45 protein-coding genes and 1 pseudogene (1 of these 46 running past the window's edge) are annotated in these 56,389 nt (G+C 57.0%); 25 read left to right on the top strand and 21 right to left on the bottom strand.

Going from position 1 to position 56,389, the window contains the following annotated elements:
- Window positions 1–52 precede the first annotated feature (52 nt).
- From GOW04_RS20570 to GOW04_RS20525, 10 genes and pseudogenes are all read left to right on the top strand, one after another.
- Entirely contained in the window at window positions 53–1,471 is a 1,419-nt protein-coding gene (locus tag GOW04_RS20570; RefSeq protein ID WP_371807921.1) for a mannose-1-phosphate guanylyltransferase/mannose-6-phosphate isomerase, read from the top strand.
- Window positions 1,472–1,523: 52 nt separating this feature from the next.
- Window positions 1,524–2,831: a glycosyltransferase family 1 protein gene (locus GOW04_RS20565; RefSeq protein WP_171230456.1), complete on the top strand. Its 1,308-nt coding sequence runs from the start codon at window positions 1,524–1,526 to the stop codon at window positions 2,829–2,831.
- Window positions 2,819–2,941, top strand: a pseudogene (locus tag GOW04_RS20560) (transposase); the annotation flags it as partial. The gene GOW04_RS20565 and the pseudogene GOW04_RS20560, both read left to right, overlap by 13 nt.
- 163 nt (window positions 2,942–3,104) lie before the next feature.
- Complete coding sequence (locus tag GOW04_RS20555) at window positions 3,105–3,929, top strand: glycosyltransferase (protein ID WP_171233851.1); 825 nt, start codon at window positions 3,105–3,107, stop codon at window positions 3,927–3,929.
- 257 nt (window positions 3,930–4,186) lie between these two features.
- Window positions 4,187–5,224: a GDP-mannose 4,6-dehydratase gene (gene gmd, locus GOW04_RS20550; protein WP_367397138.1), complete on the top strand. Its 1,038-nt coding sequence runs from the start codon at window positions 4,187–4,189 to the stop codon at window positions 5,222–5,224.
- Complete coding sequence (locus GOW04_RS20545; RefSeq protein ID WP_171120436.1) at window positions 5,224–6,117, top strand: NAD-dependent epimerase/dehydratase family protein; 894 nt, start codon at window positions 5,224–5,226, stop codon at window positions 6,115–6,117. Before gmd ends, GOW04_RS20545 begins: the two co-directional genes overlap by 1 nt.
- A 184-nt stretch (window positions 6,118–6,301) precedes the next feature.
- Window positions 6,302–7,465 carry an FkbM family methyltransferase gene (locus GOW04_RS20540; protein WP_171233850.1) on the top strand — a complete coding sequence of 388 codons (1,164 nt, stop codon included), beginning with the start codon at window positions 6,302–6,304 and terminating at the stop codon, window positions 7,463–7,465.
- Window positions 7,466–7,555: 90 nt separating this feature from the next.
- Complete coding sequence (locus tag GOW04_RS20535) at window positions 7,556–7,747, top strand: hypothetical protein (protein ID WP_171120440.1); 192 nt, start codon at window positions 7,556–7,558, stop codon at window positions 7,745–7,747.
- A 70-nt stretch (window positions 7,748–7,817) separates the two neighbouring features.
- A complete protein-coding gene (locus GOW04_RS20530) occupies window positions 7,818–9,005 on the top strand; it encodes a glycosyltransferase family 4 protein (protein WP_171233849.1) in 1,188 nt (395 codons plus the stop codon).
- A 214-nt stretch (window positions 9,006–9,219) separates the two neighbouring features.
- Complete coding sequence (locus GOW04_RS20525; protein WP_171233848.1) at window positions 9,220–10,683, top strand: glycosyltransferase family 39 protein; 1,464 nt, start codon at window positions 9,220–9,222, stop codon at window positions 10,681–10,683.
- 10 nt (window positions 10,684–10,693) lie between these two features.
- Here the strand turns inward: GOW04_RS20525 and GOW04_RS20520 are convergent, their stop codons facing one another.
- The 6 genes from GOW04_RS20520 to GOW04_RS20495 form a co-directional block, all read right to left on the bottom strand.
- Window positions 10,694–11,692, bottom strand: coding sequence for a glycosyltransferase family 2 protein (locus tag GOW04_RS20520; RefSeq protein ID WP_171233847.1), 999 nt, complete (start codon window positions 11,690–11,692; stop codon window positions 10,694–10,696).
- Between the two features lie 52 nt (window positions 11,693–11,744).
- On the bottom strand, window positions 11,745–13,364 hold the full coding sequence (locus tag GOW04_RS20515) for a glycosyltransferase family 39 protein (RefSeq protein ID WP_171233846.1): 1,620 nt from the start codon (window positions 13,362–13,364) through the stop codon (window positions 11,745–11,747).
- Between the two features lie 244 nt (window positions 13,365–13,608).
- Window positions 13,609–15,459: a glucosyltransferase domain-containing protein gene (locus GOW04_RS20510; protein WP_171233845.1), complete on the bottom strand. Its 1,851-nt coding sequence runs from the start codon at window positions 15,457–15,459 to the stop codon at window positions 13,609–13,611.
- 48 nt (window positions 15,460–15,507) lie between these two features.
- Window positions 15,508–16,335 (bottom strand): class I SAM-dependent methyltransferase, encoded by an 828-nt coding sequence (locus tag GOW04_RS20505; RefSeq protein ID WP_216597978.1) that lies wholly within the window; start codon window positions 16,333–16,335, stop codon window positions 15,508–15,510.
- Window positions 16,336–16,510: 175 nt separating this feature from the next.
- Window positions 16,511–17,224, bottom strand: coding sequence for a bifunctional 2-polyprenyl-6-hydroxyphenol methylase/3-demethylubiquinol 3-O-methyltransferase UbiG (locus GOW04_RS20500; protein WP_171233844.1), 714 nt, complete (start codon window positions 17,222–17,224; stop codon window positions 16,511–16,513).
- Window positions 17,225–17,493: 269 nt separating this feature from the next.
- Window positions 17,494–19,611 (bottom strand): right-handed parallel beta-helix repeat-containing protein, encoded by a 2,118-nt coding sequence (locus GOW04_RS20495; RefSeq protein WP_171233843.1) that lies wholly within the window; start codon window positions 19,609–19,611, stop codon window positions 17,494–17,496.
- Window positions 19,612–20,117: 506 nt separating this feature from the next.
- Here GOW04_RS20495 and GOW04_RS20490 point away from each other — a divergent pair.
- Window positions 20,118–21,347 (top strand): right-handed parallel beta-helix repeat-containing protein, encoded by a 1,230-nt coding sequence (locus GOW04_RS20490; RefSeq protein ID WP_171120462.1) that lies wholly within the window; start codon window positions 20,118–20,120, stop codon window positions 21,345–21,347.
- A gap of 115 nt (window positions 21,348–21,462) precedes the next feature.
- Window positions 21,463–22,821, top strand: a complete 1,359-nt coding sequence (locus GOW04_RS20485) for an O-antigen ligase (protein WP_171233842.1) — start codon at window positions 21,463–21,465, stop codon at window positions 22,819–22,821.
- Here GOW04_RS20485 and GOW04_RS20480 read toward each other — a convergent pair.
- Genes GOW04_RS20480 through GOW04_RS20465 form a run of 4 tightly spaced genes read right to left on the bottom strand, consistent with a single transcriptional unit; the run spans window position 22,818 to window position 26,704 of the window.
- Window positions 22,818–23,498: a polysaccharide deacetylase family protein gene (locus tag GOW04_RS20480; RefSeq protein WP_171120466.1), complete on the bottom strand. Its 681-nt coding sequence runs from the start codon at window positions 23,496–23,498 to the stop codon at window positions 22,818–22,820. The two genes, GOW04_RS20485 and GOW04_RS20480, sit on opposite strands and share 4 nt — an antisense overlap.
- Window positions 23,495–24,538 carry a GNAT family N-acetyltransferase gene (locus tag GOW04_RS20475; RefSeq protein WP_171233841.1) on the bottom strand — a complete coding sequence of 348 codons (1,044 nt, stop codon included), beginning with the start codon at window positions 24,536–24,538 and terminating at the stop codon, window positions 23,495–23,497. Before GOW04_RS20475 ends, GOW04_RS20480 begins: the two co-directional genes overlap by 4 nt.
- Window positions 24,539–24,545: 7 nt before the next feature.
- The gene (locus GOW04_RS22325) at window positions 24,546–25,748 is read right to left on the bottom strand and encodes a GNAT family N-acetyltransferase (protein ID WP_171233840.1); all 1,203 of its coding nucleotides are present in this window, start codon (window positions 25,746–25,748) and stop codon (window positions 24,546–24,548) included.
- Window positions 25,745–26,704 carry a glycosyltransferase family 2 protein gene (locus GOW04_RS20465; RefSeq protein ID WP_171233839.1) on the bottom strand — a complete coding sequence of 320 codons (960 nt, stop codon included), beginning with the start codon at window positions 26,702–26,704 and terminating at the stop codon, window positions 25,745–25,747. Before GOW04_RS20465 ends, GOW04_RS22325 begins: the two co-directional genes overlap by 4 nt.
- 234 nt (window positions 26,705–26,938) lie before the next feature.
- Between GOW04_RS20465 and GOW04_RS20460 the strand changes: the two genes are divergently transcribed.
- From GOW04_RS20460 to GOW04_RS20450, 3 genes are read left to right on the top strand one after another with little or no spacing between them, the layout of a single operon-like run.
- Window positions 26,939–27,958, top strand: coding sequence for a GNAT family N-acetyltransferase (locus tag GOW04_RS20460; RefSeq protein ID WP_171233838.1), 1,020 nt, complete (start codon window positions 26,939–26,941; stop codon window positions 27,956–27,958).
- 51 nt (window positions 27,959–28,009) lie between these two features.
- Window positions 28,010–28,618: a hypothetical protein gene (locus GOW04_RS20455; RefSeq protein WP_171233837.1), complete on the top strand. Its 609-nt coding sequence runs from the start codon at window positions 28,010–28,012 to the stop codon at window positions 28,616–28,618.
- Between the two features lie 14 nt (window positions 28,619–28,632).
- Window positions 28,633–29,796, top strand: a complete 1,164-nt coding sequence (locus GOW04_RS20450; RefSeq protein ID WP_171233836.1) for a DegT/DnrJ/EryC1/StrS family aminotransferase — start codon at window positions 28,633–28,635, stop codon at window positions 29,794–29,796.
- Window positions 29,797–29,803: 7 nt separating this feature from the next.
- On the opposite strand, the gene GOW04_RS20445 is transcribed toward GOW04_RS20450, so the two are convergent.
- On the bottom strand, window positions 29,804–31,351 hold the full coding sequence (locus tag GOW04_RS20445; protein ID WP_171120482.1) for an oligosaccharide flippase family protein: 1,548 nt from the start codon (window positions 31,349–31,351) through the stop codon (window positions 29,804–29,806).
- Between the two features lie 375 nt (window positions 31,352–31,726).
- Between GOW04_RS20445 and GOW04_RS20440 the strand changes: the two genes are divergently transcribed.
- Both GOW04_RS20440 and GOW04_RS20435 read left to right on the top strand, forming a co-directional pair.
- Window positions 31,727–32,989, top strand: a complete 1,263-nt coding sequence (locus GOW04_RS20440; RefSeq protein WP_171206929.1) for a nucleotide sugar dehydrogenase — start codon at window positions 31,727–31,729, stop codon at window positions 32,987–32,989.
- Window positions 32,976–34,232 (top strand): glycosyltransferase family 4 protein, encoded by a 1,257-nt coding sequence (locus GOW04_RS20435; RefSeq protein WP_254430219.1) that lies wholly within the window; start codon window positions 32,976–32,978, stop codon window positions 34,230–34,232. The genes GOW04_RS20440 and GOW04_RS20435 overlap by 14 nt, the downstream gene beginning before the upstream one ends.
- Window positions 34,233–34,238: 6 nt before the next feature.
- On the opposite strand, the gene GOW04_RS20430 is transcribed toward GOW04_RS20435, so the two are convergent.
- From GOW04_RS20430 to GOW04_RS20400, 7 genes are all read right to left on the bottom strand, one after another.
- The gene (locus GOW04_RS20430; RefSeq protein ID WP_171233835.1) at window positions 34,239–35,339 is read right to left on the bottom strand and encodes an acyltransferase; all 1,101 of its coding nucleotides are present in this window, start codon (window positions 35,337–35,339) and stop codon (window positions 34,239–34,241) included.
- Window positions 35,340–35,383: 44 nt separating this feature from the next.
- Window positions 35,384–36,931: a hypothetical protein gene (locus GOW04_RS20425; RefSeq protein ID WP_171233834.1), complete on the bottom strand. Its 1,548-nt coding sequence runs from the start codon at window positions 36,929–36,931 to the stop codon at window positions 35,384–35,386.
- A 178-nt stretch (window positions 36,932–37,109) separates the two neighbouring features.
- The gene (gene xrtD / locus GOW04_RS20420; RefSeq protein ID WP_254430218.1) at window positions 37,110–38,660 is read right to left on the bottom strand and encodes a VPLPA-CTERM-specific exosortase XrtD; all 1,551 of its coding nucleotides are present in this window, start codon (window positions 38,658–38,660) and stop codon (window positions 37,110–37,112) included.
- 201 nt (window positions 38,661–38,861) lie between these two features.
- Window positions 38,862–40,295, bottom strand: a complete 1,434-nt coding sequence (locus tag GOW04_RS20415; protein WP_171233832.1) for a hypothetical protein — start codon at window positions 40,293–40,295, stop codon at window positions 38,862–38,864.
- A gap of 156 nt (window positions 40,296–40,451) precedes the next feature.
- Entirely contained in the window at window positions 40,452–41,063 is a 612-nt protein-coding gene (locus GOW04_RS20410) for a polysaccharide biosynthesis/export family protein (protein WP_171233831.1), read from the bottom strand.
- A 122-nt stretch (window positions 41,064–41,185) separates the two neighbouring features.
- Window positions 41,186–43,639, bottom strand: coding sequence for a tetratricopeptide repeat protein (locus tag GOW04_RS20405; protein ID WP_171233830.1), 2,454 nt, complete (start codon window positions 43,637–43,639; stop codon window positions 41,186–41,188).
- Between the two features lie 69 nt (window positions 43,640–43,708).
- Window positions 43,709–44,299 carry a sugar transferase gene (locus GOW04_RS20400; RefSeq protein WP_367397139.1) on the bottom strand — a complete coding sequence of 197 codons (591 nt, stop codon included), beginning with the start codon at window positions 44,297–44,299 and terminating at the stop codon, window positions 43,709–43,711.
- Window positions 44,300–45,053: 754 nt separating this feature from the next.
- Here GOW04_RS20400 and GOW04_RS20395 point away from each other — a divergent pair.
- Genes GOW04_RS20395 through GOW04_RS20380 form a run of 4 tightly spaced genes read left to right on the top strand, consistent with a single transcriptional unit; the run spans window position 45,054 to window position 49,178 of the window.
- Window positions 45,054–45,911: an ExeA family protein gene (locus GOW04_RS20395; protein ID WP_171120590.1), complete on the top strand. Its 858-nt coding sequence runs from the start codon at window positions 45,054–45,056 to the stop codon at window positions 45,909–45,911.
- A 1-nt stretch (window position 45,912) separates the two neighbouring features.
- Entirely contained in the window at window positions 45,913–47,454 is a 1,542-nt protein-coding gene (locus GOW04_RS20390; RefSeq protein ID WP_171120508.1) for a lipopolysaccharide biosynthesis, read from the top strand.
- A 31-nt stretch (window positions 47,455–47,485) separates the two neighbouring features.
- Window positions 47,486–48,313, top strand: a complete 828-nt coding sequence (locus GOW04_RS20385) for a CpsD/CapB family tyrosine-protein kinase (RefSeq protein WP_171233829.1) — start codon at window positions 47,486–47,488, stop codon at window positions 48,311–48,313.
- Complete coding sequence (locus tag GOW04_RS20380) at window positions 48,294–49,178, top strand: glycosyltransferase family 2 protein (protein WP_171120513.1); 885 nt, start codon at window positions 48,294–48,296, stop codon at window positions 49,176–49,178. Before GOW04_RS20385 ends, GOW04_RS20380 begins: the two co-directional genes overlap by 20 nt.
- Window positions 49,179–49,237: 59 nt before the next feature.
- Here GOW04_RS20380 and GOW04_RS20375 read toward each other — a convergent pair whose 3' ends face one another.
- Window positions 49,238–49,804, bottom strand: a complete 567-nt coding sequence (locus GOW04_RS20375; protein WP_171120516.1) for a VPLPA-CTERM sorting domain-containing protein — start codon at window positions 49,802–49,804, stop codon at window positions 49,238–49,240.
- A 632-nt stretch (window positions 49,805–50,436) separates the two neighbouring features.
- On the opposite strand from GOW04_RS20375, the gene GOW04_RS20370 reads away from it, so the two are divergent.
- The 3 genes from GOW04_RS20370 to GOW04_RS20360 all read left to right on the top strand — a co-directional run bounded on the left by GOW04_RS20370 (window position 50,437) and on the right by GOW04_RS20360 (window position 53,857).
- Window positions 50,437–51,147 (top strand): methyltransferase domain-containing protein, encoded by a 711-nt coding sequence (locus GOW04_RS20370; protein ID WP_171233828.1) that lies wholly within the window; start codon window positions 50,437–50,439, stop codon window positions 51,145–51,147.
- Between the two features lie 194 nt (window positions 51,148–51,341).
- Entirely contained in the window at window positions 51,342–52,835 is a 1,494-nt protein-coding gene (locus GOW04_RS20365) for a hypothetical protein (protein WP_171233827.1), read from the top strand.
- Entirely contained in the window at window positions 52,832–53,857 is a 1,026-nt protein-coding gene (locus GOW04_RS20360; RefSeq protein ID WP_171233826.1) for a glycosyltransferase, read from the top strand. The genes GOW04_RS20365 and GOW04_RS20360 overlap by 4 nt, the downstream gene beginning before the upstream one ends.
- 38 nt (window positions 53,858–53,895) lie before the next feature.
- On the opposite strand, the gene GOW04_RS20355 is transcribed toward GOW04_RS20360, so the two are convergent.
- Window positions 53,896–55,281: a sensor histidine kinase gene (locus tag GOW04_RS20355; protein ID WP_171233825.1), complete on the bottom strand. Its 1,386-nt coding sequence runs from the start codon at window positions 55,279–55,281 to the stop codon at window positions 53,896–53,898.
- Window positions 55,271–55,936 (bottom strand): response regulator transcription factor, encoded by a 666-nt coding sequence (locus GOW04_RS20350; RefSeq protein WP_171120414.1) that lies wholly within the window; start codon window positions 55,934–55,936, stop codon window positions 55,271–55,273. The genes GOW04_RS20355 and GOW04_RS20350 overlap by 11 nt, the downstream gene beginning before the upstream one ends.
- A 157-nt stretch (window positions 55,937–56,093) precedes the next feature.
- Between GOW04_RS20350 and asnB the strand changes: the two genes are divergently transcribed.
- A protein-coding gene (gene asnB, locus GOW04_RS20345; RefSeq protein ID WP_171120412.1) for an asparagine synthase (glutamine-hydrolyzing) crosses the window boundary here: on the top strand, window positions 56,094–56,389 show its 5' portion. It continues 1,651 nt past the right edge of the window; only the first 296 of its 1,947 coding nucleotides appear in the window; its start codon is at window positions 56,094–56,096; its stop codon lies off the right edge, out of view.

The following is a 56,389-nucleotide window of genomic DNA, read 5'->3' as shown; positions in this document are numbered from 1 at the left end:
GGTGTTAAGTTGAGAGTAGAAACCTCTATTTACTGGCAAAGGTTGTTTGATCGTGTCCATCACTCCTGTTCTTCTCTGCGGCGGTTCCGGCACCCGCCTTTGGCCGCTGTCCCGGAAATCCTACCCAAAGCAGTTTGCCGCCATTACCGGGGAAGAGACCCTGTTTCAGGCCTCGGCCCGGCGCCTGTCCGGAGAGGGGTATGGCGTGCCCTTGGTGGTGACCGCGTCTGATTTCCGGTTCATCGTGACTGAACAGTTGCTGGCAGCGGGTATTGATCCAGGTGCCATTCTGATCGAGCCGGAAGGGCGCAATACCGCGCCTGCGGTTCTGGCTGCGGCCCTGCATGTGGCGGCATCCGACCCCGAGGCCCTGTTGCTGGTCGCACCATCCGATCATGTCGTGCCTGATGCAGATGCGTTCCGCGCCGCTGTGGCCGCAGGCGTGCCCGCGGCCCAGGCCGGGCAATTGGTGACCTTTGGAATCATGCCGGACCGCCCTGAGACCGGATATGGGTATCTCAAGCTGGCGGGGGCGCCTGACGGCACCGCGCCCGTCAAGCTCGACAGTTTTGTCGAGAAACCGGATGTGGATACGGCAACGGCGATGTTGGCCGATGGCAAACATCTGTGGAATGGCGGTATCTTTCTGTTCCGGGCCAATGATGTCATCGCCGCCTTTGAAACCCACGCGCCGGCGCTGATGGCCCCGGTCAAGGCAGCTTGCGAGGCAGCCACGACGGATCTTGGTTTCCTGCGGCTGGACCCTGAGGCCTGGGGGCAGGTCGAGGATATCTCGATCGACTATGCCGTGATGGAGAAAGCCGACAACCTGAGCGTCGTGCCGTTTTCCGCTGGCTGGTCTGATTTGGGTGATTGGGACTCGGTCTGGCGTGAAGCGGGCCCCGATGAAAACGGGGTTGTGGCGGCGGGCAGCGTTACGGCTATTGACTGCAGCGACACGCTTTTGCGTTCAGAGGCGGGCAATCTGGAAGTGGTGGGTATCGGCCTGAAGGACGTCATCACCGTGGCAATGCCTGACGCGGTTCTGGTGGCGGATAAATCCCGCGCGCAGGACGTGAAGAAAGCCGTCGAAGCGCTTAAGGCCAAGGGCGCAAACCAGGCCACTATATTTCCCAAGGATTTCCGTCCGTGGGGCTGGTATGAAAGTCTGGTTATTGGTGGACGCTTCCAGGTCAAACGCATCCATGTCCACCCCGGCGCGGCCCTGTCCCTGCAAAGCCATCACCACCGTTCCGAACACTGGATCGTGGTCGAGGGCACTGCGAAGGTCACGGTCGACGGCGACGTCAAACTGGTCACCGAAAATCAGTCTGTATACATCCCGCTTGGCGCTGTGCACCGCATGGAAAACCCCGGCAAAGTGCCAATGGTTCTGATCGAGGTACAAACTGGAAGTTATCTGGGCGAAGATGACATCATCCGCTATGAGGATGTTTATTCCCGGGTCTAGGGCGCTCCGGGAAGACTGCCTCAACTGAACGGATGATCAAACGGAAACGGGAATGGTGAAAGAGCTTAATGCAGCCGAAAAGCAGCAGGTTGTCTATGACCTGACTGAGGTTCTTTTGGCCTCAACCGGTAAGCTGCGCTACTACGGGATTGCCAGGGTCGTTGCCGAGATCGGCGCTGAACTGAAAAAGCAGGGCACGGCCGTCAGGTTCGCCGTTTTTTCACAAGGCCATGATGAGCTGTTTGAAATCTTCCCAAGTCTGCGGGCAGATGGCGGGGTGGACTTGAACGTTCCCAGCGGAATCCGGCAAGTGCGTGTGCGCAGTCACCACTATACCAAATCCGTGTTGCGGGATCTGGCGCTTGCAGCTGTCCGGCCGCTGGTCATGCGCAGAAACCGCAAGGCCTGGGAAGCGATCGCACCGGGCATGACGCCCATAGACATGTCCGGCAAAACCCTGGTGAGCTGCGGGCGACCCAAGCTGATCGTCGAGATTCTGTGCGCACTGGATCGCAAGGGCGTGTCTTGCGACATCATTCCCATGCTGCATGACATGATCCCCTTGCACGATTTTGAACACCGGCTGGCAAGCTTTCCGCGCAACTTCATCGGGGACAACCAACTGCTGGTTTCGCGGTCCAAAGCCTTGTTGGCCAATTCCGAGTTCACGCGGCAGGAGATTCTGGATTTTTCCCAAAAAGATATCCTGCCTGAAGCGCCAGAAACCTTTGCTGTGCCTCTTGTGCATGAATGTCCGGAAGGAACCGAACAGGCTGAGCAGGACGCCCCTGAGCAGCCCTATATTCTGACCGTTGGATCAATGCTGGGCCGCAAGAACCTGGATGTGGTCTTCGAGGCGATGCGCATTCTGAAACGGGATGGAAAAGACGTTCCCACGCTGGTTCTGGCCGGGGCGTTGCGCCACAAGACCACGGCCTATCTGCAATCGGATGAATGCAGCACAATCCGCGATCATGTGGTTTTTCGCGAAAACCCCAACCAGACGGATTTGGTAAATCTATATAAAAATGCACTGGCGCTTATCATGCCCAGCCGAATGGAAGGTTGGGGTTTGCCCGCAGGCGAAGCTTTGTGGTTCGGCACGCCAGCGCTCTGCTCTACCGCGGCCGCTCTGAAAGAAGTGTGCGGAGACCTTGGCGTTTATTTCGACCCGGATCGGGCCGATCAGCTTGCAGATCACATCACAAGGTTGCTGACGGATCCGGATTTCACCGAACAACTGCGCACGCGCATTACCGCACATAAACCGCAGCTTCGCACCTGGACGGACGTTGCCGTGGACTTGCGCGGGGTGTTGCAAAAACTGGGTTACTGGAACCGCCCGGGGCGGAGTGCCTGAACGCCCACTGGTTCATGAGCCTTGCGGATGCTCGGGAAAAGTTGGAGGATTGGCGTAGGCACTACAACGAGGACAGACCCCACAGCGCTATTGGATACAACGTCCCGATTGCCTGCATTATCCCGATGGCGTTACCAGCCCGTCATCATGAGACAGCCGGAAAATTCCAGCTCCCGGCGGTCCAAGGTTGGGGAGCAGAGCAACCAAACCCAAGGGCTCTCCGCCAGGTGGAGGAAACTTGGGGCTCAGGTCACGCAGCTTACAGCTGGAAGCATGCCTTACATATTCTATGACTGGCTTTTGACCTCTCGGGAATATACGAGCCGCTACATGACGATTTCCGAAGCCACCCGGCGCGATCTTTTACGCTTTTTTCAGGCGCATGACATTCAGCACACCGCAACGACTGTTCCTTTGGCGCAGGCGGGACTGTCCAAAACCGAACCCGCAGAGAACGAGGTGCATCAGCAAGGCCCCGTGTCTTCCCGGATTTCGTTTGACGCATACCCTCAGCTTGAAGATGCTCGCCACCTCAATGCCCATTTGCGGAAAATTGTTGGTGAACCCTACGCCCTTTGTGTTGGCACGGTGGAACTGCGCAAGAATATCTGGCGCACGGCGATGGCATGGAAATATCTGGTTGATCAGGGTCATACGGACCTGCCAAAGCTGATATTTGCCGGTCGCAGGGGCTGGGTGACGACAGAGTTTGATCTTCTGATGAAGGGGACGGGCGATGTGTACGGTTATGTCAGCGAAGTTAAGGGCCCAACGGACGAAGAGCTTCACGTTCTCTACAAGAATTGCCAGTTTGTATTGATGCCCAGTGTCTACGAAGGTTGGGGCCTGCCTGTGGGCGAGGCGTTGGCTTACGGAAAGTCCGCAGTTGTCGCCGAGAACAGCTCGCTTGTCGAAGTTGGAATGGATCTGGTTGAATATTGTGATGCAATGAGTGTCAAAAGCATTGCCGAAGCTGTCCTGAGGCTCAATGATCCCTCTCACCGGGCAACCCTGGAAGACAAAATCAAAGTCGCGGATCTGCGCAGCTGGTCTGATGTGGCTCAGGATATGGGGCAGGCTATGTACGCACCCAGATAATTCAACGCATATTGGAGAGTTTCAGGCGTTTGAGCCGGTCAGCCCTTGATCGAAAAGTTCGCCCCCCGGTTCAAAGTCCGGCTCAGAACGGTTCCCCTCCGATGCAAAATTTTGAAGGTCGCTTGTTCCGCAACGGGAGTTAAGCGAAATCACACCGCAGCGGCCATGTAGACATGGCGAAGTTGACAAAAAAGAGTATTGCTCATGTCGAGGTGTCTCATCCGATGGGCAATCGACAAAACAGAAAGGGATTAGGAGTGACAAAAACTGCGATCGTTACAGGTATCACCGGGCAGGATGGTGCTTATCTCGCACAGCTGTTGCTGGACAAAGGATACAAGGTCGTTGGAACCTTTCGCCGGGTTGTTTCCACGAATTTTTGGCGCATTGAAGATCTGGGAATTCGCAATCACCCCAATTTGGTTCTGTCCGAGCTTGATCTGACGGACATGGGGACGATGATCCGGCTTATTCAGCAGGTAGAGCCGGACGAAATCTATAACTTGGCCGCTCAAAGTTTTGTGGGCGTTTCGTTCGAACAACCGCACACGACGGCGCAGATTACCGGCATCGGTGCCCTGCATCTGCTCGAAGCCATCAGGATTGTGAACCCCAAGATCCGGTTCTATCAGGCGTCCACTTCCGAAATGTTCGGCAAGGTTCAGGAAGTGCCACAGCGCGAGACGACCCCGTTCTGGCCGCGCAGCCCGTATGGTGTTGCCAAGCTTTATGCGCACTGGATGACGATAAACTACCGCGAAAGCTATGGTATCTTTGGCAGCTCGGGCATTCTCTTCAACCACGAGAGCCCTCTGCGGGGGTTGGAATTTGTGACCCGCAAGATCACCGACGCAGTCGCCAAAATCAAATTGGGCCAGCTTGACTGCCTTGAGCTGGGCAATCTCGACGCGAAACGCGACTGGGGTTTTGCCCGGGATTACGTGGACGGCATGTGGCGTATGCTGCAAGCCGATGAACCCGACACGTTTGTGCTGGCAACCGGTCGTACCGAGACCGTACGGGATTTTGTCTCCATGGCATTCAAGAGTGCGGGAATCGAGCTGCGTTTCGAAGGCGAGGGCGAGAAGGAAGTGGCCGTCGACGCCGAAAGCAACCGTGTTCTCGTGCAGATCAGCCCCAAATTCTACCGGCCTGCCGAAGTGGATTTGTTGATTGGTGACGCAAGCAAGGCAAAACAAGAGCTTGGCTGGGAAGCCTCGACGTCCCTGGAGGACCTTTGCCAGATGATGGTTGAGGCAGATTTGGCGCGTAACGAGAAGGGCGTGTCCTTCTGATGTCTGCGCTCCGAGTTTTGATTACCGGACGCCACGGGTTTACCGGACGCTACGCCGCGAAAGAGCTTGCAAGGGCGGGATGGGATGTTTGGGGGACTGGGGCTCATCCGGCCCCTGAACCCGATCCCAATTACCTGGAAGCGGATTTAACCGATGCTCGCAGCCTTGAGCGGGTTATCACCAATGTTGCGCCGGACGCAGTGCTGCATTTGGCGGGGGTCGCTTTTGTGGCGCATGGGACAGCAGAGAGCTTCTATCAGGTCAACCTGATGGGGACGCGGTGCTTGCTTGAAACGCTGGCCAACACCGGGCACGGAAGCAAGGCCGTTGTTCTGGCCAGCAGCGCAAATATCTATGGCAACGCCACAGAGGCGTCCATCCGGGAAATCACTCGTCCGGCGCCGGTTAATGATTACGCGGTTTCAAAACTTGCCATGGAGCACATGGCCCGGCTGTTTGACGACCGCCTTCCTATCGTGATCGCGCGGCCATTCAATTATACGGGCAACGGGCAGGACCCCAAATTCCTCGTACCGAAGATCGTTTCACATTTTCGTCAAAAGAAGCCGCAGCTGGAGCTGGGTAATCTGGACGTCGCGCGGGATTTTTCGGATGTGCGCGACGTGGCGCGGATATACAGGTTGCTGCTTGAAACCGCGCCTCGGGGTGAAACCGTGAATGTCTGCTCGGGCAAGGCAACGGCGCTGGGAGAGATCTTGGATATGTGCCGGACCATCACCGGCCATGAGATCGAAGTGGTGTCCAACCCTGCTTTTGCGCGTGCTCAGGAAATAAAAATTCTGATGGGCGATCCAACACATCTGGAAAGTCTGATCCCGGTGGGCGTTCGCCACAAGCTGGAAGAGACGCTGCAATGGATGCTGAATACGTGATCCGTGATACCACCCTGAGTCAAATGAGGCCGGGCGCGGATATTCACCGGGCGTTGGCCATCCAAGACAAGGCTGTCGTTGCAGTGGGCAAAAGGACTGGATGAAGATGTGCCGCTGAGTGCGAAAGTATCAGCGGTGCGCGGCAAAACCGATGAACTGCAAAAAAGAACTGAAGGCACTGTGAATGCAATCTGAGCGCAACATTCTGGAACGCCTGCTGTTCCGACCCTCAAACGGACGTCCAATACGTGCTTTGCGGAGGGTACTGTTTCACACCAATGGGAAACCGCGTGGGGTGTTTCGAAACTGGATTCTTGAGAGCGACGGATCCCCGAAGCACCCGTTCCGGCAGTGGATGAACAGCCCGGATTATCTGATGTTGCCCTGGCCTGCGAGCCAACATCCCGGCGCGTCGCCTGAACCGGCAACAGTGGCCAGCAACGAGACATCCTCTCTTTCGGAAGGCACAGACATCTCTGCACCATTCGAGCCCTTCGTGCAGAGCTCGGATCTTGTCATATCCCGTGGCGCGGCGGGAGGGTATTGGATCACGCACCGCAGTGATGCCGTAATTGGCTGGTCTATGCGTCAGGAAGGCCGTTTCCAGGAACAGGCCATCGACAATGTGATTCAAATGCTCAGGGAAAACGGACATGATGTTGCAACATCATGTTTCGTGGATATCGGCGCGAATATCGGATCCCATTCGATGCATGCGGCGCGACGCGGCTTTGACCGGGTTATTGCCTTCGAACCTGATCCGCAAAATTTTCGCCTTTTGCGCGCGAACGCGCTGCTGCATGACGTAGAGCATAAAGTAACCTGCCATCAGATGGCTGTGTCGAACCGGAACGGAACGATGCAGATGGAACTTTCTCCGTCCAATTTCGGAGATCACCGTCTGCGCGTTTCCGACGACACAGCCGCAAACCTGCATGACGAAGGTGACTGGAACCTTCAGGATGTGCCGGTTCGTACCTTTGACAGCCTGGTACAAGACGGCCTGCTGCCCGAAAACGGGCCAGACCTGATCTGGGTCGACACGCAGGGGCATGAAGGTCACGTGCTGAGCTGTGCACAGAGCCTGACCAGAATGCGTTGTCCGGTTGTGCTGGAGTTTTGGCCCTATGGTCTTGAGCGTTCAGGTGGCTACAAAATGCTGCGGGACGCGCTCGCGTTACGCGACGACGTGCAGATCATCGACCTTGGTGCCTCCGGCCCGGGACGCTTGGCTCATCGTTCTCTTGAAGCGCTTGATCAGATGTATGACGATTTGCGGCAAAGTGAATCCAAATCCGGATCTCCACATACTGACCTTCTGCTCATGCCAATCCACTCAAGCTCCTGATTGATCTTGCTGCTGTTTTCAGCCCAGCGAATACGAGTTCATTGAGTGGCTCGTCTCGCAGGGCAGGGCACTTGAAGTGGTCTGGCTTATATGACGGCACCTAAACCCCCTGAAAGGCGGGAAATCCGGGCGCTGCTGCATTCATTCCCCTTTATCGACGTCCCCAATGCCGACGATACCTTTGACGTATTGCGCACCTGCCATATGATGGCTGTGTTTCAACATGGCTCGGCCTCGTACCATATCAGATCAACGGTGCTGAACCTGCAATCGATTTGGTAAAACCTTTCCGGGTGGCGGGTTTGTATGACGTCCGCATGTGCCCCGGACAAGGGGGTAAGGGGTTTCGTCCATGGCCTATGTTTCAGGGCAACCAGAGCAGGATCTGGATATTGCAACCGGACGTTCCACCCGGCCGCTACGCGTTCTGCAATTGGGGCCAGCATTCGAACGAGGTGGAATTCAGCGCCATATTCTCGACCTGACGAGTTACCTGCGGGATCGGGGACATCATGTCGAGTTGGGGGGATCGCCTGGTCCATGGGGCCAGGAAGGGCGCGATATCGGGTTTCATGCGTTGAACCTGAAACATGTATCGGAAGATGAGCGTCTCAGCATGACGAGACGGCTTGGAGCCGCCATGGGGTGCGCGCAAAAACTGCGAAAGATCGTAGCCCGCGGTCGTTTCGACCTTGTTCATTCCCACGAAACCGCCCCTGCACTTGTCGCCCGGCTGGCGCTTGCCGGTCAGCCGACCCGTCGCCTTTTCACCTTCCATGGTTCGACGCCCGAACGGTATGGCGGGGTGGCGCGCAGTGCTCAGTTCGCGGCGCATGTCACCGCCTGTCCCAGCCGTAAAACCCTTGATGAACTGATTGCGCGTGGTCTGCCACGGGCGCGCACCGCCCAGCTTGGGCTTGGTGTGCCGCCGCCACCGGATCAGGATCCCGCCTCAGTTCTGGCGCTGAGACAGGAGCTTTTGCGCGATGGGGAAGGCGTGCTGATTTTCAGCCCGGCCCGGTTGGATCCGCAAAAAGGTATCGACGTGATGATCGATGTTTTGGCCCGGCTGGTGAAGGTCCGGCGCGATATCGTGATCGCATTGGCTGGCCACGGTCCTCTGGCGGACGTGCTTTCGGACTGGATTGCTTCGGCCGGGGTGCGTGACAACATCCGGGTTCTGGGGCCGATCGATACCGTCCCCCTGCATATGGCCGCCGCGGATTTCATGCTGCTCACGTCCCGGTGGGAGGCTCTGCCGATTTCAATCGTCGAGGCCTTTCACGCCGGTTTGCCCGTGATAGCGACCGATTGCGGCGGTGTGAGTGAGCTTGTGTCGGACCGGGTTGGGCGGCTTTGCCCTGTCGGTGATGTCGAAGGGCTGGCGGCTGCCGTGCTGGAACTGGCAGGGGACGAGGGGCTGCGTAAAACCTTGGGGGCCAACGCCCGCGCATTGGCACGTGAGGACCGTTTCGACCCAACCCATGTGCATGAACGGATCGAACAGATTTATCGGCAGATGCTGGATGGGGTGGCCTGACAGAGCGCAGGAAGTGGAAACAATAAGGGGATGTTTTGTATATTATCGAGTATTTGGGCTGCTTTGAGGTGAAACCGCCTGCATCCGAGCCTTGTGTCAGTATGCGCCCCGGATACGGTGGGATGCGAAAGAAGGACCGGCACCTGCATGCGCCGTGTCCAGGCCGACGATTTTGCCGGGTGCCTGACCTGAACCGAGTGGACTGGAGAAGCCCATGAAACAGCCTTCCCCCGCGCTTGACCGCAACGATCTGGCAATACTCCTGTTCATTCTTCTTCTTGCCGCAGTCCTCAGAAGCGCCGGGCTGAACGCGCCCCTGTGGTATGACGAAATCCGGACCGTCGATACGCATGTCAGCCTTCCGTGGAATGAGATGATGCGCGAATATTCGATGAACCATCATTACTTTTTCAGCATGAAGGCAAAGCTGGTTTCCCAGATCTTCGGAGATCAGGCCTGGGCATACCGGTTTCCGGCCGTCCTGTTTGGCGTCGGTCTAGTCGGGGTAATCTGGTGGCTGGCAAAAGAGGTTGCAGACAGCACGATTGCGCATGTTTCTGCCTTGCTGGTGGCCCTGTCCTATCATCAGGTCTGGTTCTCTCAGAACGCGCGCGGATATACCGAGCTTGCATTCTGGAGCACGCTTGGCTTCATTTTCTTTCTGCGGGGGATGCGCCAGCCAGCGACCGGCACCTGGGTTGCATTCGGCTTTACCGCCGCGGCCGCTGTTTTCACCCATCTGACCGGTGCATTTTTCTTTGTTGCACTGGGTCTCATCTGGCTGCTTTCCCTTGTGACCGGGTTCGGCCGGGGCACTTTGACCCGCGAATGGGTGCTGCATCCGCTGGTGGGTGTTGCGGTTGCGCTGGTTCTGGTCCTGCTTGCGTATCTGCCGATCTTGCCAAGCATAGCGGGCACGGTGAGCGAGGTTTCGGCGACATCCGCCGTGGACCCCATGCAGGAATACCAGAACCCGCTCTGGACAATTGTCGAAGGTTTGCGGACCGCGGTTGGGGATACCGGCCCGCTGATGTTGTTCATCGCGATCGGTGGGCTGGCCGTCATCGTCTTCGGTGCCGTGGGGGCGCATGCGGCGCAGCCGTTGTTTTTCCCGTCCATCGCCATGCATATCGCCGTGACGCTGCTGCTTCTGCTGTCGCTTGAGATGCGGATCTGGCCGAGGTTCTTTTTCGTCGATATCGGGCTGATCATTATTCTGGCCGTTGTGGGGTGTCGATACGGTGCTGATGCGGTGGCACGGTGGGCTCAACAGCCCCGGTTTGGATCGCCGCTCTTTGCGTTGGGCGTTCTGGCGATGATCGTGGTGTCCGTGTTCTTGGTGCAGCGGAACTATTCTGCTCCGAAACAGGATCTGGCGGGGGCTTTTGCGCTTGTGGAAGAAACCCGCAGCCCGTCAGAACGGGTATATGCGATCAACCCGGGCGGCCCCCTTTTCGAAGACCACTTCGATGCCGACTGGGGAACCATCGGGGATGCGCAGGACTATTCCGAGGCCATGGCCCAACCTGGCCCTGTGACGCTGGTTGTTCTGTTCCCAGACCGGATGTTCCGTGCCATTCCTGATCTGCAACGTAATGCGGAAGGGCGGCTGGAACGCGTGCATGCGTTTGCCGGGACGCTGGGGGACGGGCAGGTTCTTGTCTACCGGCGCAGATGAGGCCGAGGGGTCAGGATGAATGACCGTCCAGGGGCTCAAACCCCAGGCTGCTTTCGACAATGTAAAGCGGGCGTTTCTGAGCCTCTGCATAAAGCCGCCCCAGATATTCCCCGATGACGCCCAGCACGACAAGTTGCAGGCCACCGATCAACAGCACTGCAACCATCAATGAGGCATAGCCGGGTACATCCACCCCGTAGACAAGGGTGCGTGAGATCAGGAAAACACCATAGATGATCGCGGCCAACGCAGTCAGCATGCCGACATAGCCCGCAATCCTGAGAGGTACGGTGCTGAACCCGGTAATACCGTCCAGCGCAAAGTTCCAAAGGCGCCAGTAGTTGAATTTGGTCTGCCCCGCCGCACGCTCGGGGCGGTCATACGCCACCTCGGTGTGCCGAAACCCGACCCAGGCAAAAAGGCCCTTCATAAAGCGGTTGTGCTCGCGCAGCTGCCCTACAGCCTGAACCACGCGCCGGTCCATAAGGCGGAAATCGCCGGTATTGGCGGGTATCGGCACCCCCGAAAGCCGGTTGATGACCTGATAGAACTTCCGCGCTGTCCAGCGTTTCATCGCGGTATCGCTGTCGCGGTGGCGCCGGACGGCATAGACGACATCGAACCCTTCGCGCCATTTTTCCAGAAATGTCTCGATCAGTTCGGGGGGATCCTGCAAATCCGCGTCTATCGGAACAACCGCTTCTCCTGCGGCGGCATCCAGCCCGGCCGTCAACGCGATTTCCTTGCCGAAATTACGTGAAAAGTTCAGCACCTTGATACGATCATCGCGCTCATGCGCGGCGGCCAGAATCCTGGCGGTCGCGTCTGTGCTGCCGTCGTTCACGCAGATGATCTCGTAGCTTTCCCCAAGCTGATCGAGGAATTGCCCCAAACGCTCGAACAGGGCCGGCAGAACCTCTTCTTCATTGAACATGGGCACGATGATGCTGAGCGTCGGAGCGCTTTGGTCCAAGGCTTTTTCCCGGGATGGAGTTGTGGGGGTACTCATGTTCAACGTCACCATGACGCGGGCCTTTTTCCGTTCATTTGGGCACAGGTGATCATGGTTTTCCCTCAGGCTCAAAAAGTTCCGCCCGGGCGCGCAACTTTTCAATTTCCAGTGTCTTATCATAGTCACTCAATGCCTCACGCCGTGCATCGGTGATGACAAAAGCTTCTTCATGGGGCCAGGTGATCAGCCAGACGCGGGATGTGGGGTTGGCTTGCAAAGATGCATCATATTCCGAGACGACGAAATTCGCGTCATTGATGTAATAGAACAGCGGTGTATCGACCCAATCCCGGTTCCTCAGAAAAACAAGATCGCCGGATTGCATTTCAGATAACACGGCTTGCGCAATGCCCTGATAATCGTTCGGCGCGCCGGGCTTTCGGCTGGCGTAGAGTATGCTGGCAGCAAAGACGAGCAGGCACAGCCCTGTCGTTACCAGCCTGAGGCGAATGTTCTGAAACAGCCAGACTGCCCCTGCTGCGCAGAGGATCAGCAGGTAAGGTACAAAAACCAGAAAAGCCTGCGGGGCAAGGACGGATACGAAATGAGATGCCGCAAAAAGGATCAACGGTGCGGCAACCGCCAGAAGCCACAAAAGCAGCGCCCGTTCCTGAGGGTGATGCAGGGTGTGCGATGGCAGACGGGGGACAAACTTGCCCCAGACCGCGCCCAGTACAGGGATGAGCAATGCCAGAAACGGCAAGATGGACATTGCCATCAAGGCTTCGTTCCGGCGATGTGCGATTGAGGCGAGCCAGAATATGAAACCGGCTGAGCAGACAGCCAGCAGGCCCGGAATCCAGACGGAAATCCGAGGGGTCGTGGCGAAAATCGGTGCTTCCCGCTTCGGGGCTTTCAGGCTGGCCGTCAGCAGCAGCAGGGCAAAGGCCAGCAGCAACCAGACCCAGACCTGCCCGATCTGTAACTGCGGAATTGTGAATTCGTCTTTGGCGAACAGAAATCCGAAAGAGAAGTATTCGATCAGAAAGTCCGGGGATGGATCAAGCGCTGCGCCCTTGCGCGCGCGATAGACTGCATGCACCAGCGCAGGGGCGGCAAGGATGAAGGCAAGGGATTGTATCTGAAACAGCCGGGCCCCCTGCCACAGGCCGATCCTATGTGAAGAGCGGGTCGATACCAGCTCGGGCCGGGGCAGAACCAATGCCGTCCACAGCAGATGGATCATGATCAGGGGCCAGAAAAACTCGACTGTCAGCACTCCGCCCACAACTGAGGCGATATAAGCACACTCAAGCCAGGGCCGTGGTCTGGGTGTTCTCACCAGGCAGAGCAAAAGCCAGGTCGCCAGCAGGGAGAGGAAGGCACCGGCGACATACATACGTGCCATTTGGCTCCAGAAGATGTGGAAGCCATGAAGCGACAGCAGCAATGCGGCCAGGCAGCCGATGGACGATCCGAATATGCTGCGTGCAATCAGAAAAATCAGCGGGATCGACCCCATGGCAAACAGGATGCCCGGAAACCGCAACGCGAAATGCGAAGTCCCGAATGTCTTGGTCCAGCCCAGCATGGCCGTATACCACCCCACGGGGTGCGGTTCGTCGTGAAAATGCCACCAGAGAGTTTCGGCAAGATCATGGCGGGGCGGTGGCTCGGAAATACCCGGGACCAGCTCGATACCAGGGACATAGATTTCCGGATGAGACATGCTGCGTTGCTCAATCCCCCAGAGCCGCAGCAGGACAACACATGCAAGAGCAACACCAAGGGCGCACAGGACAGCATATGTGCGATATTCACGCCTGATTGGAAAAACGCTTTTCTCATCTGATGATGCCATTGCAAAATAGCCACTCTGAAACACAATTACTCGGAACGGTAATCCGGGAATGATACTACAGGATGTGGCTCAGGTCACTCTGGCGCGCCGTGTGGCCTGGCGCGGGCACGCCTTATTCTGCGCTGTCGAATGGATATCGTGCCGCGCCGAGCGTCAGCTTTTCGGACCAGGTGACTGCACCATCCCCGCCAACCATCGACACGTCGATCACATCGGGCACCTCACCATTCCAGCCTGCGGTATAGAAGCACCCGCCATGTATGGTGTGGCCACGGCTCTGAACGTCGTAAAAAGCGCTGCGGATGGTTGGCGTCGCGGTGTGTATTACGTCAATTCTGTCCCCCCGAACGGGGGGCGCACAGATTTCCGAGAACCGCAGAACCGCTGTTTGTGTGACGCAGACACGGCCGATTTCGGGCCTGTCACTGTCGGCGCACATGAGGCTGCCGGAAAAGCCGGGGCTTTGCGACAGGCAGACATAGGCGGCACCTTGATACAAATAGACGGAATTCTCGGCCGGGAAGGCCTCGCAGGCCAGCGGTCCTTCATACAGCCCGCCCTCGGCGTACCAATCTAGGTCGAACATGTCCTTGAAGATGCCCGGGCGGGAGTTGCCAGCGTGAAATACGGTCCAGCCAATCATGTCCCCCCAAGCCAGATCGGGGTAATCTGTATGGCCGACGATGCGGAATGGCGCGCCGTCATATCCTTCCAGTTCCACGAGCCGTATCATGATTTTCTCGGCAAGCGCCTCATCACGGTCTCCCATTTCGGACTGATCGCTCCAGACGAAAGGCGCCATGAAGGCGTATGTGAGCGCAACGATCAGGGGCAGGCCCAGAATGACCGGTGCCGTGAACCCTCTTGCCCGTATTTCGGCATCAACAGCCAGATAGAACACCGCAGCCAGCAAGCCGACATATGCGACGGCCCGAGACGGCAGCCATGGTCCGTCATAGGCGAACCAGATCAGAAGAGGTAACAGGAGAATCCCGATCATGCCCACCAGGATACGCAGGGCGTTCATCCAGTTGCGCGGAGGGCGCGCAAGGACATAAATGCTCAACCCGACGCTCAGCAAAACCCCTATTCCGATATAGGCAGAGTTCAGAGTCTTGACCGCAAAGGGTATTCTCTGAAGCGATCCCCGCCAGATCTGGCCAAGCAATCTCACGCTGTTTTCAAGCTTGTCCTGCAACTCGTGCGCCGAGGCCAGGGCGACACGGTTGGTTGTGGGGACATGGTCATGCAGCTGGGCAGCCAGATGGGCCTGCGCAACATAGGCCAGAAGGCCAAGACATGATCCAATTGCCGACAGCAGGATGAATGTGCCCACATCTGTGGTCTTGTATCGGTCGGTTCGGATCATCGAGACAAACAGGATCACGGCGCCAAACGGGACAAAAGGCTGATAGAGTGCTGCACAAAGCGCGATGCATTGCGCACCGATCAAAAGCCAGATCACCCGAGAGCCAAACGCATGAAGGATGCCGCGTTCAAAACATTTGAAACCGGCAACGGAAAGCAGCAACGCCAGCGGGAACGCAAAAACGTGGCTCGAAAAGGTAAGGGCGTTGATCATGTAGATGTGATGAACGCCAAGCGTGAAAATCAAAAAGGTCGCGAAGGGCCGGGTGTCACGATTGCTGGACTGCCGCGCCAGAACCCATGACAGCAGAAGAAAGGCGCCTGCCGCCAGACCAGTCTGCAAAACGGGCAGAAAACGTTCCTGAAGAACATGGACATACAGCACCTCCATCGCCCAGCGACCTTCCTCGGTCGTCCAGTTGAGAGGGAGCCCGCCTTCGGGCGCGCCGTGGACCTGACGCCAGTCATCCGGGTTTCTGCCATCCCTGATCAGGCCCGGTGCGGTTGTGAGTGCATAAATGAACAGGCTGGCGGAAATCGCATGCGGCCAGCGGAACCTGGTCGAGAGGATATGTGCGGGTCGTGCAATGCTCATGCTATACATGTCCCACAAGAAACGTGCACACAGCTGTCTCTGACCCGGTCAAAAATACTCTTTCAACCTGCGGGCGCGCTTCATGTTGGATGGCAGCGACACGATGTTTCGTACCAGCCTGGCTGCGGCACGCATCCCCGGAATGGCCTTGAGCGCCGAGAGCCCTTTGGATGTTTTCAGAAGAGCTTCGTAGGTCTGATTGTCCGCATGCCTGAAGTCTTTGGCATGCAGGTCCTCGCCAGCGTTTTCTGTGGGCGCCGATGCGACCGAGGTCGCCTTGCGGTTCACGTCAAAGACGACAAAAGACTCAAAGAAGCTAATCCCCCAGGCACGCTTTTCCGAGGTGTCAGGCGTCAGCCGCGAGAACCGATGGTTGATACGGTCCACCATGTTCATGGCATATTTGATGAAGGAACGGTGCCTGAGGCCGAACCCTTCCATGTAAGAGGTATGCGTGTCTTCGACCACAAGCATCCCGCCATCCTTGATGTGTGGCAACAGGCATTCCGTCGTAATGATCTGTTGTTCATAGGTGTGGCCGCCATCATCCAGAACGATGTCGATGTCACCGACTTCCCTTACGATTTTTTCAAGGAAATCCGGGTCGCTCTGGCTGCCGATGAAAATCTCGAACCCTTCCTGTTCCCAGCGCTTTGCATCGGGGTTCAGTTCAACGCCGATGATGCGGGCCTGAGGGCCAAAGAACTCCCGCCACATGAAAAGAGATCCACCACCCAGAACGCCGATCTCAACAAACGTGATATCCTTTCCGATGTAAGGAGAAAAAAGTTTGTCATACACATCGAAGTAAGTGGAATGCTTACTGCTTTTGTATGGGCTGTTCATATAGGCCTGATAACTTTTCGACTCTAACATCTCTACGTCCTCGGATCTCAACTTGTCATGCGCTCCACCTGTCGAAGCGGGTATTCATAAACTGGGGCGTCAATTCCATTACTTCGTCTGTTTGGCTGTTTTGTGGCTCCGCTCTTTCCACAGCCTCCGGTCTTGCTGGTTTCCTGTCAAACGCCGTGGGCCCGGTCTGGGGCACTTACTTGCGCGTTATGATGATGGCATAGGAAGAATAAACCGCCCATTCGTGCCGGGCGCACAGGCGCGCCAGCCCGTTATCCAGCTGCCGCAGGCCGAAAATCTTATCATAGTAATGGTGCCCGTAATATTCGTGTACTTCGATGCTCGAAAACCCGACATCCGCCAGCGCCTTTCGCATGTACGGTGTCGAGCCGCGACACAGTGAGTAATAGGCGGGGAATTTGCCGGTATTCTGGCCATCAAAGCGCCGGGGCTGCAACAGTTGAACCGCCTTGCGTGTCAGTTGTTCGGGAAACAGCCAGTTGATCAGGAACGGCGAGGCGAAAATGGTCGGCACCAAGTGAACAGCAACGCCACCATCCGCCAGAAGGTGATGCATGTTTTTGTGGAACTGCTTGCCGTCGGGCATATGCTCGCCACAAAACTTGGACATGATCAGATCGAACCTCTGACCCACATGGCTGACATCGCCGCAGGCGTTGATCTGAAGGGTGTCGAACTCATCGGAAACATGGGAAAGTTCTTCGGCACTTATGTCACTGATCGTGAAGGATGTGACATGATCGGGCAGTGTCTTGTCGCCGGTCGATCGGCTGGTCGTGCCACCGATTTCCATGATCCGGGCCGGTTTTTCATCTGTTATGATGTTCCAGACCGTATCCAGATAATCCTGTCTGCAATCCGTGTGCCAGCGTATTTCTGACTGTACCATTTACTCTCCCAAAAAACCCGTAACCTTGCGCGGCATTTGAAACGGGGCCAATCGCGATAAAAAGACTTTTTGCAATACGCCTATTAAGGCAGTGACATGGCTGTTTGACCAATCTTTAGATGAATGCTGGCAGCATTCAAAGAACGTATGCACCCAAGTTTACATGACTGGCAATGCCAGGGGGCGGAATAGATATGGGCGGGTCCGAATTTTCGGTACCCGCCCATGCAGCGGTAATCAATAGGCTGTATTTTCAGCGATCTTTGCCGTTACGCGAACAAATCAGAATACGGCTCGACAAACGGGGCTTCTTCGCCGATCGCAAAGGTGTCAACGCTGTCACCAACGTACCAGTCTCTTTCCTGTCCGCCGGCGAAATCGAAATCCGTATTGGTTTCGTCTAGGACAACGGCACCATCGACCATAATCTGAAGGCGGTCGGTGTCCTGATCAACCATCAGGGTGACCTGATGTGTTTCACCGTCGTTCAGGTCGACATCCTTGATCTTGAAGCCTTTACGGAACCCGTCATCATTGTTGTCGACTTTTGCGACCAGATGCCCTTTCTTATTCAGCTTCAGGCCGAAATTCGAGTGGTTCCATACAAGCCGTTCAGCACCCGTTTCACCTTCGTCACGGGTTATGTCGACCGAGAAGCTAACCTGCGACGCGTCAGAAATTCCGTCCAGGGTTCCGATGTTCCCCCGGCTATTCTGATTGGATATGTCGATCATCGACAACTCGCTTTGCCAGCCGCCACCATGGGCAGGTTCAGAGCCGGTGTCAGGCTGCTCGGCGCTTGTATCGCCTTCGGCCTGCGTCTCATCGGCCGGAACATGGGTTTTACCAACGTAAGAAACCTCGTCCAGGCGTCCGATAGTCTCCGGGCTGTCCTGATGGGTTATGTCGATCATCAGTTCGCCCTGCGGGTCGGCACCAAGAACAGGCTCGGACTCGGCGTCGGGCTGCTCGGACCCGGTATCGGTCTGCTCGGACCCAGTGTCGGGCTGCTCGGACCCAGTGTCGGGCTGCTCGGACCCGGTATCGGGTTGCTCGGACCCAGTGTCGGGCTGCTCGGACCCGGTATCGGGTTGCTCGGACCCGGTATCGGGTTGCTCGGACCCGGTGTCAGGCTGCCCGGACCCGGTATCGGGTTGCCCGGACCCGCTGTCCGGTGGTGTGGGGTTGGTGTTGGGTTGTGATCCCCCGGGGGTAACCTGCTGCGGGGGGGTGGATCCCGTGGCACCGTGCGAGACGGCAGAGCCGGCGTTCAGTGTGTCAGCCAGGCTGCCCGGGACGACGACATATTGGTTGTAGCCATTCCCCTGTGCCGTTGCCTGATAGGTGAAGTTCTGATCGTACTCACTGGGCTGAATCAGGGCGTTGTTGGCTACATTCCAGTCAGCCTGCCCGTTATACCCCACGATCTGAGACGTAATGTTCTGATCGATGGTGACGTTTTTGGAACCGGCGGAAACGTTGATCGCCGGGATCTCGATCCCGCCTGTCAGCGTCTTTTCGTCTACGTGCAGGACCGAATTTTTGGTGATCGTCAGCCCATCCACACCATAAAGAGAGATCCCGTGGAAGTGACCGTTGTAGATCGTGTTCCCTTCGATCAACACGTTGTGGTGGATCACGCTGGGATCGTCGATGTTCTTGCCGTCACCGCCAGCCCAGATGGTCTGAGTGAAATCCCCGTTGGCCATGTCAAAGAGGTTGTTACGGATGGTGATGTTGTCGCTGCCGCTGCCATAGGCGCGCTGAATCTGGATCATGTCACGGTGATCGCCCGAGCCAGCCGCGCCGCCGAAATCGTGCAGGTGGTTGTTCTCAACCAGGATGTTGTCGACATTGTCAAAAACCAGACCATCGGAGCGGATCGTGTGGATGTCGTTGCCGGTGACATTGATCCCGTCGGAATTCACCGCAATGACAGCCTTCCACCATTGTGAGAATTCGGTGTTGTTGATGTTGATATTGGTCGAGCCGGCGATGTTCAGACCTGTGCCATAGCCGGTACCGTCCGCGGATGTTCCGGTGCCGCTGGCAACATCGCCGTCGAAGATCGAGTTGTTGAACGTAATGTTCTGGCTGTCGTAGACGCCGAACTTGCTTTGAAAGTGGTGGTCGCCGCCACTGAAGCTGTAGTCAAACTTGATGCTGTCGAACGTGATGTTCGACGATTGCTTGAGGTGCACAGCCGAGAAGCTGGCTTTCGCATTCGGATCCGCGGACTGGATCGTCACGTTCGATGCGAAATTGGTATTGTGGAGGTTCAGGGACCCGTAGTCACCTGCAGTAAGGAGGATCGTCTCACCACCGCTGGCCTGTGACAAAGCCTGGTTCAGCTCTGCGGCGGAAGTTACAATGATAGTCGTCGACATCTTTCACCTGTGTTTCCAAATGCGCTTATCCCAAAGCGCTGAAGATCCCGCTCACCCAAGGGGTATGGAACAGTCGCACAAGGGCGACAGATTGGCCGGAATATGGCTATGTTTGGAAACTGTTGCCTGTATGAGGACAATTTTGCCCTTTTGCAGTCATTTCCGAGTGAACTCGATACTCGATACCGGGAATTGTTCCACTTCCCTTAGCGGTTGCCTAGGGTTTGGCGAATTGATTCCTCCAGGGCAACAATGGCCACAAAATAGCCATCATTCAGGCGTGTCCTTGCGTATGGGCGATAGGCATCGGCAATGAATTGCCCGGTGCCGTAAGGGAAACCTGGGCGTTGCAAGGGCCATTCGGACGTGCCATGGCGCCAGACGGGCAAGCAGGCGCGATAGACAGTGGAACCCGCCTTGCCTACACTTTCCTGCAAGTGTGGTTATCAGAAAGGTGCGTTATGGCCGGGTCCCGGATTCTCGTCTTGGCAGGGGCGCTACTGCTCATGTTGGGTTTTGATGTGGCGGCCCAGACCCCCTGTCAGGGGCGAGACGTGCGAACGCACCTTCCCGCAACTCAGACCAAGGGGCAGCCGGTCGCAAATGCCGCCGATCTTGGCGCAGCCCTGCAAAATGCCCAGGGCGGGGAAATCTTTCTTCTGGCGCCGGGGAATTATGGAACCCTTAGGATGAACACAGCATACCGGTCACCCGTGGTGATCCGGTCCGCCGATCCTGCCGCGCCGGCCTGTTTTACCCGTCTGGTTCTGGAAGGAGCCAGGAATGTGCATCTGGATGGTGTCTATTTCGATTACACCTACAATGGGGGCGATCCGCATTTCATTGCCTATTTCGTCATCCTGAACAGTACGGACATTGTGATATCGAATTCCGTGTTCGACGGTGGGACTGCAAGGGGAACAGGGTCCGAGGCGGACGGGTACAGTATCGGGATCGGCCTGAAAATCGAGCGGGGCGGGAACCTGACCCTTTCAGGCAACGAGTTTCGCAGATGGTGGACAGCAGTTCTGTCCGTGCAATCGCGGCAGTTTGTCTTTACGGGCAACAACATTCACACGATCCGGTCCGATGGGGTTGATGTGGATGCCGCAGATGGCCTGACAATCGAACGCAACAGGTTTCACGATTTTGGCGGTGCGGCTGGATCCCAGGATCACCGCGACATGATCCAGATTATGCGGGTATCGCCCCGGGGGTCTTCGGACATAGTTATCCGTGACAATATATTCGACATGGCCGGTGGTGATTTCACCCAGACCATCTGGGCTGGCGGAGACGGCAAGGACCTCGGCAACCCAGTCATGCGACACCGCAATGTGCTGGTTGAAAACAACATGATCTACAATGGTCATATTCACGGCATTTCGATCCATGGCTCGGACAATATCTCGATCAGAAAGAACTCGGTGATCCATGTGCCCGGCGGTCATTCGGTTCCGGTCATCAACATTTCTCCGGATTCGACCTCGGTGGTCATTGAGCAGAATGCGGTGGCCAATATCATCGGGCACGAGAACCAGCGCGATTGGGTTGTGCTCAACAATGCGTTGATTCAGGATCAGACCCCCTCTCAGGGTGGGCATTATGACAGCCAGTTCATCTATTACGCGCAAGGCAGGAAAGACGGATACAACGAATACGGCGTGCGCCCCGGCAGCCAGATTGATCGCCTGAATGCGGGGTCCAGCTTGTCGCAATCCTACCCCTCGCGATGAGGACATTGCGGGCAATGTTGTGGAAAAGTGATTGGCTTCGAGCGCACGGCCAGAATACTGACAATATGTTAGTGCAATCTGTAATGTGTTATCCGTTTAAAGGCAGGAATTTTAGATGACAGCCGTTTTGTCAGCGAAAGCCAGCGCCCCGGCGACCAAGCCGATCGTTCTCGCCTTGCTCATTTTCTCCTTTGCGATGCCATTTTATTTCCACCTGGGGGGGCTCAAGCTCAGCGGGTATCGGGTAATCCTGCTGTTGTTCATGTTTCCTGCGATTATCGGATGGCTGAGCGGCAAGGCTGGAAAGATCAGGCCGATTGATATTTTGGTGATTGTATTCAGCTTCTGGTCGGCTCTGTCCTTTTCAGTCAATCATGGTTTGGCATCGATGTGGCAGTTCATCGGAATGTTCATGATCGAAACTCTGGTGCCTTATTTCATTGCCCGCACCTATATCCGCAATCTGGAATCGTTTCGGTATTTTGTGAAATGCCTGTTCCTGCTCATCCTTATTCTTCTGCCTTTTGCTCTGTTCGAATCCTTTACGGGCAAGACCCCGCTGTTGAACCTGTTCGGCAAGGTTTTAAGCGTCTATCAGAAGTGGATTTTCGAACCTCGGCTTGGATTGCTGCGGGCGCAGACAACGATGCCGCATCCTATCCTGTTCGGCGTGTTCTGTGCGCCGGCCTTCGCGCTGACCTGGTATGTGCTGGGATGGCACAAGTCGTTCTTCAAGAAGGTTGGCCTGACCTCGGTAGTAGGGGGGGCGGTGTTCTTTTCCCTTTCATCGGGTGCGTTTCTGAATGTCGTCATTCAGTTGGCGCTGATGGGATGGAATTGGGTCTTTCAGTTCCTCAGGAAAAAATGGAAAGTTCTGCTGAGCATATTTTGCGTCCTGTATTTCATTGCCGAAATCGGTTCGAACCGGAGTATGTTCCAGATCTTTGCTACTCATTTCACGCTGACACCTGGCACGGCATGGGCGCGAATCCACACATTCAACTTTGCGTCTGACGATATTTTACGGAACCCGATATTCGGGATCGGCCTGCATGACTGGACCCGCCCCCACTGGATGGTGCTGCTGAGCAGCGTCGACAATTTCTGGCTCGTGGTCACGTTGCGGCACGGCTTTCCGGCCTTGTTTCTGCTGGTGGGGGCCGTCATCGTCACGTTCTTTCAACTGGGCAGCAGAAATTTGACCGGGGCAACGGCAGATGCGCGCCTTGGATACCTGATTTCGCTGCTGGGCCTTTGCGTGTCGGCCGTCACCGTCCACCTTTGGGATGCCACGTTCTGTTTTTTGATGTTTCTGCTGGGGGCAGGGGTTTGGTTTTTGGATGCAGATGACGGGTCCGGTCAGGATGGGGACCAGGCCCAGGCCGAGGAAGGAGGGCGAAAGATGCGGTATACCCGGTTTCCCAAGGCCCTGCCCGGAGAACTGTCTATCGGGCGCGTCGCACGCACCCGCTAGCCGGTCGTCGTCCAGCGCCGTCTGGCCATTCCCAATGCGCGCCGAAGGCGGCGTAAGGGCGCGACCCTGCCAGACAGGACCGCTTGTATCTGGTGATCAGTCATATCCTCGCGCAAGGATGTTCGGGGGCGCAGGAAAGCGTTCTTTTGCCAGGTTCCGCCATCGCTTGACCAGGCGGCCGTGTATCCGGCCATGCGCAGGGCGCGCAGTACACGAGCATCATACCGTCCAAAGGGTATGCCTGCCTCGGTTACCGGGAGTGCGCATATCATTTCCAACTGCGCGCGGGATTCGCTGAGTTCTCGGACCAGAGCAGCGTCATCCAGTGTCGGCCAGGCAAGATGGTCAATCCCATGGCTGCCGATTGTCATATCCGCATCCTGCAAGCGATGCAGATGGTCTGCATTCAGTGATCCGGCCTGTCCGATCCGCCCGGTCAGGACAAAGAACCGTGCCCGAAGCCCCCGGGCCGACAGCGCTGGCAGGGCGATGTCATGATCCGAAAGATTGCTGTCATCGAAGGTGATGGTGAACCGGTTCGGATCAGGGTCTGCGGCGATCCGGTCCAGAACCCGTTCGAATTGCTCAACCGAAAGCCAATAGGGGGCCTCGCCCGGTTCCAGAGGACGTTTTGGTGTTCCGATGCCGTGAAAGTTGATACCGATGGGCTTTGTCATGAGCGCAGTTTCTTCAGGCGGGCGTGAATGGTTTCGGCGATGCTGATCAGGGCAGAGCTTGCGCCGGCAGGGCGGAACTCGTACGGGCCCGCTGCGCGCAGCTCTGTGCCGCCCGTGCGCAGCTTGTAACGTGTGACGGAAGGGTTGGCTTCAGGATCTATCCCGCCCAGGTCGAAATACTTCAGGCCCAGGTCGCGACAGCGCAGCATGGAATGCCACATCAGATAATGCCCGGCATTCAGGCGCCGCCCGGTGTCCAGAGTGGCCCCGAACAGATAGACGGCATTGGACCCAGCCCGTCCCAGCGTCATCGCGGCAATGTCGGCCCCGTCTTTGCGGGCAAACAGAACCTCATGGGCAAAATCCGACCCCTGAAGGGCATAGTAGAATTCTGGCGGGATATCCGGCCGAAAGCCTTTGGCTGCCTGAACCTCGGTATACATTGGATGAAACCGGTCGGCTGCCTGTGCAATCGGCACGATATCCAGATCAAGGCCGGCTTTCAGCGCATTGCGCAGGGGGTTGCGCCATTTTCCGTGCAGAGCACGCATCAGTGTGTCTTCGTCCTGGGTACAATCCACGACCACGGTTCGATAGGTCGGGGATCGATCGGTGGGCAAAAACGCTTCGCTACGGGCCAGCTGATCCAACAATGCAACATCATGCCAGGGTGTGGCCGGAAACCGCAGGCGCAGGATATGCCCGCTCTCCTGAGCATACGTACGCAGTGCGGCCAGCACGGCACGCAGTGTTGCAGCGTCGGGATCAGGCCGATCGACATGCTGCACCAGTGGTCCGGCGGCAAGCCATGCAATGCCACGCCGCAGGCCGGGAACATGTTTGATGCGCAGACATGCGGCAGCAACAGGCTGCCCGTCCGGGGTGGTGAGCATCAGGAACTGTACGTCTGCCCCGATCCGGCGGGCCGCCGCGCGGGCATAGGTCAGGCTGTGTTCAAGAGTCAGGTCGCGGAATGACGCGCTGAGGGCGGGCCACTTTTCTTCAGGCAGAACCCGTGCAGAGAACTGATATGCGATCATATCCGCCTCATATTCTTGTTTTGATCCAGCTGGACCACAGCGATTTGTTTTTCAACGGGATCACGGCCCTCAGCCGGGGTGCAACCCGCCCGAACCAGAGCCTGTAATAGACCAGGTGCAACACACGCGCCCAACCAAGGCAGAGTTTCAGCAAGACAGGGGATATTCCTGAACGCCTTGAGACGATCAGGCGATGAGTGGGCACCGATTCACCGCCATAGACCAGCTTGTAACCATATGCGCCAACCCCGGCTTCGATCCGCGTCACGCCTGCGGCGATCAGCTGTTCGATCATCTGAACCAGACCGATTTTCCCAAGGCTGAGGCGTTCCAGTTCCGGGTCGGTCGATCTGGCGGGCAACCGCCAATGGCAGGTCTGCCCCTTGACCAGGCAGAATTGGGTGGCAAGGGGGCCGTCCTGGCCCTGCTGTTCGACAAACCAGGTTTCCTGCCCCTGCTGGGTGGAGTCTGCCAGATCGCAGTAGAAGGCGGCGCTTCCAGGCCAATCCACGAAATGGCCTCCTTTTCCAACCTCCTGCCATTGCCGGTTGTGGAAGTCGACGAAATCCCCGAATTGATGCGCATCAGGATGGACCATCCGTGTTGTCAGGCCGTGGTCATTCTGTAGGTGTTTCAGATCCCGCCGATACTGACCCCGCCGTTTCTTGGACAGGTTGGCAAGATAGCCCTCAAACGTATCGGGCAGTTCAAAAACCGTATGGGTGCCAGCCGGCGTGTCGATCAGCGCCAGCCCCGGTGCCACCCCATTGCGGACGGCTGCCAGCATGGTGCCGTGTTCCGAGGCGGGGGTGAAGCTGACCAGATGCGCCCGGCCATCGTCGAGAAGGCCGTTCAGGGCCTCGGCGCAGCTGTTCTTTAGCGCGGTTTCCGTGGCGGCCAGTTGGAAAATCACCGTGTTGGGATCGGTTGCGGCCAATTTGGCGATACGGATCCTCACAGGCCCCAGCCAAACCGGATAGATCATGAACGGCAGCAAAGCGACCAGCTGCCCCTGGGCGTCATATGCCACAAGGGTCCGGAGCGTTTTACCGCGCCCGAAATGAGCCCACCAGGTCAGGACCCAGACCGGAGCGGCATAGATGTCCGCGCCGGTCTGTCGGGCCAGTGCGGCCCACGCATCGGTCATGTGTTCAAGGCCCTTGACCCCATCAACCCATTTGAATGTCAGCCGGACGTCTGTGTCGGTCACTCTGTCGGCTCCTGGCTGGTCAGGTGATAGCGCAGCGAGGCCCGGGCCAGACGCCGCCGCGCGGCAGCTTCTTCCCGCTGATTTGCGACCGACATGACAAAGCGCAATACGGATGACCCCACAAATACCATCCGGCCGCGGAACAGACCCCAAAGGCCATAATGTTTGCGCAGATAGATCATCTTGCTTTTCTGCATCTGTACGTACATCCGCGAGCGGATCTGGGCGGTGCTTTTGCCGCCTCCCTCAAGGTGCAGGATGCGCGCTGTGGGGGTGAACACGCATTTCCAGCCTACATCGCGGATGCGACGGCACCAGTCGGCCTCTTCCGAGTAGACGAAGAATGCCTCGTCCAGAAGGCCCACGGCCTCGAAGACACGACGGGGCACAAGCATGAACATGCCCGAGACGACGTCGACCTCGCGTTGCGAACGCCGATCCCAGTCTCCGTACTCGGCGCGGGCCAGAAGCGGATTGCGCCGAGACAGGCGGTGCAGCCCAAACTCGATCAGCGCCAGGTTTCCCGGACCCGGGTCGGCAAAACAGGTGCGCTGAATGGTGGTTTCATCTTCCAGGACCTGACATCCAGCGCAGCCGACATCCGGGTGCTGATCCAGCCAGTCCAGCATGGTATCGATCGCACCATCCAGAATGATGGTATCGGGATTGAGCAACAGCAGATTGTCACCCCGTGCGATTTCCAGACCCTGATTGTTGGCGGCGGCAAATCCCCGGTTCGCGTCATTGGCGATCAAGCGAACATCAGGGAATTCGTCACGGACAAGATCGACGGATCCGTCGCTTGATGCATTGTCGACGACGATGACCTCATGCGGCTTCCGGGTCTGCCGGGAAATGGATATCAGGCAGTCCCGAAGAATGTCCCGGGTATTCCAGTTCACGATGACAATGGAAACAGCGCATTCGCTCTGCGTGCCGTGTGACGGTGAAGTCATGAAACCCTGTTCTCGTTACTCACTTACATTTTCAAATTGTTTAGCCATTGTTCTGATCTATGAATACACTCAACGTCATTAAGCGACGGCTGTTGTTAAATAGTAGCTGTGAAATTCAGAGCGAATAAACCGGTATATTGAGGTATTAGTTTGGCTGTGCAGGAACTTGAAGGGCAAGATAGTGTTGCGATTGAATGCACTGAAACCCTGACCGCAGACCGGAATGCCGAATGGATGACGTTTCTGAATGCGGCCCGGCATCAGCATCCGCGGCAATCTCCGTTGTTTACGAATTCGGAACAAAGGTTGAATCGCAAGGTGATTTATGCCTCGGCGCGCCGGGATGGGGCGCTTGTGGGTGTCGCTCTGATCTCGCTTGAACCGCACCCGTATCTGCCCGGCGCCTGGGCCCGGGCCCACTGCCTGAGCGGCCCGGTTTGCGACGATGCCGCCGACATGGTGACGTTTCTGGACGGCCTGTGCCGACAGCCGGGGTTTTCAAGGGTCGGCAGCCTGACTGTCACCCCGTTCTGGACCGAAGAAGAGGCCGACACACTGGATGCCGCGCTGTCTTGTGCGGGTTGGCGCGTGGCTGAAGAAGATCAGTTTCGTGAAACCGGATGGGTCGACATATCGGTCACGAGCGAAGAGATCATGGCGGCGTTTTCCAAAAGCGCCCGTCGCGAGGTCAGACGCGCCGAACGGCAGGGCGTGACGTTCCGAAGCGCGCAGACCCCGGAAGAGTTCCGCATTTTTCTCGAGAGCATGAACCGGTTGCGCGTTTCGCGCAGGCTGCCCGAGCTGAGCTTTCCCGCCTATGAGGCGATGTTTGAAGATGTATTGCGGCCCGATGAGATTGGCACCGTGATCATGGCCTGGCAGCAAGAGGCCTTTCTTGCCGGGCTTTTGGTGTATCGCAGCAGGGACATTGTGCACGGCCGGCATTTCACCACCGAGCCGGATCATCTGCGGGCGGCGGGCAATCTGCGTATCGCCCCGGCCTTGTGGTTGGAGGCCATGAGATGGGCCAAGGGCAAGGGCTGTAGCACCTTGGATGTCGAGGGCTATCACGTACCGGTTTCGGGCGAGAAGAAGTTCAACATTCACAAGTACAAGTCAGAGTTCAATCCGCGTGTCGTGCAGCGGATTTCAGCACGTGAAAAGGTGTTGAACCGGTCTGTGTACCTGACGGGAAATGCGCGTGATCTGATCCGGGGGCAGTTGAAAAAGCTCAAGAGGGCAGCGGCGGGTTAGGTCCCTGAACGATTGGTAAGGCGAAGTATGAATCTGGCCAAGAAAGGCAAATTGCAACTGATCCGGGGGGCCGCGCGACGTGGGCCGGTTGTTCTTGTCCGGCAGCTTTGGCTGGCCCTGATGGACAGCTTTGTGCGCAAACGCCATCTGGTATTCCGGCTTGGTGCGACCAGTTGCGCTGCCCACTCACAAGCCGGGCAGGACGTGCAACAGGTGCGGGAAATTCGATCACGCGAAGACCTTACCAGTGACGAACTGGCCAGCCTGACGGACCCTGAGGCGGCGCATGACTGGGGAATGCTGGAATGGCTGGACGCCGGGTGGCAGCTTTGGGTGCTGACGGAAGAGGGGCGCATCCAGGCGGTGGCCTGGGTTAGGGATGCCGCGCATAGCCGCGATTTCTTTGTGCCCCTCACCGACACAGAAGAGCTGTTCTGGCATGTTTATGTCCTGCCAGAATACCGCGGCAGAAATTTGCAGGGCCGGCTTTGGGACACGATTGTTGCCAACAAAATATCCGCGGGAATCGACGGGTTTTATACCAATTGCCGGGATTACAATTTACCTTCCAGGCTCAATATCCTGAAAACGGGGTTTTCACCGGTTGGGCACTGCAATGAATACCGCCTGACACATCATCGGACTTGGCGGCAGTACTGAAATGCGGGGGTGGCATGAGCAGCGACACACATGAGACCGCGCTTTATTGCGGCGACCCGCCCATGCAGTTTGCCAATCTGTTTCGCCGGGACCCGGCAGGCGGATATACGGCCCTGTTTCGGAAACGCCCGGTTTTCTGGAGTTTCAATACCCGCGTGGCGATCCGGGCGGCCTGTGATCTTTTGGCCTTGCAGCCCGGGGACGAGGTTTTGGTGCCAGCCTATAATTGCGGCTCAGAGGTTGATCCGCTGATCGACGCGGGTCTTTCGGTCCGGCTGTATCCTGTCTCGGACAATTTACTGGCTGATCCGGATCGCATTGCACCGCTTATCACGGAGCGCACGCGGGCGATTTACGTGACGCATTACTTCGGCGTGATCCAACCCTCACTGACCGGGCTGCGGGCGCTGTGTGACCGGCACGGGTTGCGGTTGATCGAAGATTGCGCGCTGAGCCTGCTGAGTGGTCAGACCCCCGCCGAAGGCCGGGTGGGTGACGTTTCGGTCTTCTGTTTTTACAAGTTTGTTCCGGTTTTGGGCGGCGGCGCCTTGGTGATCAACGCGCCGGATCTGCATGCTGAGCATCCGTTTACACGCCCGCCCCCCCGCAAGATGGTCACCAAGATGCTGCTGCGGGCCGGGCTGGGCAATGTACTTGGTACAGCGCGCCTGAAAGGGCTGGTGCAGGCGTTGCGGGGCGGCGAACAAATCCCCGTGGACATGTGCCCTGAGAGAGAACTGGAAGATATTCCAAGCCATTACTACTTTGATCCGGCTCTGCGCAGCACCCGTATGAGCGCGTTTGCGGCCCGCCCCTTGCGGGCGTTTTCCGTATCCGAGGCCATCGCAACGCGCCGGGCAAACTGGGAAAGGTACCGTGAACTTCTGACTGATGTCGCGGGTGTGCGCATGCTTGTGCCCGAGCTGACGGTCGACACCTGCCCGCTGAACATGCCGGTGTTGGTGGAGGAGCGCGACCGTGTCGTGCAGGCTTTGCAACACGGCGGGATCGGGGCAACACCTTGGTGGGCGGGATTCAACCGTAATCTCGACTGGACCGGACAGGCCGAAGCGATGGCGCTTAAGAATGACGCCGTGTCACTGCCGCTGCACCAGTATCTTTCCGAGGCGCATGTCGATTACATCGTCTCGGAACTGAAGCGGGCATTGCAGGGGTGAGTGTGACTCAGGACACCCTGGCGACAATCCTGTTGCGCAGTTTCGATGCGAGTTCGAGCGTCAGGCTTTCAAACCCCTTTGGGCGCCCTGACAGCTGCCAAAGCAACAGGTGGGTCGCGATATAGGTGAACACGCCGACGATGACCTTGACGGCAAAGCGGATGCGCAGCAGGGGCAGGTCTTCGGCTGAATCGTAAGCCCAGCCGATTGCGTCGCCACTGCCATAGGCGCTGCTGACGATGAGAACCGCGGTGACCATTGCGATGGCCGCGGCGAAGGTGCGCCAGGCCATGAGAATGGGTGTAAGAAGCCCTCCGGTTCCAAAATCCTTGGCCATGACCAGCGCCAGGCCAATCGCGAACAGGCTGGCTGCGCCGGATCCGAGGATCGCGCCCACAAATCCATAGTTGGATCCCAGCAGCACCAGTATGGTTGTTACGACCAGCAGGATACTGTTGCGCAGGAACAGCCGTTTCGTGTCGCCCTGCACATAGCTTGCCGAACGGACATTGGCCTGTAGCGTTTCAATAGCCTTGAGCGGGGCGAGCACCCAGATGACCTGAGAGGCTGCCAGCCATTCATATCCGGCCACTACGACGATCAGGTGATTTGCAACCAGCGCCATTCCGACACTGACGGGAATGATGATGCCCAGCAGAATGGCATTGGCCTGTTCAAAGGCTTCGCGGTCGTTGCCCTGAGTTCTGGAGATGCTGGCGAGCCCGGGATAGATCACCCGCTCAAGTGGCCCGATGACCTGGCTGGTGAACAGTGACACAAGGCGAAAGCCGATTCTGAAAATACCCGCATCCGCCAGCCCCAACGTGGCTCCGATAATGATTTGCGGCATGTTGGTCGTCAGGAATTGCGTGATCTGTGCGCCCAGTGACCATGATGATACGTCGATACAGTCATGCCAGCATCTGAGCGTCAGCCGGGGCCGCATCGGCGCGACGGAAAAGGACCAGATGACGCGTGCGACCTGGGTCAGGAAATTGGCTGCCACAATGGCCCAGAAATCGCGCCAGAACCAGGCAAGGCATACTGCGAACAACGTATATGTGATGCGGCTGATGGCTTCTTCACCAGCCACGAATCCAAACCTGAGATCCCTTTCCAGCAAGGGAAACCGTGTGCTTTTGAGTGAACTGACGATGGCGATCAGACATAAGGCGGGTATCAGCTCGGTCAGGGCAGGCAAGCCCAGAAACCCCATCAGGGGTGCACTGATCCAGATCAGACCAGCGGCGGAAGTACCCAGCAGCAGCTGCATCGTGAAAACTGTATTGAGGTGCGCTTCGGTTACCTCGGGTTGCCGGATCAGGGTCATGGAAATCGCCCGCTGCGCGATTTCAAGCAAGGCCACTGCGATGACGAAATAGGCGATTACACCGAAATCCGTCGGGGTCAGCAGGCGGGCAGTGACGATAAGTGTCAGCAGGCCAAGAATCTGGCTGAAAACACCCGACGCAAACAGTGCTGCGGCCCCGACGACAAGGGGTGAGCCGCGCGGGACTGCGGCACCGGTCGGTTCGGATTTAGGCGAAGGCTTCAACAGCTTTGTCTTTCCACATTCAAAACAAACAACAGAATAACGGGTTAGTGTTTCCTTTTTATCTCCTCTCTCAAGTATTCCAACCGGATAGAGAAGTGCCGTTCTGGCAATTGGGCGGGGTCGCTGTTACTCAAGGAAAACCGCGCTTTTTTATGTCGAAATCACATGATTTTCTTTCAATGTCAGAAGGTTGTTTCATACTCGGTGATACCTGCGGGTCTAGTGTCCGAAAGTTATCTGCTGTTTCAAGGAGAATTTCTGGCCCAGTGTCTCAGATCAGGCTCCTCATGGGCAAGCGCGTCAAGTATGTGATGCCTGATATGTGTCCGGTGGCGGCCAGTGCCCGGAAGCCGGGGTTCAAAACGGTGTAATGGTATGAAGATTGCGATTTTTGGTCTGGGTTATGTGGGGTTCACGGCAGCATGCTGTCTGACCCGTGAGGGGCATGAGGTGATCGGCGTCGATGTGAATGCCGACAAGGTCTCGGAAATCAATGCCGGGCAGCCTCCGATCAAGGAACCCAAGGTGGCCGAGCTGCTGACCGAGGCATTGGGCAAGAACCTGATCCGCGCCACGGTTGAAATCCCCGACCTGTCGGATGTGGATCTGGCCATCGTTTGCGTCGGCACGCCCAGTTCCACTGACGGCTCGCACAACATGAATTTCGTGGCCGAGGTGACGCGGCAGATTGCCAAAGCCGTCTCGCCCGACCGCGCGCGACCGCTGACCGTGGCCTATCGGTCCACCTTCCGGCCGGGCACGGTGCGCCAGCTGATTGAGCCGATCTTTCACAGCTATCTGGGCGATCGGATGGGTCAGGCGATCGAGATTGTCTATAACCCCGAATTCCTGCGCGAGGCTTCGGCGGTGGATGATTTCTTCAACCCGCCCAAGATCGTTGTCGGCACGGCCGATGGCAACCGCTCGGCGGTGATGGACGAAATGCACGAAGGCCTGGACGCGCCGGTGTTCTATACCGCCTTTGAAGAGGCCGAGATCACCAAATTCGTCGACAACACCTGGCACGCGACCAAGGTGGCCTTTGCCAATGAGGTAGGCCGCATCTGTCACAGCATGGGCGTGTCGGCCAAAACCATGCACGAGATTTTCGTCTCGGACACCAAGCTGAACATCTCGGCCTATTACACCCGCCCGGGGGGCGCGTTCGGGGGCTCGTGCCTGCCCAAGGATGTGCGTGCGTTGCAGCATATTGCCGGTGAGGTGGGGGCGCATACCCATCTGATCGACAGCCTGTTGCAGACCAATCAGGCGCATAAAACCTATCAGGCGCAGGATATCATGGCGCGGCTGCCCGAAGGGGGCCGGGTGCTGATGGCCGGGCTGGCCTTCAAGGCCGGAACCGATGATCTGCGGGAAAGCCCCAATGTCGATATCGCCCGGCGGCTGTTGCAGGCGGGCTATCAGCTGTCGGTCTATGATCCTGCGATCAAACCGGCCGATCTGCGGGGGCAGAACCTTGGTTATGCCTTTACCCACCTGCCCAACGTGGGCAGCCTGCTGGTGGACCGCGCCACGGCCGAGGCCGGGCCCTGGGATCTGGTGGTCGGTTCAAACCGGATCGTGAATGATCTGAACCTGGGTGATGCAGAGGTGGTAAGAACCTATGAATATGACTAGCCCTGTGCCCGCCGTTCAGCCGATTTCGTTCGAAGAGCTGCGCCAGAGCCAGCCCCTGAAGGGCCTCAAGGTTCTGATCGTGGTGGAAAACCTCCCCGTCCCCTTTGACCGCCGCGTCTGGATGGAGGCGCGCACGCTGGCCGCGGCCGGCGCGTTGGTCTCGGTCATCTGCCCCACCGGCAAGGGCCATGAGGAACGCGTGTGGGAAGATGAAGGCATCAAGGTCTATCGCCACCCGCTGCCGCTGGATGCCAGCGGGGCGCTGGGGTATCTACTGGAATATGGCGCGGCGCTGTTCTGGGAAAGCTGGCTGTCGCTGAAGATCAAATTCACCCGCGGCTTTCACGTCATCCATGGCTGCAACCCGCCCGATCTGATCTTTCTGGTGGCGCTGCCCTTCAAGCTGTTTGGCGTGCGCTATCTGTTCGATCACCACGACATCAACCCCGAGCTTTACGAGGCCAAGTTCGACAAGCGCGGCTTTTTCTGGAAGCTGATGAAGACGTTCGAGCGGCTGACCTTCGCCTCGGCCCGGGTGTCGATTGCCACCAATGAAAGCTATCGCAAGATCGCCATCGAACGCGGCGGCATGGCGCCCGAGGATGTGTTTATCGTCCGGTCCGGCCCTGATCTGAGTCGGCTGCAGCACCTGCCGCCGAACCCGGCCTGGCGCAACGGGCGGAAATACATGGTGGGTTATGTCGGCGTCATGGGTGATCAGGAAGGGATCGACCTGCTGCTGGAATCCGTGGCGCATCTGGTCAAGGTTCAGGGCCGCGACGATATCCAGTTCTGCCTTGTGGGCGGGGGTCCCAGCCTGGACAAGCTGCGTGAACAATCTGCTGAAATGGGCCTGTCGGACTATGTCACCTTCACCGGCCGTGCCCCGGATCGGGATCTGTTCGAGATCCTGTCAACCGCCGATGTCTGCGTGAACCCGGATCGGGTGAACGAGATGAACGACAAATCCACCATGAACAAGATCCTCGAATACATGGCCTTCGAAAAACCCATCGTTCAGTTCGACGTGACCGAAGGGCGGTTCTCGGCGCAGGAGGCCTCGCTTTACGCCAAGGCCAACGATCCGGTGGATATGGCCGACAAGATCACCGACTTGCTGGCCGATGACGAACGTCGCGCCGCCATGGGCCGCTATGGGCGTGCCCGGGTCGAGTCCGAGATGGCTTGGCCGCATCAGGTGCCCGCGCTAATCGCGGCGTATCAGCGGATCTGGAAGGGGTAAGGTCTGCTATTCAGCAGCTTGTTTCGTCTTCAGGGGCTTTTGAGCCTTCCGGTGCCGCAATTGCATGGCTGGGGCCTCAACATAATGCCATGACAGCATCGCGCAGATCATCGTTAGTGGAAATGATATGGCCATGTTGACGATGGGGGTGGTGACCCCGGCCTGCGCCACCAACTGCTGGATGGGAAAGGCATAAATGTAGACCCCGTAGGAATAGTCGCCCAGCTTGTTGTAGTGCAGCAGCAGAGGCGTTTTCGCGTAACCCAAGAAAAACACCATATATGACAGGCAGACGGCAAATACCGGCAGAAACAGCGGTGTGAACCAGGCCACAATGGACAGCGCCGTTGCCGTGATGAAGAGGATCGGGGACAGCGGGATGTGCTGGCGCCAGATATAAAAGACCATCCCCGTGAGAAAGGGGAGGCCAAGCCGGGTGAGCTGCTCGATGCGCGGGTTCAGATCGGTCACCATGGCCACCGCATAGACGACTAGGAACAGCAGGGTAACAACCGCAAAGATTTTCTTCCGACCCAGAATGCCGAGGATGCCGCAGATCAATACACCGATATAGCAGGTGACCTCGTAAGACAGTGACCAGAGTGAGCCGTTGACTGCCGGGCCGTAAGGGTTGGATTCAAACACGCCGGGCAACACGTATTGAATCTTGAACAGCAACATGTTGCGCACAAAAAATTCCCCGGCCTGCGCCCAGAAAACGGATGCAGGGGCCTGTGTCAGTATGAACCCGGCAACCAGAAGGGTAATCCCTGTCACGACCGCAAGTGCCGGAAACAGACGCAGCGCGCGGGCGATCAGAAATGAACTGGCAGACCGTTTTCTATCGAAGCTGCGTGTGATGAAGAATCCTGAAATGGCGAAGAAGATCCATACGCACACCATGCCCAGGGACAGCCCGTGAAGAGCAGTTTCAAACGGTTGACCAACCGCGCCACCCCAACTGAGCGGATAGGCGTGCGATACAAGCACGCCGCTGGCGGCAAGAATCCGGATCAGGTTGAAATTGTTGTCCCGCCCGTCTGCCCGGTCCGCGATATAGCAGCGCGCAGGATCGCCCGAGGCAGCATGCGCATCCTGGTCTTTCATCCGCGAGTCCTCTGGGTTGGTGGCATAAACATATGGGTCCGCAATTATTTGGAAGTTATCCTTTGATACAATATCCACGGTTCAGTTGCTGCAAGTATCTCGAAACCCTGAACCTGTGGCGGAAACGATTCCGTGGAACATGTCACGATTGTATCGGCTTTGGCGTTCGACAATGCATTCAAGGCCGATGGCAGCGTGTGATTGGCCTCCAACACGATTTTCTGAACTGTGCTTTGCACATGGGTGAGCGCTCCGGTGATGCGCAGCGGTTGTTGGGTGGGGTTGGCAAAGGTTGGAACGGCGGTGCCGTTGAAAATCATGAGAAAGGACAGGGGCCTGCAACTGGGCTTGAAGACCCATGCGTCCCGGGCGTCTTCAATATAAACCCCGGCCCCCAGGGTACGCGTATCGTGGCGGCTCAGCGCATCAAGATATGCGCTGTAGATCTTGCCATCCTGATACCATCCAACGGTCAGCATCAGGTTCCGCACCAGAAGCAGCCCGGCGATCGACGCAACGGCAGCCCGGCGTGAAATAGGTTTAGCGTCGGGGTTCAGGGACAGGCTTGCCGCCAAAAGCGCCAACATCAAAAGCGGAATACGTTCGCTCAGATGTCCGACACCGAACAGGTTCGGGGGCATGAGCAGGACCAGCACCCCGCACACCGCTGCGGCAAGTTTCATACGCCTGTCGATCTGCAATATCCCGGCCAAAAGGCCACCGATCAGAAGGCCCCATAGAACCAGGCCAAAGCCCCAGTCAAAATTGCGCCATGTCGAGTCGGCAACACGCAGAATGCCATCCATTCTCAGATAGGCTTCGGTGCCCAGCCGACGCCATAAGGTGCCTTGCTCGGCATGAGCCAGAAGGTTGGTCACTGGCGTGATGACTCCGCCTCCTGCAGTTTTTGTCTGGATGAACAATAAAGCCGGCGCAACGGCGATCAGGGCCAGTCGGGCGGCCCTGCGGATCAGTACACGGGGGCCCATGTTGCCCGATGATAGGGCGAGGGACAGCTCGACCATACTCAGTAGCAGGCCCCACAACGCAAAGGCCAGCCCGTGAATGAAAAACAGGATCAGCCCCAGACAGGCCGTGACAGCCAGTTGCCGGACGGGGCGGTTCTGTGCCGCAATCCAATAGCCGGTTGCGCCCAGCAGAACCCCCAACCCAAGCAGAAAATTCGAAAAACCCCAGATCAGGATGTGGTTATACGCGACCAGACCGGCCAGCAGCACGCTGAGCACCGGGAGGTGACCGTGCAGAACACGTGACAGATACAGAATACCCGCGAACGGGGCCGCAATGATCAGACCGGCGATCAGCTTGGCACCCAAAAGCGGGGGCAGCACTTTCATGATGCCTGTGCCCAGAACATCCAGCCCGAGATTGGGCAGCAGTTGCCAGGCGGCTTCGTAGTTTTCCTGCAATACGTCAAAATCCGGCAGTCTGGCCAGAATGTAGTAGCGTGCGATATGGGCATAGAAATCCGTCAGCGGAAGAATTGGCGTCACGCAGAGCGGAACAAGGCTGACCAAGAGGGTCAGCGCCAGAACTGGACGCAAAGAACGGCTTTGAGGAGCAATATTCATTTCTGCCGCGGGCACATTTCTAACCATACACTTAAAAACTAAAAACCTGATCCCTTACTGTCAGAAGCACGTCATCATGCATTTTTTGTCGTGCCGCAATCATTTGAATCGGCGTGCCCTGTTTTACGACACACGGTGTTGCGGGGAATGCTCTGATTGCGTGTTGTCCGGTCCCTCCTCAAAACGGTACAAAGCGGGGCAGGCGGTTCAGGCTTGGCTCCATGAAACGTTGCAACCTTGCATCCGCATCCGCTTCGGTTTCACCGGGCAGGATGGGGGTCACAAACCGGACCAGAGCGCCATCGGTGCGCCCCATGGTGAAGCCGTCCTGAATGACGCTCATCTTGGCGCGGAAATCATTGACCATACGCTTGCCGCGCTGCTCGAACCAGTAATAGACCAGCTGTTTTGACAGCTCTTTCTGGATCACGGCGCGGTTGACCGTAAAGCTGCCATAAGGCGTGTTGCCCGGGTTGATCTCATAAGGTTCAAGGCTGAAGATTTCCCAGCCGCCCACCGGCAGGCACACTTCGGGCGAATGGATGCCGTCGCCGTCGGTCTGCTTGTCGTAAAAGGCCACGAACATGTTCACGAAGTCGCCCGATCCGGTATTGATATAGGTGGCATTGAGGTAATCGCTGGCCCCCAGAACCTGTTCAACCTGTGGATCCAACGTGGTGGGCGACCCGGACCAGGGGCCAAGCTGCCGTGGATAGAGAACAAACGGGTCACGTTCCACAGGCCGCACTTCGGAAGCGGGCCGCAGAGTCCAGGCGGTTGAAACCGCAAGCGTCAGAAGGGCCGCAACCGCCAGCGCCACCGATGCGCGAATGCCAAAGATACGCAAGGCAACAGAACCCAGCCCCTGGGTATCCAGATCAATGGTCTCGGCAAAGGGTTGCGGATTCGGCGCCAGGCGCTGCAAGCCGATGGCCATCAAGAACAGAATGGCGACGCAGAGCAGGAAGATGATCCAGCCTTCAAAGAAATGCATGAAGCCTTCAGCCTGCTCGATGCCGTGCTGATTGACCAGCACGCCGATCACGCCAATGCGGATCGAGTTCATCAGCACGGTCAGAGGGGCCGCCGAAACCAGCAAAACCACCTTGTGCCAGATCGGGCCACGGTAAAGCAGGGCAAAGAGATACGAGAAGCTCAGGATCGGGAACAGATAGCGCAGCCCGGAACAGGCCTCGGCCACCTGCAGTTTGTAGACCCCCAGATCGATGATGTTGCCTTCGATGAAAACCGAAACACCGGCCATCTGCACGAACCAGACGCCCAGCTCGGACGAAATCCATTGCAGGAAGATCGTGAGCTTCCAATAGACGAACTGCGGCAGCGGCAGCATGAACACCAGATGCAGCACGGGCAGCTGGTGGTATTTGCCCCGTTGCCAGCCGAACACGGTCAGCATGACGCCGCCCACCCAGATGATCATGGCATAGGTGACGATATCGGGAATACGGGCCAGGTTGCCCAGAATGGCGATGATCAGGGCCACGGCAATCACAAGCACGCCCGGCCAGCGATCATGCACAACCGGGTTGGGGGGCGGCATATCCCGCAATTCACGCAGGAACAGATACAGCGAGATGATCGGGATCAGCGGGCCATGGCTGTATTCGGGGGTGCTCCAGGCGGCGCCCAGAGACACGATCCCGATCCAGAAGACGGGTACCGATCCAAGCAGCAGCAGGACAAACCAGAACAGCCCGACGGTGTTCATGACCGGCAAGCCTCTTCTGGCCGCTTCAAGGATATTACTGCGGCTGTTTTTCGAATCGAGGTGATGCATCACGGTCCATCATGCACAATAAGGTGCGGCCTGAAATTATGACGGCTCAAGCTCCCGCTATTTTGATCCGTTTTCGGGACATTGGGCGCGGGATGTCCTGATTGTCGATATCATGAACCGCGTGAATGAACGTCAGGGTTTGAGAGAAAAGCGCCGGCCCAAAGTCAGAAAGACCGAGTTTGAAGTTGCCTTAAAGCCGTTCTGATCGTCCATTTCATATTGGTACCCCACGTTTACGGCCCAGTCTTTCGTGACCGCCCGTGTATAGGACGCACTGAACGTACCGCGCTGGCGCGGGTTGGGTTGACCGGTTCCCTCGTCTTCCTGGTCGATGTAATCGATACTGAAAGACAGCCCCGATACCGGGTTGATGAAATAGTCATATGTCAGAAACACCAGTGTTTCGCGTGTTTCTATGCTCTGCGTACTGGTGCCGACCCGGCGTTGCACCGTTGCCCCGATCCGGGAACTGGCCAGCTGATAGCTGTAGTCGAGCTGCCCGATCGGTGTGACTTCGTCGAATGGTCCTCTGGTCAGGCCCACGTTGAAGCTCAACACGCCGTTGGCGCGCTGAAAACTGCGGCCGGCCGTTGCGTTTATCCGTGACCCATTAACCCCGAATGTCTGGTCAATCTGAAAATCCGCCGAGCCGTCTGGCAGGGTTTTGCTCCATGCGAAATCCCAGACGAAATCCTCGGTTACGGTGTTGGTATTGGTTGTGCGCTGCGTGTCATCCACCTGACTGTAACCGATATTCGCACTGACGGTGGTGACAGGGGATACGTCATAGGTTCCGCCAACTGTCACAACCGTTGTTTGCTCATCGGTTCGCACGTTGTCTTCTGCAGAGAAATCAGTGTAGCCGAGACGCAAGTTGGCCTGAAAAACCGGTGACACCCGCAATGTCGTGATCGCCGTGTAATTGCTTGACTTGTTGTCGAACAGGTTCGGATCGATTGTGTTTGTATAAGTGCGTTCGCTATAGCTGTAGATGAATTGGAACCCGATTGGATCATTCAGGCCGGTTTGCCAATTCAGGTTGCCCAAGGAGTTGACCTGATCCCCGATGGTTCCGGTCACATCGGCGGCATCAATTCTGCCATCCAGATTGGTGTCGGTCAGTGAACGATTAAAAGCCAGATCCTGTTCGCGGTAATCCAATAGCAGGTCAAGCTGGCTGTTCTGGCGCGACCGCTGATACGACAGGCGGGCAGACGGGTCCGCAAAGCTGGAATCCGTCCCGATAATCGGCTCATTGGCGATCCGGTACAGTCCGGAAAGGTCAAGAGCCAATCTCGAATCCGAGGTCTGCTTCAGAATACCCAATGCCAGCGTATTCTCCCACCAGGTCGTGGACCCAAGCGAAGGATCGGTCAGGCGAAGATTGCTGTCATGTCTGAGCGACGAGAGATAATCCAGGGTCACACTCAGGCCGGTCCCGGTCCCAATCTGCTGACCGGTCGGCAGGCCGACCCTTCGGGCCGGGTTTCGCTGTGCCCGTTGTGCGATCAGTTGCTGGCTGGGTGTCTGCTGCACAACCGTCGGTGCGACGGTTGTCTGCTGCACGGATGTTTGCTGTGTCGAGGTTTGTGTTTGCTGCGCAGTCGTTTGCTGTGTCGAGGCCTGCTGCCCGACAGCTGGTGTAAACGAACTTATGACAGCGATCCCGCCCCCCAGAATGGTGGACAGCCTGCTCCTGGATTTCCCCACCTGTATCAGCCCCTATTCGAACAAGCGGCGTGCTGGTACGACAACAACGTCTCCGGGTCTAAGCACTGTATTGCCTTGGATGCCACCGCCCGAGCCTTTGTAGTTATAGGTGTATTTTCTCATCACGCCTGTTTTACTGTCAGCCCGGCGCAATTCGATGCGCTTGCGAGCCGCGAAATTGGTCAGGCCACCGGCCTGAGCCAAAACCTGGAGAATTGTTGTGCCTTCGGTTGCCAGATGCTTGCCGGGCACATTGACCTCACCCATGATGAAAACATCGATGGTTGGTCCGGATGCGGCCTGTCCGCCCAGAAGCGGCGGCGGAGCCAGCGACGCCACTGAAATAAAGACTGTCGGCGGCGTATTGAAATTCGAGGCCAACGCCGATGAGAGCGACGCGCTTAATCCGCTGGTCGACTGACCGGCCGCACGGACCGAGCCGGCAAGCGGAAAGTTGATGGACCCGTCCGGCAGAACCAGAATGGTCCGATTCAGGGTGGGGTCTTCGAGAACTTCAACCTGCAGCGCATCACCCGGTTGGATTTGATAGGATTGCGCCCATGATGCGGTGGCCACGATCATGGTAATGACAAGTGCGGTCAAGGACCCGATGACTGTACGCATATTCAAATCTCTCACTTTTTCCTACTTATGCCTTCCCACAAGCTGCAAAACAATCAGCAGGGAGTCTGATACATACAAGATGCGGCAGAAATGCAGCGGCGGCGCGCGTGCACTCTGTGCGCTTACTGACCTGCGTTGCTCATCGTGACCAGCCGTTCGATCTCGGCCTCTATGGATGAGGCAATCTCAGCCGAGGCTGCCCCGGTCGCTTCAGCTGCACGAAAACTGCGCAAAGCTTCTTCGTGCCGGTCCAGAGCGGCGTATGTTTTGCCCAGATGGTACAAGACCAGAGGATGCCCAGAGAAAACCTGTGCCGCAGATTCCAGGTACTGGACGGCCTCTTCATAGTTGCCGACCTGATACGCCACCCAGCCATAGGTATCTTGAAAGGCGGGCTCTTGCGTGCCCCGCAGACGCTGCGCCAAAACATGCGCTCGTTGCAGGCTTTCGGCATCGTTGCGCTGGGTTGTCAGCAGGCTGGCAAGGTTGTTGGCAACCAAAATCGACTGGCCACTGAGGGGGTAGAGCTTTTCGTAAACGGCAATGGCCTGCTCCATATCGCCGGCCTGTTCGTGAAGCGCTGCCTGCACAAATAGCAGATCGGGATTTTCGGGCAGGGCAATCAGTGCCTCGGCCAGGACATCCTGGGCTTTTTCGATATTGCCACGCTCGGCTTCCAGCATGTGAAGCGCGACCCATGCTCGTGTTATGTCAGGGCGCTCATCGATGATCGCGCGATAAATCTGTTCGGCCTTGTCAAGTTCCCCTTCTTCCGCCAGCGCACGTGCCTTTACAAAGCGCAATGGCAGGGAATCCGGGGTTTCCGTAAGTTTCTGATCGATCCGGGCAAAGGCTTCTTCGTGTTTGTCCTGAGCCAGCATCAGTCGGATAACCGCGATATCAGCGGGCAAGCCGAATTGGGGATCTGCGGCCAATTCGTTGAGAAATTCCATCAGGTCGTCAGAGCGGTTCTGGGAGGCCAGCATGTATGCCCTGAGCTCGTTCGAAAGGCGTTGCGCGTTGGGGTCTGTCAGCGCTTCGAGCGACTTCAGAACAGCTTCAAGGCGGTCCCAATCCTGCTGACGCATATAGGTTTGGGCAAGCAGAGACAGCAGGTCCGGATTTTGCGGGCTTTTGCGCAAGGCATCCAGCAACACGCTCTGGGCAATTTCCAAGTCATTTTTTGACAGCAGATATTGACCATAGCGCGCAGCCTCGGTTCCTGCGTTCTGGGACATCTCCGCAGCCAGGGCAAGCATTTCGCCCATCAGTTCGCGATCGCCGTTGCGCTCGTGAGCATTGGCCATAAGGGTCATCAATTGCGGATCGCGGGGGGTCTGGCTCAGGGCTTCGCGCAGCAGGATAATCGCATCACCGGTCTGATTGTCCTCAATCAGCCAGGCAGCCTTGAACTTGAGCGCCCCCACCTGTTTCGGATCTTCTTCAAGTATCTTTTCGACCAAAGCACGAGCTTCTTCAGATTTTCCCTCGCTGAACAGCATCCGGGCGAATTCTACTTCGTTTTCCCGGGTTTGTGCGGTTCGCTCTGCATCTGCCAGAAGATTGCGCATTTCAGAAAGCGCGGTTTGCGTGTCCCCGCTGTGAAATTTCAAAGTGGCCCGCCATGCGCGGAGCTTTGCGGCGTTTGTACTATCCTGCGCGATGATTGCATCAATTTCGTTGATAGCGGCTTGGGGACCGCGATGGTCGTTCAGGAATGCAATAAGGCGTTGAGTTGGCATGTGATCTTCGGCCTGAGGGTCGATCTTCCCGCGCAGAATATCCTCAGCCGCATCCAGCTCGTTCCAGTCGATGTAATGCTGAACCAGCATCGCCTCGACGCCCTCATCCTCGGGGTAAAGCTGAAGCATGCCTTTGAGCTGCAACGCTATCTCTTCGTGTTTGTTCTGAGCCTGTAGGGCACGCAGTCGGATCGCGTACAGATTGTCCTGCTTCGGCACTACGGCCAGTGTGGCATCAATCTCGTCGACCGCATCATCCCAGAGCTCGTTGCGGACAAGCCAGTCGATCACGATTTTCCGCGCGCTCATCAGATCGGGTTTTTGGTCGATCATTTCGCGTGCGGTCCGAATGATGGAATCCGTTCTGGCCACATCCCCGTTACGGATCGAGTCGGTATAGGCCAGGCTGTTATTGATGGACTCGACCTCTATATTGTCGGGTTCCAGTTCGGCGGCTATCGCACCATGGCGTCTGACAGCGTCCCAGTTGCCCAAGTCAAACGCCATCTCGGCCAGTGCGAAGTGGCTTTCGAAATTGTCCGGGTATTGTTCGACCAACAACAGGTACTGGCCGAATGCGACAGGGATGTTCTCTCGATCACGCTCAAGCCGGGCATAGGTCAGGCGCGCCTCTTTGTGCTGGCCGTTCAGTTTGAAGACGTTGCGGAATTCGACCAGAGCGCGCTCGACGTCGCCCTCTTCCAGCAAGGCCAGCCCGGCCTGATAATGTTTCTCGGCCCGCTCTTCAGCGGTGTCACAGGCACTCAGGAACAGGAACGCAGCACACAGAAGCGATGCAAGACGTGGGAGATGGGAAAAGACGGACTGGTTCATGGGTAGGTTTCCACACGATCTGGGCGCAACAAGGATACAGCCACCCCAAAAGGCTACAAAATGACCGTTTCAGCAACCGGTCCCGCGCAGAACCGCAAAAATTGTCCGAAACAGGATATGCATGTCCGTCTTGAGCGACATATCCTTCCAGTATTCCACATCATGCTGCGCGCGCTCGGCGAATGTCGAGTTGTTCCGGTTGGAGACCTGCCATGAGCCGGTAATACCAGGGCGCATTCTGTAGTACATGTTGTTTGGATAAAGCTCTTTCTGGCAAACCATCATGGGGCGGGGGCCAACCACGGACATTTCGCCAACGAAAACATTCCAGAATTGCGGCAACTCATCCATCGAGGATTTGCGCAGGAATGTCCCGAACTTGATGATGCGCGGATCATTCCGCAGTTTCTGGTCGCGATTCCATTCCTCACGGGCTTCAGGGTTTTCTTTCAGATGTTCTTGCAGCACATTTTCGGCGTCATGCACCATTGTGCGTAGCTTGATCATCTTGAACGCCTTGCCGTTCTTGCCCAGCCGTTCCTGCCGATAAAACGGAGTCACGCCCTGGAATGCCAAAAATGCGGCCAGCATAAGAACAAAAGGCACAACGAAAGGTGCTGCGAGCAAAGCGAACGCAATGTCAAAAAGACGCTTGCCCACACTTCTGTACACCCCTCGACACGGCAACGGAGTGGGTACAACAGAAATACCGGAGTAGCCCGCGCCAGCGTTGGCCACTTCTTTCGAATGACTTGTCACTATTTAAACCCCCAACACACACAATTACTCACGAACCACTCACCAAACTTACGAACCGAACACGCTCGACCTCAACCACATATATTTAAAATCTTATATTTTTATACCACTTCGACCCTGCACTTACTCACTTGCGAGGCCGCTTTCCCGTATCCAACTGTTAACAAATTCCACCTGCCTTGCAAAACATTAATGCTGGCGAACGTGTTCTCTGGTCGCTGAATACAGGTTCTTTTTTACAGTATCGTGAAGATGCGATCAGCTGATTGGCCGCAAATTCATGAACTTTCGTTTCCCCTTGGGACACAATGAGCGAAAATTTCACCCTTTAGGTTTGATTTCCGCCCTTAGAATCTTTTTTAATGTGTGATCACATCAGGTTCTGGTCGCCTCTTTTTTGGTCAACCTAATAAGGACACAACGGAAACAATCGCACCGATCACTTCAGATTGAGAAAGCGGGAAGGTCAATTCACCGCGTGTGCAGTTTAGTGGTGCCTGCTATCTTGATTTTGTGACAAACTAGTACCCAAGTACTTTTTGTTTATGTGATGTGTTCGTTGTGTAAGGGATTTCTGGTGGTTCAGAGTATGAGTTTGGATAATCTCCAGGGGGCCAGTACGAGGTTTGACAAGGCAGAAGGCAACCGAGGTGCAATGGCGTCCAGCGACGGGTTTTATCTAGATTATTTCGGGCTTGACCGACGGCCCTTCACGCTGCTTCCGGATCCCGGATTCATGTACTGGTCGCCGCTGCACAAGCGCGGTTACTCGGTCCTGCAATTCGGCATCATGAGTTGTGCGCCCATCACCGTGCTGACCGGGGAAATCGGGGCCGGGAAAACCACCCTGATACAGCATCTCCTCAGCGAGATGGAGCAGTCGATCACGGTTGGGCTGATCTCGAATGCGCAGGGCGGTCGCGGAGAGCTGCTGCAATGGGTCCTGCACGCGCTGGGTCTGCCGATCGAGGCGGATGCAAGCTATGTACAGATATTCCGGGCGCTGCAGGATTTCCTGGTCGCGGAATATGCCGAGGGCCGGCGGGTGGTTCTGATCTTTGACGAAGCGCAGAACCTGACCGTCGAAGGGTTGGAAGAAATCCGGATGCTGACCAATATCAACTCGAATACGGATGAGCTGATTCAGCTTGTTCTGGTTGGTCAGCCTGAATTGCGCGACATGGTTCTTGATCCCAAGATGCGCCAGCTGACACAGCGCGTTGCCGCAAGTTTTCATCTTGAACGGATGGATGAGTCTTCGGTCAAAGCCTATATCAGACATAGGATGAAAACGGCTGGCGGTTCAGGCGATGAGTTCACCGAAGAGGCCTGCAAGCAGATTTTCACACAAACGCGCGGTGTTCCGCGACTTGTAAATCAGTTCTGCGACTTTGCCCTGCTTTATGCCTGGACGAATGAGGCCGAGAAAGTGGATGAAGAGGTTGTGGAGCAAGTGGTCAAAGATGGCGTGTTCTTTGGCGGAAACTCACTCGAGAAGGAGCTGACAGTCTGATATGGGCCCGGTTCGCTATTACTTTTCCATTTTCCTGAGGCGGTTTCCGTATTTTCTGATCGTCGCGCTCATTGTCTCTGTGGCATCGATCATCATAGCACGGGCGCTGCCCCCGACCTACCTGTCTCAGATGCGCCTGATCGTGGAATCGCCCCAGATTCCAGGCAGCCTGGCCGCGAGTACTGTGACCACACCTGCAGCAGAGCAACTGCAGATCATCGAACAGCGCCTGCTGACCCGGCCGGTCCTTCTTGATATCGCCCATGAATTTGAGGTTCTGCCCGATCAGGACGAGGCAACCCCCGATCAGATCGTCAACGCCATGCGCAAGAGCACCTCGATCTGGATCACCGGGGGTCTCAATCAGGCCAATCTGATGACAATCACCTTCGAGGCGCGCAGTGGCCAGATTGCGGCAGGTGTGTTGAACAGATACCTGACGGAAATCCAGAAGCTGGATGTCACCTATCGCAAGGAACGGGCCACAGATACCCTGGCTTTCTTCGAGCTCGAAGTAGAACGGCTGAGCGACGAGTTGAGCCGGCGCAGTGCCCGTATCCTTGAGTTCAAGAATGAAAACTCCAGCGCCTTGCCCGACAGCCTGCAATTTCGGCTGGCGCAGCAGGGGGCATTGCAGACCAATCTTGAACAAACAGACCAACAGATCTTTTCGCTCAAAGCGCAGCGCGAAAAGCTGGTGAATATCTTCAGTTCAACCGGTCAGGTTGTCGGGGTCTCCCAGCAGAACCTGTCCCCTGCGCAACAACAGCTGAGCCAGTTGCGGAATCAACTGGATAATCAGCGTGTGATTTATTCCGAAAACAACCCTCAGATTAAGCTGTTGCAAGCCCGGATCGAAAAGCTCGAGGAAGTGGTTGCCGCCGAACAGGCAACAAACCCAGCCCCGGTTGATGTACAAACAGGCAACTCGGCCCTTGATCTGCAACTGGCCCAGGTCGACTCGCAGATTTCGGCGTTAGAGGATCAGAAACGGGTTATGGAAGACCGTCTTAACGCTCTGACGTTGACCATCGATCAGACGCCGGCCAATGCCATCACACTATCTGAACTGCAGCGCGAACATGACAACATCCAAACCCAGTACAATGCCGCAGTCAGCCGTCTGGCCGCAGCCTCGACCGGGGAACGGATTGAGGTCACGTCCCAAGGGCAACGTATTTCCGTCATTGAGCATCCCTCTACGCCAAGCGAGCCTTCGAAACCCAACCGCCTGATGATTGCCGGAGGGGGATCGGCCTTTGGTATCCTGCTGGGGCTGGGGCTGGTGGTTTTGCTGGAGGTCCTGAATCGGTCCGTGCGTCGGCCCGAAGACCTGATCAACAAGCTTGAGGTCTGGCCGATCGCCACTATTCCCTATGCTCCATCACGCGGTGAAGTGTTGATGCAGCGCGCGGTATGGGGTGGGATCATACTGGCTATTCTAATCGGAGTGCCAGCCGGGGTCTGGGCGGTGCATACCTATTACCTGCCCCTCGATCTTATTACCGAGAGAGTGATGGATAAACTGGAGACATACTGGTGAGTATTGTTTCGATTGATTTGGTGAATGTGTGATGGACCGTCTTCAGAAAGCGATTCAAAAGGCGCGCGAGGAACGGCAGAGCCGCGAAAGCCCGCCGCCGGTCATGGAACAACCGCCCCGTCACGCCCCGTCAGAAGACGCTTGTGACGCCCGGTGGCAAAGCGTGCCCGAGATACAGATCGACCCCAAACTTGCAGTGCGCAACCGGCTTGCATCGCTTGCTGGCGGCGGAGACGCCACCCCCTATGACATGTTGCGGACCAAGATGCTGCAGCAGATCTTGTCCAACAAATGGCGCAGGGTGGCATTGACCTCCCCGTACAGCGGGTGCGGCAAAAGCACGACGACGGCCAACCTGGCGTTCAGCCTGGGGCGGCAGGAAGATCTGCGGACGATCGTGATCGATTTCGACATGCGGCGCAGGGGGCTGGCCGAGATTCTGAAGCAAACCGGCAACCACAGTATGGCCGACGTCATTCAGGGGTCGGTGCCGTTTCACGAACATGCGCTGCGGTATGGCAAGAACGTGATCTTCGGGCTGAATTACACGCCCACGCGCAATCCGGCGGAGATCTTGCAAAGCCGACGGGCAATCGAATTTCTCGAACAGCTTGAGGCGGATTACAAACCCGACGTCATTCTGTTCGACACGCCCCCCCTGATGATGAGCGATGACAGCCACGGGTTTCTCAGGAATGTCGATTGTGCCCTGCTTCTGGCGGCCGCCGAAGAGACCAGCATCGACCATATCGACGTTTCCGAACAGCAACTGGCGGAACTGACCAGCGTCATGGGGATCGTGTTGAACAAATGCCGATACATCAGCGGAACGTTTGGCAATGAGTACGGATCCTACTGATACGGCCCCGGCCGATGCAGTGATCATTCCCCATTACAACGATTTGCCCCGGCTGGAACGATGTCTTCTTGCCCTGAGAGAGAATGATCTGACGGCAACTGAAATCGTTGTCGTTGACAACAACTCTCCGGTGTCGCTGGATACGATGCGCCAGGCCTTTCCCGAGGTGCATTTCGTGGTGGAAACCCAAAAGGGCGCGGCCCATGCCCGCAATCGCGGAGTTGCAGAAACCAGAGCGCCCCGACTGTTTTTCATTGACGCCGATTGCGTACCCGCGCCGGACTGGTTGAGCGTCGGGCGTCAGGTCGCGGATCAGGCCGATCTGATTGGTGGCCGGGTAGATGTCTTTGACGAAACCCCACCCCCGCGCAGCGGCGCAGAAGCGTTCGAGGCTGTTTTTGCATTCAACTTCCGCAGGTATATCGAGGTTCAGGGATTTTCCGGCGCCGGCAACCTGCTGACCCGACGCGATGTGTTCGATGCAATCGGCGGGTTCATCAACGGTGTCTCGGAAGATCGGGAATGGACCATGCGCGCGGTCGCGCGCGGTTATAGCCTGATCTACCGGGACAACTTTCGTGTCAGCCATCCGTCCCGGCAGAATTGGCCCGCGCTCAAGGCCAAGTGGCGGCGCACGACACAAGAGGCATATCTGCTGCATGGCACCAACGCCGCCGCGCGCATGCGGTGGGCGATCCGTGGGTTGGCCATGCCAGCCAGTGCAATTGTGCACACCCCGAAAATCCTCAGAAGCGACAAGCTGTCCTCGGCGGGCGAAACCAGTCGGGCGGTCATCACATTGTTCCGGCTCAGATGTCAGCGGATGATCTGGATGTTGCGCCAGGCGGCAGGTGGCAACATCTGATCAAAAGAAAAGGGACCGCGAAACGGCCCCTTGTCCTGTTTGTCAGGTTTGTGTGTCGCTTAGGCGGCCTTGCGGCGACGCGTCAGAGCCAGACCACCAAGCGCGGTCAGAAGCAGCAGACCACCGGCGGGCAGCGGAACTGGTGCGACGTCGAAATCAAACGTAACCGGCACCGGCTTGCCACTGGCATCGGTTGCCCCTGTAGAGTTGGCCCAGCTAAACACCAAATTCTGGCTCAAGGTGTTCGGACTGACGCTGCTGAACAGCGTGCTGAGTGTCGTCTGAACACCACCCAGAACCGACGTCGATGCCAGCACGTTGGCCGGATTCAAGGCGTCGACCCAGCTCACTGTCAGACCTGTGAACGTGCTCAGCAGATTGATGGTGATCGAAGCGTTCGCAACACCAAAAAGAGGATCAATGGGCGACTGGAAGTTGATCATGTAAGCCCCGGGTCCACCCATCGTGGAAACCGTACCGGAGAAGAGCGTGTCGGAGGTGATGTCATATCCACCCCCCGGAAGAGGACCACCACCCGCTGACACCGAAGTCAGAGCGCTGGCCGATCCGGCCATCATCACAGCAGTAGCAAGCCCCGCCGCCATCATTTTAAAAGTTCTAAACATACAAAGTCCCACCTTTGATTTTTATACACACAACCCGCTCGAAATCTCGGCAGGGCACCTACTGCAATTATTAATAATTCATTTCTATTTGATTGCGAAGGATTTTCCTCGGAATTGTGGCTTTTTTTTGTCGCAAGGGCCCATTGCTCAGCACAATGGATACCTGAGTTACAGTTTGTTTCCCTATCGTGAACCAGAATCACCCGAATAAGGCGAATCTGCGTCTGGAGAACATGCCGACTTTCCGGCGATTCCAAGCGTTTTCACATTGCACCAAGCATAATCCGAACCGGTTCAGGCAATGCAGAACCACGCCCGATCACTCTGTCATGAAATGCAGCCGGCACGTCTTTTCACATGACGGGCGCCCCCGTGCCGCACAAGGCAAGAAACAATACAAATCATTTCAGCGCACTGTCCACTTTCGGCCCGCGACAAGGGCCCTGCGGATCGCGACAGAAGGGAAAAAGGCCACAAACCCGGGCTCCGCCATATTTCTTCTTCGACGGTCCGAAAGTTTCGTGTAGCTTTGGATTGTTATTGTACCAAGTTCAGGCACGCATTTTCAATCGGAAGCCCTTGTTTAGCCGTTTGTCTATTGTGCCTGCCTATTTAGCGAGGAGACATTGCGCATGGGTGTTGGCCAGAACATAGCCGCTGAGAATGCGAATTGGACCTTTGGGGGCAGTGTTCCCGATACGTTTGTCGACCACATCAAATTGTCTGTTCCTCTTTATGAAATGGGTCACGGCCTGATCTGTCAGGTTTCCGATTTCTTCGTCCGCAATGACAGTCTCTGCTATGAAATCGGCACATCGACCGGAGAGTTGATCCGCAAGCTGGCAGAACATAATGCGGGAAAGCCTGACGCACGCTGGATCGGCATCGATGTCGAACCTGAAATGGTGAAGGTCGCCGAAGCTCATTGCGCGGATGTCCCGAACATTTCCATTCTTCATGACGATGCCCGTCATATGGAGATGGAAAAGGCGGACATGATCGTCAGCTATTATACAATGCAGTTCATCCCGCCCCGGTACCGGCAGGAACTGTTCACCAAGATCTACAACACCCTGAACTGGGGCGGGGCGTTTGTCATGTTCGAAAAGGTCCGGGGGCCGGATGCGCGGTTCCAGGATCTTGTGACTCAGCTCTACAACGAATTCAAAATTAGTAACGGATTCTCAAGCGAGGAAATCGTCGAAAAGGCGCGCAGCCTGAAAAGCGTGCTGGAGCCGTTTTCCACCCAGGGCAATCTGGATCTGCTGGGCCGGGCCGGTTTCAAGGATGTGATGAGTATTCAGAAGTATATTTGTTTTGAAGGTTTTCTTGCTATCAAATGATTGCTTAACGCCATGCCGGCAGAGACCGGAGTGGGATAACACCGCTTATGGCCCGATTGATGGAGGCTGCCGAGGACGCTGATGAACGCGCCTGATTTTGATCCCTGTGAAATGGCACTGGAAGACGGGCTGAATGCAATAGTTGCTTGCTTTCAGCACACCGTACTTGCGGCGAAGCTGGTCGCCGAACGGATATGACCGTGTCGGCTCTTTCGGATAAGCCATCTTGGACGGTCGGGGCTTTCCTCCTGTTGATCGCGGCGCTGTTGGTCTGCCTGTCCGTTCTCATAATCAATGGCGGGCCGCTTTATTACTTCGATACCGGCAGTTACATCCGGCAGGGAAATGTGGCCTTGAGCAGTTTCCTTCCGCCGACAGCTGATAGCGTTGCGGCAGGTGTAACCCACAACGCCGATGAGGATAACACCGCAACCGGATCACGGTCACTGATCTATGGCCTCATCATGGCTGCGCTTGTTCGGGTCGATGCCCTATCCATCCTTCCGGTATTGCATCTGGTTGCTACGCTGCTGGCCGTCTGGATGCTGGCGCGAACCGCTGGTCGGTCGCCGGGCGGGACGCCGAACACAGTCATGATGACCGCAGTGCCTTTGTTGGTGGCAGCCAGCACTTCATTGCCGTTTTATGTCGCCTATATGATGCCGGATATTTTTGCACCGGTGCTGCTGATCGTGATTGCCTCACTGACGGCCTTTGGGCGGATGATGCAAACCTGGGAACTGTTTTTGGTATCCAGTCTGGCCCTGTTCAGCGCCCTTCTGCACCCGTCTCATCTGGCGGTTGCGGCGTTAATGATACCCTTTGTCGCTTTGGCCGCGCTCTGGGGGAAAAGACCACGGCGCTGGCGCGCGACAATCTTGATGATGATGGTTCTGGCGCTGGCACTGGCCGAGCGCAAGGCCTTTCAGGTCACCGTGGAAATCGCCACCAACAAAGAGGTCGTCTATACGCCGCATATCACTGCGCGGCTCATCGTTGACGGGCCGGGCATGGATTATCTGGACGAGGTCTGTCCGAATGCCGAAGTGCCCACCTGCGCACTACACGAAGCGCTGTCGTGGTCAGATGATCCCTACAGGCTGACACCATCCCATATCATTTTCGAACGCTCCCCCAACCTAGGTTCATTCCGGCTCATGTCACCCGAAGATCAGAAACGGGTTGCCCTGTCCCAACGGGAATTCGCCAAGGCGGTTTTCCTGTCCCGGCCTCTTTCCACCTCGTTGGCACTGGCCCGGAACGGCTATCAGCAGGTATTGCGCTATAGCATTGCCATGACGATCCCAACGGATGTGGAGCTGGAAAACGCCCGCTGGTTGGCCAGAATGGAAGATATCCGGCCCGATATGTTCCAAGGCGGTTCATTGTCTCAGGACAGGGGCTGGATAGAAACGGCCGATATCGTGCACGGCGTGATCTATGCCGTCTCTTTCGCCTTTATCGTTTTCATTCTGCTGCGGCCGGGTAGTGTGTCGCGTGACATGAAGCTGTTTGCGCTGTTCATCCTGATCGGAATAGCGGTCAACGCTCTGGTCTGCGGAGGAGTATCACAACCCGCGGATCGTTACGGCGCGCGCGTGATGTGGTTGTTGCCCTTTACGGCGGCCTTTCTTTTCCTTGTTCAGCGCTCAGGCGCTTCGCGTATCATTGCCGGAGATCCTTCGTGAGTTCAGATCAACCCCTTTCCATCAGCGTGGTCATGCCGGCCTACAATGCCGAACATCTGCTGCCGCGCGTTTTGCCGCCATTGATTGAAATGCTGAATACCGGTCAGGTGCAGCAGGTTCTGGTGGTGGATGACCAATCCCCCGACGGCACCGCGGCGCTGGCACGGGAAATGGGCGCAACCGTGTTGACCACGCCCGTCAATGGCGGCCCCGGAGCGGCCCGCAACCTGGCCGCCCAGCAGGCCACGGGCGATATCCTGTGGTTCGTGGATTCCGATGTCATCGCCTGGCCGGACGGACCGGACCATATTCGCCGGGCGATGTCCGAAGACAATGTGGGCGCCGTGTTCGGATCCTATGATGATGCCCCGGACGGGCAGGCCTGGTTTTCACGCTACAAGAACCTTCTGCACCGCTATCACCATCAACGCGCCCGCCGCGAGGCGCGCACCTTCTGGGCCGGGTGTGGCGCCATCCGGCGCGACGTGTTTCTTGAAGTTGGTGGCTTTGATGTCAAAACCTATGAGGTGCCTTCGATCGAGGATATCGAACTGGGTTACCGGATCGCGGCCACCGGCAGACGTATCCTGGTCGAGCCGCTTTTGCAGGGCAAACACCTGAAGGTCTGGACCATCCGCAACAGCCTGAGCACGGATATCTTCTGCCGTGCCCTGCCCTGGGCCCGGCTGATGATCTCGCGTGAGGGGTTGACCGATGACCTGAACACCTCGATGGCCGAGCGGGCACGGGCCGCAATTGCCGGGCTGTTGCTGCTGTCGCTTCTGGCCCTGCCGTTCTGGCCGGGAAGCTGGCCTTTGCCTTTTGTGTTACTAGCCGCGGCCTTTGTAGCCAATCTGGATCTGGTGCGCGCCATGTCCGGGCATGGCGGGCCGTGGTTTGCGTTCAAATGTCTGCTCTACCATCAGGTCTATTACGTCTACTCGGCCACCATCTATGTCTGGTGCCTGTTCGAATATCACATGCTGGGCAGACGGCATAACTTGTCGGTCAGGCGAAGTTAACCTGTCAGGTTTCACCCGCCGAAAACCGGGCAAACCGATCAGTTTGCCCTGCGCAAGTTTCCTTTGAGGGACCGCGTTCTGGGCTTTCTGGCAGCTTCAATTTGGCCCGGCAGCGTTACCGAAACGCGCGCACCACCCAGAGAGGATGTTCCGATACTGACGGATCCGCCGTAAAGTTCAGCGATATCCTGCACGATCAAAAGCCCCAGCCCATGCCCCTCGGTCTCATCTGTATTGTCTTTCTGAGCCGACCCCTCTGATCTACCCGCCCCCATCCCGGGGCCATCATCCTCGATACTCAACGTGATCATGCCCGGTTCGGGTGCCGTCACTGATATGCGTACATGGCTCTTGGCCCAGAGACAGGCGTTTTCAAGCAGATTGCCCAGGATCTCCTGAATGTCGGCCTCCTCGCCCCAAAAGGTGGTTCCGGCGTCTATGGCGTTTTCGATATGCGGCATCCTGTTTCGGAGTGTGATGCCAAGTGCAAACGATACATCTTCGGCGCAGGCATGCACCGGAGAGGATTTTCCATAGGGGCGTTCGGTACGCGCGCGGCTGAGGTTGCGTTTGATGACACCGGTCATACGCCCCACAAAATCCGTTATCTGATCTCCTTTATCTCCCTCAAGCTCTTCGGCAACGCGCGCCAATGCCGCCAGCGGCGTTTTCAGGCCATGCGCCAGCTCTGCGTTTTTTCGACGGTGTTTTTCGATGATCGTGCCGTTGCGCCAGTGCAGCTCGCGCAGTTCCTCGACCACGGGAACCAGATCGGGCGGCCATTTCTGATCGTCTATGATGGTGTCGTTTTTACGCATGACCTTCACGGAATTGCTGAGCCGCTTGAGCGGCATCAGCCCCCTGTTCACAGTGATGTAGACCGAAACCGAAACCACTATGGCAAGACCAATGAAAATCAATGCAATCAGCTTTGCAGCCCGGTTGGTTTCTTCCGTGACATGCATCAGTGGGGCCGCAATCCGGAAGGTCAATGTCTCATCCGGTTCCATCCCGGGAAACGCAGCCCGCCTTCCACGCAGAACATCTCCGCCCGGGATTACGAAATTCCCTCCGGCTTCCGGGACGTCCAGAACCCAGCTATCTGCGGTAACAGGGCCAAGTGACGGGGATTGCAGCAGGATTTCGTCAGACCCGTCACGCGTCAATTGCCAGAACCATTGCTCATTGGTCAGGTCATAATAGCTCGGGCCAACGCTCTCGAGCAGTTCAGCCTGTGCCCCGTCATAGGCGACCCGCCGGGCTTCGATCAACAAATCCTGCCCAAGCAGCAAATCCATTTCGCCGATTTCATGAGCCCGGTAGACCTGAATGCAGATCATGGCCCCGATACCCAGTATGGCGCAGCAGATCGCTATCGTGGCAATCGAAACGCGACGGGGGATCGTAGCCCAATTATGCGTCATCTACCGGAATCCGATACCCATGCCCCCGCACGGTTTCCACCATTCCCGCCGCAGTTTTCCGACGCAAACGTGAGACAAGAACATCGATGACGTTCGATTGCAGATCCATATCCTCGGCATAGATATGTTCGATCAGATCTGCCCGGCTGACAACAGATCCCGCATGTCGGGCGAGATGCTCCAGCGCCCGGAACTCGAAAGCGGTCAGCGATACGCTGCGCCCTTTGAAAAAGGCAGCTTTTTCATCCGGCAGAACCGAAAGATCTCCGACATCGATCGAGGGCGTGCCACGCCCGCTTGCACGGCGCACCAAGGCCTCGAGCCGCGCCAGAAGTTCTTCTGAATGAAAAGGTTTTGACAGATAATCATCAGCCCCGCTGCGCAGCCCGGAAACGATATCGTTCCAGCTGTCACGCGCCGACAGGATCAGAACCGGTGCTGCAACCTTGCGGCTGCGCCATTCCCGCAGGATCGACAACCCGTCCAGCCCCGGCAGCCCCAGGTCCAGCACGATCGCGTCCCAATCCTCGGTCTCTCCCAGAAACAGCGCATCATTGCCGTTTCCTGACAGTCTTACGATATCACCCCGGGCGCGCAGCAAACATTCAAGATCACCGCGCAGCGTATCGTCATCTTCCGCAACCAGTACCTTCATAACCCCTCATACGGGACAAACGGCCCAAACGTGAACATAGCATGACAGGACCCGACATGCGGCGTTCACCCCACCTTTTATATATTTGACCTGATCGGTTGTCGAAAGCGATCCGTTTCAGAACCCAAAATTTAGTTTTAGCGATTTGAGGTGCCGGATGTGCGGTCTGTTTGGAATTTTCCCAGAGGATACAACCTCATCCCCTGATGTCACACGGCTTCGTCAAAGCGGTTTCGCCATTCGGCACCGCGGCCCCGATGCCGGCAATATTCTGAGCGAGCCCGGTCTTGGCCTGGCCCATCAACGCCTGTCTCTGGTTGATACCGACACCCGGTCGGATCAGCCATTTACGGACCCAAGCGGCCGCTACATCCTTGTCTACAATGGCGAAGTCTATAACTTCAGAACCCTGCGCGCTGAACTTGAGGCACTGGGCATCCCGTTCCGCACCAC

The organism is Ruegeria sp. HKCCA4812 (assembly GCF_013034245.1).
Taxonomy (GTDB): Bacteria; Pseudomonadota; Alphaproteobacteria; order Rhodobacterales; family Rhodobacteraceae; genus Ruegeria.
This window is presented reverse-complemented; position numbering and strand designations above follow the sequence as displayed.

What these genes read in the sequence shown, in the direction of transcription:
- GOW04_RS20535 (WP_171120440.1), top strand. Translation starts at nt 7,556, where the DNA reads ATGACGGCACCTAAACCCCCTGAAAGGCGGGAAATCCGGGCGCTGCTG.
- xrtD (WP_254430218.1), bottom strand. Translation starts at nt 38,660, where the DNA reads ATGAACACCGTCGGGCTGTTCTGGTTTGTCCTGCTGCTGCTTGGATCG.
- GOW04_RS20375 (WP_171120516.1), bottom strand. Translation starts at nt 49,804, where the DNA reads ATGTTTAGAACTTTTAAAATGATGGCGGCGGGGCTTGCTACTGCTGTG.
- GOW04_RS20465 (WP_171233839.1), bottom strand. Translation starts at nt 26,704, where the DNA reads ATGACTTCACCGTCACACGGCACGCAGAGCGAATGCGCTGTTTCCATT.
- GOW04_RS20440 (WP_171206929.1), top strand. Translation starts at nt 31,727, where the DNA reads ATGAAGATTGCGATTTTTGGTCTGGGTTATGTGGGGTTCACGGCAGCA.
- GOW04_RS20485 (WP_171233842.1), top strand. Translation starts at nt 21,463, where the DNA reads ATGACAGCCGTTTTGTCAGCGAAAGCCAGCGCCCCGGCGACCAAGCCG.
- GOW04_RS20530 (WP_171233849.1), top strand. Translation starts at nt 7,818, where the DNA reads ATGGCCTATGTTTCAGGGCAACCAGAGCAGGATCTGGATATTGCAACC.
- GOW04_RS20525 (WP_171233848.1), top strand. Translation starts at nt 9,220, where the DNA reads ATGAAACAGCCTTCCCCCGCGCTTGACCGCAACGATCTGGCAATACTC.
- GOW04_RS20495 (WP_171233843.1), bottom strand. Translation starts at nt 19,611, where the DNA reads ATGTCGACGACTATCATTGTAACTTCCGCCGCAGAGCTGAACCAGGCT.
- GOW04_RS20540 (WP_171233850.1), top strand. Translation starts at nt 6,302, where the DNA reads ATGCAATCTGAGCGCAACATTCTGGAACGCCTGCTGTTCCGACCCTCA.
- GOW04_RS20565 (WP_171230456.1), top strand. Translation starts at nt 1,524, where the DNA reads ATGGTGAAAGAGCTTAATGCAGCCGAAAAGCAGCAGGTTGTCTATGAC.
- GOW04_RS20555 (WP_171233851.1), top strand. Translation starts at nt 3,105, where the DNA reads ATGCCTTACATATTCTATGACTGGCTTTTGACCTCTCGGGAATATACG.
- GOW04_RS20410 (WP_171233831.1), bottom strand. Translation starts at nt 41,063, where the DNA reads ATGCGTACAGTCATCGGGTCCTTGACCGCACTTGTCATTACCATGATC.
- GOW04_RS20515 (WP_171233846.1), bottom strand. Translation starts at nt 13,364, where the DNA reads ATGTCTCATCCGGAAATCTATGTCCCTGGTATCGAGCTGGTCCCGGGT.
- GOW04_RS20545 (WP_171120436.1), top strand. Translation starts at nt 5,224, where the DNA reads ATGTCTGCGCTCCGAGTTTTGATTACCGGACGCCACGGGTTTACCGGA.
- GOW04_RS20430 (WP_171233835.1), bottom strand. Translation starts at nt 35,339, where the DNA reads ATGAAAGACCAGGATGCGCATGCTGCCTCGGGCGATCCTGCGCGCTGC.
- GOW04_RS20480 (WP_171120466.1), bottom strand. Translation starts at nt 23,498, where the DNA reads ATGACAAAGCCCATCGGTATCAACTTTCACGGCATCGGAACACCAAAA.
- GOW04_RS20395 (WP_171120590.1), top strand. Translation starts at nt 45,054, where the DNA reads ATGGCGTCCAGCGACGGGTTTTATCTAGATTATTTCGGGCTTGACCGA.
- GOW04_RS20425 (WP_171233834.1), bottom strand. Translation starts at nt 36,931, where the DNA reads ATGAATATTGCTCCTCAAAGCCGTTCTTTGCGTCCAGTTCTGGCGCTG.
- GOW04_RS20450 (WP_171233836.1), top strand. Translation starts at nt 28,633, where the DNA reads ATGAGCAGCGACACACATGAGACCGCGCTTTATTGCGGCGACCCGCCC.
- GOW04_RS20390 (WP_171120508.1), top strand. Translation starts at nt 45,913, where the DNA reads ATGGGCCCGGTTCGCTATTACTTTTCCATTTTCCTGAGGCGGTTTCCG.
- GOW04_RS20475 (WP_171233841.1), bottom strand. Translation starts at nt 24,538, where the DNA reads ATGATCGCATATCAGTTCTCTGCACGGGTTCTGCCTGAAGAAAAGTGG.
- GOW04_RS20380 (WP_171120513.1), top strand. Translation starts at nt 48,294, where the DNA reads ATGAGTACGGATCCTACTGATACGGCCCCGGCCGATGCAGTGATCATT.
- GOW04_RS20350 (WP_171120414.1), bottom strand. Translation starts at nt 55,936, where the DNA reads ATGAAGGTACTGGTTGCGGAAGATGACGATACGCTGCGCGGTGATCTT.
- GOW04_RS20490 (WP_171120462.1), top strand. Translation starts at nt 20,118, where the DNA reads ATGTTGGGTTTTGATGTGGCGGCCCAGACCCCCTGTCAGGGGCGAGAC.
- GOW04_RS20510 (WP_171233845.1), bottom strand. Translation starts at nt 15,459, where the DNA reads ATGAGCATTGCACGACCCGCACATATCCTCTCGACCAGGTTCCGCTGG.
- GOW04_RS20370 (WP_171233828.1), top strand. Translation starts at nt 50,437, where the DNA reads ATGGGTGTTGGCCAGAACATAGCCGCTGAGAATGCGAATTGGACCTTT.
- GOW04_RS20355 (WP_171233825.1), bottom strand. Translation starts at nt 55,281, where the DNA reads ATGACGCATAATTGGGCTACGATCCCCCGTCGCGTTTCGATTGCCACG.
- GOW04_RS20405 (WP_171233830.1), bottom strand. Translation starts at nt 43,639, where the DNA reads ATGAACCAGTCCGTCTTTTCCCATCTCCCACGTCTTGCATCGCTTCTG.
- GOW04_RS20500 (WP_171233844.1), bottom strand. Translation starts at nt 17,224, where the DNA reads ATGGTACAGTCAGAAATACGCTGGCACACGGATTGCAGACAGGATTAT.
- GOW04_RS20385 (WP_171233829.1), top strand. Translation starts at nt 47,486, where the DNA reads ATGGACCGTCTTCAGAAAGCGATTCAAAAGGCGCGCGAGGAACGGCAG.
- GOW04_RS20365 (WP_171233827.1), top strand. Translation starts at nt 51,342, where the DNA reads ATGACCGTGTCGGCTCTTTCGGATAAGCCATCTTGGACGGTCGGGGCT.
- GOW04_RS20435 (WP_254430219.1), top strand. Translation starts at nt 32,976, where the DNA reads ATGAATATGACTAGCCCTGTGCCCGCCGTTCAGCCGATTTCGTTCGAA.
- GOW04_RS20460 (WP_171233838.1), top strand. Translation starts at nt 26,939, where the DNA reads ATGACGTTTCTGAATGCGGCCCGGCATCAGCATCCGCGGCAATCTCCG.
- GOW04_RS20520 (WP_171233847.1), bottom strand. Translation starts at nt 11,692, where the DNA reads ATGAGTACCCCCACAACTCCATCCCGGGAAAAAGCCTTGGACCAAAGC.
- GOW04_RS20505 (WP_216597978.1), bottom strand. Translation starts at nt 16,335, where the DNA reads ATGTTAGAGTCGAAAAGTTATCAGGCCTATATGAACAGCCCATACAAA.